Raw genomic sequence first — 56,332 nt, 5'->3', positions numbered from 1 at the left:
TGGTGAGCTCCTACGGCTCGGCCAGGATCCGGGTGGCGGGCGACGCGCTGCTGGCGGGCGAGGCGCGCGTGCCGGTGCGGGCGCTGGGCGAGTCGGAGGTGCTGGACCCGGCGGAGGCGCGCGCCTGGCGGTCGCACAAGGCCGACCCGCGCGCGTTCATGCTGCTGCGTGCCTACGCGCCGAGGGCGCTGCGGGTCGAGGTCGTCGACCCGCAGGACCCGACTCCCTACCTCTACCTGTCCACCCGCGAGCCGGAGCGGCTGGCGGCGGCGATCGAGGCGGCCCGCCCGGCGGCTCGATAGCCGCCCGGGTCAGTCCTTCCGCGGGCCGTCGGGTCCGGGCGTCCCCGGCCCGGAACTGTCGCGCCCGGGCTCCTCGGGAGCCTCGTGGTCCCCGTGGACGGTCTCGGGCAGTGCCAGCGGCTCGGAGTGTCTGTCCAGCGGGGGCAGCTCCGGGAGGTGCTCCCAGGGGACCCGCACCTTGCGCAGGTCGGTGCGGATGTGTTCGGCGAACCGCCTGGTGTCGCGCCGGTTGACGACGGCGCCCACGGTGGCGCCCACCATGAAGGGCAGCATGTTCGGCACGTTGCGGATCAGGCGTCGTTTGATCTGACGCCTCAGCTGCTGTTTGAGGCCGGTGTCGACCACCGCGCGGAAGGTGCTGGGCCGGGTGGGGTCCACCCCGTGCTCGGAGGACCAGACCCTCACGTAGGCGATGCTGCGGGCGCGCAGATCGCCCGGAGGGCGCCGTCCGTAGACCTCGTGGAGTTCCGCCACGAGCTTCAGCTCGACGGCGGCGACGGCGGTGATCTCGGTCGCCATTCCGGCGGCCCAGGCCGGCGGGGCCGGCAGCATGTTCGCGGCGCCGACGCCGGCGCCCACGGCCGCCGAGGCCTTGGCCGCTCCGGCGACGAGCCGGTCGGCGATCTCCTCGGGGCCGAGCCCCGGGAAGTGCCGCCGCAGGGTGTCCAGGTCGCGCACCGGGATCCGGGGCGCGACGGCGACGATCCTCTCGGCGACGACGCCCAGCGCGGCGTGCAGCCGGCCTTCGGCCCGCCGCCGGGCGAGAAGCCCGTCGGACGCGGCCGGCGCCGGTGCACCGCCGCCGGCCGTCTCGAGCGGGGCTCCTTCGCCGGTCACGGCATCAGGGCCCCGCTCTTCGGCGTCACGCGCGCCGTACGAGCCGTCGGACGGCTCGAGGTCCGCTCCCCGCTTGCGGGAGCGGCGCTTCCAGGGTGGGGTCGAGCCGGGCACGGCCGACCCCGCCTCAGTCGCAGTCGCGGCAGATCGGCTGGCCGTTCTTCTCGCGGGCCAGCTGGCTGCGGTGGTGCACCAGGAAGCAGCTCATGCAGGTGAACTCGTCCTGCTGCTTCGGCAGCACCCGGACGGCGAGTTCCTCGTTGGAGAGGTCCGCTCCGGGCAGTTCCAGGCCCTCGGCGGCCTCGAACTCGTCGACGTCCACCGCGGAGGTGGACTTGTCGTTCCGCCGTGCCTTCAGTTCTTCCAGGCTGTCCGAGTCGACGTCGTCGTCGGTCTTGCGTGGAGTGTCGTAGTCGGTTGCCATGTCGCTCTCCCCCTCTGGGTGGTCTTGGGTGTCTCCAGCGCCGTTAACGCGTGAGAGGCCGGACTTGTGCCCGACCTGAGGCGGAGATTTTGCCTCACATCAAGGTCTGTTACTCAATCGACACCCAACCGGACTCCCGAAGAGTGATCGGCTCGGATGGCGAACCGGACCGTACACCCTGCGAATGCTCTGGTCCAAAGGCGTCTGTCCGTGTACTGCCCGGCATCAGGACGCCCGAAAACCCGGTTTTCCCTCATTTTCGGAGCCCGTTGTCGTCACGGAGAGTAGACGCTCTCCGTGACGCTTCTGTGATCGATCCCACAGCCCCTTCCTGGACGCGACACGCCGGAATTCAGCGCAGAGCGAACAGGAGGTCACTCGTTCAGAGGGGCAGCGTGACGCGCATCACCAGTCCGCCACCCTCACGGGGGACGGCCGTGATGTGCCCGCCGTGCGCCCGGGCGACCGACCGGACGATCGAAAGCCCCAGGCCGACGCCCTTGTCGCTGCCGGTCCGCTCGGTCCTCAGCCGCCGGAACGGCTCGAACAGGTTGTCGATCTCGTAGGCCGGTACCACCGGTCCGGTGTTGGACACCACCAGGACCGCCTGGCCGTGCTCGGCGCCGGTGGAGACCTCCACCCAGCCGCCCTCGGGCACGTTGTAGCGCACCGCGTTCTGCACCAGGTTCAGCGCGATCCGCTCCAGCAGCACACCGTTGCCCTGGACGACCACGGAGGACGGCTCGCCACGGAACTCCACGCCCCGCTCGGCCGCCTCGCCGCGCACCTGGTCGAGGGCGCGGCCGGCCACCTCCGCCAGGTCGACCGGCTTGCGTTCGACGATCTGGTTGTCGCTGCGCGCCAGCAGGAGCAGGCCCTCCACCAGTTGCTCGCTGCGCTCGTTGGTGGCGAGCAGGGTCCGCCCCAGCTGCTGGAGCTCGGGCGGCGCCCCCGGGTCGGAGAGGTGCACCTCCAGCAGGGTGCGGTTGATCGCCAGCGGGGTGCGCAGCTCGTGCGAGGCGTTGCCGACGAACCGCTGCTGGGCCGTGAAGGCCCGCTGGAGCCGCTCCAGCATCTCGTCGAAGGTGTCCGCGAGCTCCTTGAGCTCGTCGTCCGGGCCGTCCAGCTCGATGCGGCGGGACAGGTCGGAGCCGGCCACCGCGCGCGCGGTGCGGATGATCTTCCCCAGCGGGGAGAGCACCCGGCCCGCCATCGCGTAGCCGAAGGCGAACGCGATCACCGCGAGGCCCAGCAGCGCCAGCAGGGAGCGGCTGAGCAGGTTGTCCAGGGCGGCCTGCCGCTGCAGGTTCACGCAGCGGGCGATCTCCGCGTTGAACTCGCCCAGCGAGAGCTGTCCCGCGTTGACGGCGGGGCACCGGTCGCTGCTCACCCGGACGTCGGTGAACTGGATGATCTTGAACGGCGGCTGGTTGCCCGTGGAGATGGCCTGGGCCGCCAGCAGGTAGATCATCGAGAGCAGCACGATGCCGGCGATCAGGAACATGCCGCCGTACAGCAGCGTGAGCCGTATCCGGATCGTCGGGCGCAGCCACGGGAAGGACGACTGCTGCTCCTTGGGGTCCCAGGTCGGTCGCGGCGGGACGCCCGGCGGCGGAGGGGCGGCGGCCGGGGTCGGGGAAGCGGCCACGGCGCTCAGACCCGGTATCCGGAGCCGGGCACGGTGATGATCACCGGCGGCTCGCCCAGCTTGCGGCGCAGCGTCATCACCGTCACCCGCACCACGTTGGTGAACGGGTCGGTGTTCTCGTCCCACGCCTTCTCCAGCAGCTGCTCCGCCGACACCACGGCACCCTCGCTGCGCATCAGCACCTCGAGCACCGCGAACTCCTTGGGGGCGAGGTGGATCTGCCGGCCGTCCCGGTACACCTCGCGCCGGTTCGGGTCGAGCCGGATGCCGGCCCGCTCCAGTACCGGCGGCAACGGCACGCTGGTGCGCCGCCCCAGGGCCCGCACGCGGGCGATCAGCTCACTGAACGCGAAGGGCTTGGGCAGGTAGTCGTCCGCGCCCAGCTCCAGGCCCTCCACGCGGTCGCTGACGTCGCCGGAGGCGGTGAGCATCAGCACCCGGGTGGGTTCGCCCAGCTCGACGATCCGGCGGCACACGTCGTCGCCGTGCACCATCGGCAGGTCCCGGTCGAGGACGACCACGTCGTAGTCGTTGACACCGATCCGCTCGAGGGCGGCGGCGCCGTCGTACACGACGTCGACGGCCATCGCCTCGCGGCGCAGACCGGTGGCCACCGCGTCCGCGAGCAGCTGCTCGTCCTCGACGACGAGTACGCGCACGTCGGCCTTCCTTCCTGACGTTCCACCGGCCTGACATACCGGTGGGAGAAGCCTCCATCCTGCCTCTTGTGCCGGTAAGTCGGCCGTAAGGCGACGAAGCGCCCGGACGGGCCGGACCCGCCGGTGGCCGCCCCCGGACGGCCCCCGGACACGTCGAACGGGCCCCGGCGGGTTGCCGGGGCCCGTTCGACGGTGCCGGACCTGTGGGGTCGGTGTCAGACGCTCGCGGCGCCGACCTCCACACCGTGCTCGGCGGCCAGACGGCGCAGGTCGTCCAGTTCTCCCTGCTCCACCTCGGCGGCGAACTCGTCGCCCTCGTCGCGCGCCTGCGTGAGGTGGGACTCGGCAGCCCTTATGCGCTGGAGAAGCCCTGCGGTGAATGCGTCCATGCGGCGCCCCCTCGTCCTGGGTCGTGGGTCGGGAAGGGACGATCACGCACGGCGGTGGTGTCCGGCTTGTGTCTCCGGGGAAAGGGGAAGCCGGACGCCCGTGCCGTGCCGCTTGGTGGTACGGCACGTGCGGAGCGTGATCGCGGGGTTGAAACCGTCCTCCCCACGCGTCACCTGACGGAAACCTTGGGCGGCAAGGAAATCTGGCATAGGCCAGACGTTCACCGTGCCGACATACCGTGCCGCGTCCGCAGGTCGTGGCCTCCGCCGCAGTCCGGGAGGGCGGTCCGCCGGGCCGCGGTGAAAAGCGTCACACGGTCAGTCGTGCCAGGCGCCGAGCCGCTCCAGCAGCCCCTGAAGGGGTCCGAAGACCCCTTGCGTCGCGGCGACGGTGAGGTCGTCGGAGGGACGGCCGCCGGCCCGTCCGCCGGTGAGGGCGCCCGCCTCGCGGGCGATCAGCTCCCCGGCCGCCCGGTCCCAGGGGTGCAGCCCGCGCTCGTAGTAGCCGTCGAGACGGCCGGCCGCCAGGTCGCACAGGTCGACCGCGGCCGAGCCGCCGCGGCGGATGTCGCGCACCAGCGGCAGCAGCTCCCGCGCCACCTCCGCCTGGTGGGAGCGCACGGTGGTGACGTAGTTGAAGCCGGTGGCGATCAGCGCCTGCTCCAGGGGAGGCGACGGCCGCACGGCCAGCCGCCGCTCCCCCTCCCAGGACGGCCCGGTCACCCAGGCGCCGCCGCCGGAGACGGCGTGGAAGGTCTCGCCCCGCATGGGGATCTCCACCACCCCGGCCACCGCCTCGCCGTCCACCTCGGCGGCGATCGAGACCGACCAGGACGGCAGGCCGTACAGGTAGTTCACGGTGCCGTCGAGCGGGTCGACCACCCAGCGCACCCCGCTGGTGCCGGCCGAGGAGGCGCCCTCCTCGCCGAGGAACCCGTCCCCGGGGCGGCGTGCCGCTATCAGGTCGACGATCAGCTTCTCGGCGGCGATGTCCATCTCGGTCACCACGTCGATGGGGCTCGACTTGGTGGCGGCCACCTCGAGGTCGTCGGGGCGGCCGTCCCGCAGCAGCTCGCCGGCCCGGCGGGCCGCCTCCCGGGCGATCTCCAGCAGCTCTCGGTGCAGCTCGGTCTGGTGCAGGTCCGTCACGGTGTCCTCGCGTCCTGTCGGTACGTCTGGGGCGGTCGTGGGGCGGGTCGGGCTCCGGGGGCGGCGCGCGGGTGCGCCGCCCCCGGGTCCGGTCAGGCGTACGGGCTGTCCGCGCCCGCCGCGGCGGGCTTCGGGTTGCGCGCCGCGGGGCAGCAGCCCACCGGGCACACGTCGTGGCTCGCGCCGAGGGCGCCCAGCGCGCACGGCTTCACGGACTGCCCGCGCTCGGTGGCCGCCCGCTCCACGACCAGGTCCCGGACCGCCGCGGCGAACCGCGGGTCGGCGCCGACGGTCGCCGAGCGCCGCACCGGCAGCCCCAGCTCCTCCGCCTTGGCCTTGGCCTCGGTGTCGAGGTCGTAGAGGACCTCCATGTGGTCGGAGACGAACCCGATCGGCACCATGACCACGGCCGGGACTCCCGCCGCGTGCCGCTCCTCGAGGTGGTCGCAGATGTCCGGCTCCAGCCACGGGATGTGCGGGGCGCCGGACCGCGACTGGTAGACCAGCTGCCAGGCCCGCTCCACGCCGGTGCGCCCGCGGACCGCCTCGGCGATCAGCTGGGCGACGTCCAGGTGCTGGCGCACGTACGCGCCGCCGTCGCCGTGCTCGTCGACCGGTCCGGAGGTGTCCGCCGAGGCGGTCGGGATGGAGTGCGTGGTGAACGCCAGCTGGGCGCCGTCACGCACCTCCGCGGGGAGGTCCGCCAGGGCCTCGACCACACCGTCGATCATCGGCTCCACGAAGCCCGGGTGGTTGAAGTAGTGCCGCAGCTTGTCCACCCGGGGCAGCTCCAGCCCCTCGGCCTCCAGCGTGGCCAGGGCGTCCGCCAGGTTCTCGCGGTACTGCCGGCAGCCCGAGTAGGAGGCGTAGGCGCTGGTGGCCAACACCAGGATCCGGCGGCGCCCGTCGCGGACCATCTCGCGCAGGGTGTCGGTGAGGTAGGGGGCCCAGTTGCGGTTGCCCCAGTAGACCGGCAGGTCCAGCCCGTGCTCGGCGAAGTCCGCGCGCAGGGCGTCCAGGAGTTCGCGGTTCTGGTCGTTGATCGGGCTGACGCCGCCGAACAGGAAGTAGTGCTGACCCACCTCCTTGAGGCGTTCCTTGGGGATGCCGCGCCCCCGGGTGACGTTCTCGAGGAACGGCACCACGTCCTCGGGGCCCTCCGGGCCGCCGAAGGAGAGCAGCAGCAACGCGTCGTAGGGGGACGATTCGAGCACATCTGGCATGACTGGATCCTCCCACTGGCGACCGGTGGCGGGGAAACCGGGCCGCCCGGCCGGGTCGCCCGCATCCCTGCGCCCCCCTTGCCCCCACGCTCCCCGTCCGGACGCCCGTACACCCGGGGCACACCTGGTCGAACCAGTCGTAAGCTGTATCGACCAACCACTTCATGACCTGGGCCGCGACGCCCCTTTTCCCCGGAGAGCCCGTGCCCTCGCCCTACCGCGCCCTCTTCGCGCCGCCCGGGACCCGCGGCTTCTCCGCCGCGGGACTGGTCGGCCGGATGCCGCTGTCCATGATGGGCATCGGCGTGGTCACCATGATCTCCCAGGTCACCGGTCGGTACGGCCTGGCCGGCGCCCTCTCCGCGACCATCGCGCTCTCCTCGGCGATGCTCGGCCCGCAGATATCCCGGCTGGTGGACCGTCACGGGCAGAGCCGGGTGCTGCGCCCGGCGGTGCTGGTGGCGCTCACCGGCGCCGCCGGCCTGCTGGCCGCGACGCGCCTGCGCTGGCCGGACGCCACCCTGTTCGCCTTCGCCGCCCTGGTCGGCTGCGTGCCGAGCCTGGGCTCGATGGTGCGGGCCCGCTGGGCGGCCCTCTACCGCGGCACTCCGATGCTGCACACCGCCTACTCCTTCGAGTCGGTGATCGACGAGGTCTGCTTCATCGTCGGCCCGATCGTCTCCATCGGCCTGTCCACCGCCTGGTTCCCGGAGGCGGGACCGCTGCTGGCGGCGGTGTGCATGGCGGCCGGAGTGTTCTGGCTGACCTCCCAGCGCGCCACCGAGCCGAAGCCCCACCCGCCCGAGGAGTACGTGCGGGGCAGCGCGCTGCGCTCCCCCGGTCTCCAGGTGCTGGTGGCGACCTTCGTGGCCACCGGGACGGTCTTCGGCGCGGTCGACGTGGTGACGGTGGCCTTCGCCGAGGAGCTGGGCCACAAGGCCGCGGCCAGCCTGGTCCTCGCGGTCTACGCGGCCGGCTCCTGCGTCGCCGGACTGGTCTTCGGCGTGCTGCGCGTCCACGGCCGCCCGGAACGTCGCTGGCTGGCGGGTGTGTGTGCGATGGCCGCGAGTATGATCCCCCTCCAACTGGTCGGGAACCTGCCGTTCTTGGCCGTGGCGCTGTTCGTCGCGGGCCTCTTCATCGCCCCCACGATGATCACCACGATGTCCCTGATCGAGCAGCACGTACCACGCGCGCAGTTGACCGAGGGCATGACCTGGATCAGCACCGGCCTCGCGGTCGGCGTCGCGCTGGGGTCCTCGGCGGCCGGTCTGGTGATCGACTCGGCCGGTGCGCGGACCGGGTACGTGGTGCCGGCCGTGGCCGGAGCCGCCGCGGTGGCGGTCGGTTTCCTCGGGTACCGCCGGCTCACCAGGCCGGCCACGTCGCGGGGAGGCACCGTTGAGCAGCACGGCGAACGCACGGACACGGCAGAGCGACACCTGGCGTAACTGGGCGGGCAACGTCACCGCCCGCCCGGCCCGGCAGGTCGCGCCCGGCAGCGCCGAGGAGGTCGCCGCCGCGGTGCGTGACGCGGCGGAACGCGGTCTGCGGGTCAAGCCCGCGGGCACCGGTCACTCCTTCACCGCGGCCGCCGCCACCGACGGCGTCCTGATCCGCCCCGAACGGCTGGCCGGGGTGCACCGCGTGGACCGGGCAGCGGGAACGGTCACGGTCGGCGCCGGGACGCCGCTGAAGCAGCTCAACGCGGCGCTGGCCGGCGAGGGTCTGTCGCTGACCAACATGGGCGACATCATGGAGCAGACGGTCTCCGGCGCGGTGAGCACCGGAACCCACGGCACCGGCCGGGAGTCCGGCTCGATCTCCGCGCAGATCGTCGCCCTCGAACTGGTCACCGCGGACGGCTCGGTGCTCACCTGCTCCCGCGAGGAGAACCCCGAGATCTTCGCCGCCGCGCGGATCGGCCTCGGTGCGCTGGGCGTCGTCACCGCCCTGACGTTCAAGGTCGAACCGGTCTTCCTGCTCACCGCGCGCGAGGAGCCGATGAGCTTCGACCAGGTGACCGGCGCCTTCGAGGAACTGTGGTCGTCCAACGAGCACTTCGAGTTCTACTGGTTCCCGCACACCGGCAACTGCAACACCAAGCGCAACAACCGCAGCGCGGGCCCGCCGCGTCCGCTGGGCCGGGCGGGCGCCTGGCTGGAGGACGAACTCCTCTCCAACGGCGTCTTCGGAGCGGTCAACCGGCTGGGACGCGCGGTGCCGGCGACCATACCGACGATCGCGCGGGTGTCCAGCCGGGCGCTGTCCGCCCGGACCTACACCGACATCCCCTACAAGGTGTTCACCTCCCCGCGCCGGGTGCGGTTCGTGGAGATGGAGTACGCCCTTCCGCGCGAGGCGGTGGTCGACGCGCTGCGCGAACTGCGGGCCGCGGTCGACCGGTCGGGGCTGCGGGTCAGCTTCCCCGTGGAGGTGCGCACCGCGCCCGCCGACGACATCACGATCTCCACCGCCTCCGGCCGGGACAGCGCCTACATCGCCGTCCACATGTTCCAGGGGACCCCCTACCAGGCGTACTTCACGTTGGCGGAGCGCATCTTCACGGCCTACGAGGGCAGACCTCACTGGGGCAAGGTGCACACCCGCGACGCCGAGCACCTGGCCGGCGTCTACCCCCGTTTCGGCGAATTCCTGGAACTGAGGAACCGGCTGGACCCCGAACGGCGTTTCCAGAACGACTACCTGAGGCGGGTGCTCGGGGAGTAGGCGGCGCGCGCCCGACGCGGGCGCCGCGACGGGAAGATCACGGCGCGGGCGATTGGAACGGTCGGGACGGGGCAGGGATCAGGGGCGTGGACCGGGGCGTGAAACACGCCACGTCGCAAGGGCCGTCCGGGCCTTGGGACGTCGTGCCGGGACGATCTTGGGGTGACCCGCCCCGATTTCGACCGGCGCGCCAATCCACGCACGTGGCCCAAATGGAGTAGTGTTCAGAGCCCTGGGTCCGGACTCCCGCCTGGGCGCCCGCGATCCGTCAGGAACGCCGGGGAGGGAGGCTGTTGCTCAGGGTGACCGATCTGGGTCACTTGACGTTGCAAACAGGTAACCGTGCCATGACGGTGAGCCTGGGTCCGGCGCCCGACACGCCGGGCAACTCGGCAAGGTTGTGGCAGGCTGCACCCGGGCAGGCCACACTCGACTAGCGGAAGCAGCGACGCACGTGACGTCGGCAGGCACCACCCGGGAGGTCCCCATGCCCGAACTGCGTGTCGTGGCCGTCTCCAATGACGGCACACGGCTGGTGCTCAAGGCTGCGGACAGCACGGAGTACACGCTTCCGATCGACGAACGGCTGCGCGCCGCCGTGCGCGGTGACCGTCCCCGTCTCGGACAGATCGAGATCGAGGTGGAGAGCCACCTCCGCCCCCGCGACATCCAGGCCCGTATAAGGGCGGGAGCCACCGCGGAGGAGGTCGCGCAGCTGGCCGGCATCCCGGTGGACCGGGTGCGGCGTTTCGAGGGCCCCGTGCTGGCCGAGCGCGCGTTCATGGCGGAGCGCGCGCGCAAGACCCCGGTGCGGCGCCCGGGCGAGAACACCGGTCCCCCGCTGGGCGAGGCGGTCCAGGAGCGGCTGCTGCTGCGCGGCGCCGACAAGGACTCCGTGCAGTGGGACTCCTGGCGCCGCGACGACGGCACCTGGGAGGTGTTGCTGGTCTACCGCGTGGCGGGCGAGCCGCACACGGCGAGCTGGACCTACGACCCGCCGCGCCGTCTGGTCGCCGCGGTCGACGACGAGGCGCGCTCGCTGATCGGCGAGTCCGACGACCTCGGGCCGGCCGAGCCGGCGCATCCGTTCGTGCCGCGGATCGCGCGGCTGCCGCGGGATCGTGACCGCGAGCGTGACCGGGACCGGGACCGGGAGCGGGGCGACCGGTCGGAGCGGGCCGCGATCGTGCCCGCGCAGGCGCAGCCGTCCGACCTGGAGGAGGAGAGCGTCGGCGACTCGCTCACCAGCCTCCTCGAGGCGGTGCCGAGCTTCCGTGGCGACCTGGTCGTGCCGGAGATCCCCGGCGAGGGGTCCGACGGCCCGGACACCGAGCCCGACGTCGAGGAGCCGCCCGCGCCGGCGGCCTCCGCGGGGGCGGGCTCCGCGTACGCGGACGTTCTGATGCCGCGGGCGGTCAGCAGCCACCGGGACCGCCTGATCGGTGCGACGGATCGTCAGGCCGAGGCGGACGGGGTGCGTCCCGGTCGCCGCGCGGCGGTTCCCAGCTGGGACGAGATCGTCTTCGGCACCCGCCGCAAGAAGAACTCCGACTGACCCCGACCTCCGCGACACGGGCGACCCGCCTTCTCGCCATGCCCGGGCAGTACCTCCTGCGGGCGGCGTGAGCCCCATGCCCCCGTCCGCCTGCGGGCAATCGTGCCGCTGGGGCGGCACGGGTGGGCGCAGGGCCTCATGTCCTGGCGAGACGGCTCGCTCCCCGGAACCTCAGTCCCTCCTGGGAAGGGGGCGGGTCGGGGGAACAAAACGGTGCTGCCCACCGGGGCTGGCCCTGCCGCCGCGCTGCGGCAAGGTCACGTGCGTACGGTGCCGTCGGCTTGCGCGGGGTGGAGCGAGCCGCTCGCCGCGGAGGCTGGGGCCTGCGCCCGCCCGTGCCGCCCCCTGGGCGGCCCAGCCGCCCGCAGGGGAGGCGGGCAGGCGCGGCCACTCGCACGTAGGGTGAAGCCGGCCCAGCCGCCCGCAGGGTGGGGGGCGTACAGGCGTGGCTGCCGCGGTGGGGGCGGCTGGGGCGCGTGGTCAGCCCTTGGCGACGGGGCGGGTGGGGTCGGTGACCCATTCGGACCAGGAGCCGGGGTAGAGGGCCGCCCGGACGCCCACCACCTCCAGCGCCAGCACGGCCTGCGCCGCGGACACCCCCGACCCGCAGTACACCCCCACCCGGACCCCCTCCCGCCCGGCGCCCAACGCCTCGTACCGCTCGGCCAGCTCCGCCGGGGAGCGGAACAGGCCGTCCGGCGCGACGTTCCGCGAGGTCGGCGCGGAGACCGCCCCGGGAATGTGCCCGCCCACCGGGTCCACCGGCTCGACCTCCCCCCGGTACCGCTCCCCCGCCCGCGCGTCCAGCAGCAACCCGTCCGCCGCGCCCGCCAGTTCCGCGGCCCCCTCCGCGTCGACCACCGGCATCGCCCCCGGCCGCGGGAGGAAGTCCCCCGCCACGTGCGGCACTTCCGGCCCTTCCTGCAGCGGCCCCCGCCAGGCCGGCAGCCCACCGTCCAGCACCCGCACGTCCTCGTGCCCGGCCCACCGCAGCAACCACCACGCCCGGGCCGCGCCCCAGCCGATGCCGCCGTCGTAGGCGACGACCGGCCGTCCCGCGGACACCCCGGCGCGCCGCATCGCCGCGCCGAACACGGCGAGGTCCGGCAGCGGATGGCGTCCCCGCTCCCCCGGCGGTGCGGCCAGCTCACCGTCCAGGTCCACGTAGACCGCGCCGGGAAGGTGGCCGCGCTCGTACTCCGCGCGCCCGTCGAACGGGGGTGCGCCGCCCGCCTTGGCGACGCTCAACTGCCACCGCACGTCGAGCAGTACAGGAGGAGTGGGACCGTCCAGCGCAGCGGCCAGCTCGGCGGCCGTCACCAGTGCAGAGTTCATGCCCCGCATCCTGCCCGACACCCCGCCGCCCGCACCAACACGCGCCTTTCGGCCATCGCGCCACGCCGGGCGCGGGCCCCGGATGGCCACACCGCGCCGCGTTGGCTACGCTGCTCCGCCACGGCGCTTCGGTCACGCACCGCACCGGAACGCGCACCCACCGTGCGGGTGACGTCCCCATGTGAACACCTCGCGCATCGGTGGCGCATGTTCCGGCCCGGGGCGGGGATCCGCCGAGAAGAAAGGACTTTCCTCTCCCCGCATCCGGGGAACGGAAACCTGTGAACCGACCGATGACGGACGAAACGGGGGCGGCCGACGTGAACGACTTCTCCACCACCGGACGCGCACCGGGCGCACCCGGTGCGCCCTGCTGGACGAGTCTGAGGACGCACGGCCTCGGTGTCGCGCACGACTTCTACGGCCCGCTGCTGGGCTGGGAGTTCACGCCGGGCAAGGGGGGCCCGCTGCGTGAGCTGATCGCCACCGCGCAGGGGCGTCCGGTGGCCGGCATCGGCCTGCTGCCCGACGACGCCCGGCTGACCGCCGAGTGGACGCCGTTCCTGACGGCCGAGGACATCGACAGGGCGGCGCTGGCGGTCCGGCAGTGCGGCGGCACCATGGGCGTCGGGCCGCTGGACGACGCCGAGGGCGGACGCGTGGCGTTCTGCTCGGACCCGGCGGGCGCGGTGTTCGGGATGCGCCGCCTGCCGCGCTCGTACCCGCCGCCGGCCCCCGGCCTTCCCGGCACGCCCGCCTGGCTCGAACTGGTGGTGGCGGAGACGAGATTCGCGGTCCGGTTCTACCAGAGCGTCTTCGGGCTCGGCCGGGAGACCGCCCCCTCACCCGCCGAGGAGCGGGTGGTGCTGCGTCACGCGGGCCGGCCGGTGCTCGGCATCCGCGGCGCCGGGCTGTCCGTGCACCGCGCGGGTGGCGCGCACTGGCTGACCTACTTCGCCACGCCCGACGTGGACCGCGCGACCGAGCACGCGGTGGCGCTGGGCGGACGGATCAGCCGCCCGCCGACCAACGGGCTCAACGGCCGCTCCGCGCAGCTGACCGACCCCGACGGCGCGCCCTTCGGGTTGCTCACCCCCGCCGCCACCCGGGCGGAACGCGACACCGCCGGCGCCCGCGGGACCCGCGTGAGCTCCGCCTGACCCGACCCCCACCGCTGCCGGACCCCCGGCGTGCCCCGCGCGGAGCCCGCACGACCCGCCCGGTGCCGCACGACCCGCGCGGCACCGGGTCCGGCAGCTCCCTATCGCGCGTCCTGCGCCGCGCCGACGCGGCCCACCCGCACCAGTCCCGCGGCCTCCGCGTCGGCGTCCACCCCGGGGAAGTGCCGCCCGTGGTCGTTGCCGACGTCCGGCACCTCGATCCGGACCCGCTCGCCGTCCACCAGGCAGGGGAAGCGCCGCAGCCTGCGCCAGTGGTCGGGGATCAGCGACTCGCACGCCCGGACGGCACCCCCAACTCCGCCAAGCAGTCGCGGAGTTCCCGGTACGTGATCACCCGCGTGCCATCGCCCCCCTTCGCCCGGCTCGCCGCCGGACACCTCAGGCAGGCGCCTCCTCCGCCGCCGGCGCGATGCTCGCCAGGGCCGTGAGGACGTGGGCGCGGGCCGCCGCGTCGAGCGACCGCAGGGAGTCGTCGATGAGGTGGCGGTAGAACTCCCGCTCCGCCGCGAACGCCCGTCGGCCGACGGCGGTCAGCGCGAGGACGACGGTCCGGCGGTCGGTGGGATGACGGCGGCGTTCGAGGTAGCCGTCGCGCTCGAGCCGGTCCGCGAGGCTGGTCAGCGTCGACGGGGAGAGGCGCAGGCTGCGGCGCACCGAGAGGATCGGCGACTCGCCGTTGAGGCCGAGTTCCTGGATGAGCATCCGGGCGCGCAGATCCAGCGAGGACGTCGGACGGGCGCGGTGCTCGGCCTCGATCACGTGGACGAGGCGCATCAGCGCCTCGATCTCGCGGTCGGTAGCACCGGAATCCTGCTGGGGCATGTCCACCATGTCCTGATCCTACTTATACGCCGCCGGGCACACGGTCGACGGCCGGACTCCCGAACAGGCCCGTCGGATCGAGCTCGCCGCGCAGCGCGGTGAAGTCGTCCCACCGCGGGTGGGGACCGCGCAGTTCGGCCGCCTCCAGGGTGTGCCACTTGCTCCGGTGCGGCCGTGGGCGGCTGCCGTGGCGGTGGGGGAAGTTGGTCCAGGCGCCGTCCGCGGGGACCTCCGCGCCGACGGCGTGGCGAGCCGGGACGCGCGCGGAAAACCGGAACGTACAACCATCAATATTCCCTGATTCGTAAGATCTCTTGATCGTAACTTCCGGGCTGCATACGATCCGCGTCACACCCTGCGGCTTCACGGGAGGGGACCCGGTGGGCGTCACGATCGTCAGTCCGACCAGCCACGAGGCGGCGCCGGAATCGGTCCCCCGCGCCACCGTGCACGCCCTCCACGGTCAGACCATGGGCTTCCTGAGCAACGGCAGGATGAACGCCGACAAGGTGCTCGAGGGCGTCGCCGCCGCACTGGTCCGGCTCCACGGCATCACGCCGCGCCTCTACGCCAAGAGGGCGTCCTCGGCCCCCGCGGCCGACGAGCTCCTCGACCGCGTCACGCAGGAGTGCGACGCCGCGGTGGTGGCGATGCTCGACTGCGGCTCCGGGGCCTCCTGGGCGGCGGCGGACATGGCCGCCCTGGCCGGCCGCGGCCTGCCGGTGTGCGGCATGACGTCCACCCTGTTCGAGGACCTGTCCCGGCAGGTGCCGGCCGTCCGGGGCGCCGGCGCGCTCGGGCTGGCCGTCGTCGCCCACCCGGTCGGCGGGATCCCGCAGCGGGAGGCCTTCGAGCGGGTCACCCCGCTCGCCGTCGACGACGTCGTCTTCGCCCTGACCACCGAGATCGAGCGGTACGCCCCGTGACCGCTGCCGAAGGGCCGGACCTCGTCACCCTGGCGGACGCGCACGACGAGGAGGCCGCCGCCGAGCAGTTGCACCGGTGGGGATGGACGGACGGCCTGCCCGTGGTCGTGCCGACCACCGAGCGGGTGGAGCGCTTCCTCGCCGCGGCGACCCGGGCTCCCAACGCCTCCCTGGGCCCCCTCGCCCCGCGCGGCGCGGAGCTGACCCTGCGCGGGCTCGCCGCGAACGCGGTGATGGCCGGCTGCCTGCCCGCGTACATGCCGGTGCTGGAGGCCGCGGTCGTCGCCCTGCAGCAGCCGGACTTCAACCTGTACGGCGCGCAGACGACCACCCATCCGTGCGCGCTGATGGTCGTCGTCCAGGGGCCGGTCGCGGGCGCGCTCGCCGTCGCGGGCGGGGCGGGCTGCATGGGCTCCGGGTTCCGCGCCAACGGCACGATCGGCCGGGCCGTTCGCCTGGTCGCGATGAACGTCGGCGGCGCCCGCCCCGGGGGCGACCAGGTGGCCGACGACATGGACCGGGCGACCCACGGCTCCCCGGCCAAGTGGTCGTTCTGCTTCGCCGAGAACCAGGCCGACAGCCCCTGGCCGGCCTTCGGCGCGCAGCTGGAGTGGCCCGACGGCTGGGACCCGGCGGACAGCCTGGTGACGGTGGCGGCCGTGGAAGGCCCGCACAACATCAACGACCACCGGTCGTCCACCGCCGAGAACCTGCTGCGCACGATCGCGGCGACCATGGCGACGCCCGGCGCCAACACCGTCTACCGCGGCGGCGACCAGTTCCTCGCGCTGGGCCCCGAGCACGCGCGGCTGCTCGCCGACGCGGGTCTGTCGCGTGCCGACGTCCAGCAGTACCTGTTCGAGCACGCCCGTGTCGACGCCACCCGGGTCGGCGCGGAGAAGCTCCAGGAGGCGAGCCTGTGGGGCGGCTACCGGTTGCTGCTCGAGGAGTGGGGACACCGGGTGGCGATCGCCCGTGCGCCGGAGGACATCCGCGTCCTCGTCGCCGGCGGCGCCGGCAAGCACTCCGTGTGGATGCCGACCTTCGGCGCGACCTGGAGCCAGACCGTCCGGCTGCCGCGCTCGGCGGGGGACGGCTTCACGGTCGCGCCGCTCAACGAGACGGCCCGCTGGGCGAACGACCTGGAGGCGAAGTGAGCGCCCGGTGAGCATGTGGGCCGGCATCACCGGCGGGACGGCCCTGCCCTCCGGCACCGTGGACGCGGTCGTCGTCGGGGCCGGGCCGGCCGGCTGGACGGCCGCCCTCTACCTGGCGCGGGCGGGCGCCGCACCGCTGGTGCTGGCCGGCACGACGCCCGGCGGCCGGCTCATGGACACGGGGCCGGTGGAGAACTTCCCCGGCTTCCCCGAGGGCATCGACGGCCCCGAGCTGATGGCCCGGATGCGCGAGCAGGCGGAGCGTGCCGGGGCCACCGTGGTCACCCTGGACGCGGACGAGATCCGGTACGCCACCGGCGACCCGTCCGCCCGGGACGCGGTCCACGAGATCGTCACCGACGAGGGGACCGTGCGCACCCGCGCCGTCGTGCTGGCCACCGGTTCCGCGCCGCGCCGCCTGGGCCTGCCCGGTGAGGCGGAGCTGGGCGGCGGGCGCGGCATCGCCTACTGCGCGGTCTGCGAGGCGCCGCTGTTCAAGGGCCGTGACGTGGCGGTGGTGGGCGGCGGTGACACCGCGATGGAGTGGGTGCTGGCCCTGGCCGGGCACGCGCGGCGGGTGCGGCTGCTCCACCGGGGCGAACGGTTCCGGGCGACCCCGGTCCTGCTGGAGCGGGTCCGGTCGCTGGACAACGTCGAGATCGGCGCCGGCCGCGTCGTGCGGCGACTGCTGCGCGGCCGTGACGGCAAGCTGGCCGGGCTGGGCGTGGAGGAGACCGCCACCGGCGATGCCACCGACCTCACGGTGCAGGGCCTGTTCGTGGCGATCGGGCACACCCCGCGCACCCGGCTGGCCGACGGGTTCCTGACGCTGACGCCGACCGGCCACCTGCACGCCACCGGCCCGGGCGGGGCCACCGAGTTGCCCGGGGTGTTCGTGGCGGGCGACGTCGCGGACGCCCGGTACCGGCAGGCCGTGACCGCGGCGGGCGCGGGCTGCGCCGCCGCCCTGGAGACCACCCGCTACCTGGAGGGCGTCCATGCCTGAGCAGCCGGCACCGGGGGCCCGCGAAGGAGCGCCGCCGGTATGAGCACCGCCGAGAAGGGCGGGGTGACCCTCACCCGGGACGGTCACGTCGCGGTCGTCGAGACGCACGCCCCGCCGACGGGCTTCTTCGACCGCCACCTGCTCGCCGCGATCGCCGACGCCGGCGAGCGCGCGGCCGCCGACGGCGCGAGAGCCCTCGTGCTGTGCGCGGAGGGACGCCACTTCTGTGCCGGCGTCCGGCTCACGGACGCCACCGGCGCCCTCGACCCATGCGCCTCGGCCACCGCCGTCCACGAGCAGGCGGCACGGATCCTCCGGCTCGACGTGCCGGTGATCGCCGCGGTCCAGGGCGCGGCCGTCGGCGGTGGCCTCGGCCTCGCCTGTGCCGCGGACTTCCGGGTCGCCGGGCCCTCGTCCCGCTTCGAGGCCGACTTCGCCCGCCGGGGCTTCCCCTGCGGCTTCGGGCTGAGCCTGACCCTGCCGAGGATCGTCGGCCGCACCCGCGCGGAACTGCTGCTCTACACCGGCCGCCCGTTGGTCGGCGCCGAGGCCCTGGACGCCGGCCTCGCCGACCACCTCGCGGAACCCGGCGACGAGCGCGCCGTCGCGCTCGACCTCGCCCACGAGATCGCGGCCACCGCCCCGTTGGCGGTCCGGTCCATGCGGTCCACGATGCGCGCCGACCTGCTCGACGGGCTCGAGGCGGCTCTCGCCCGCGAGGTGGACGAACAGCAGCGGCTCTGGCGCACCGAGGACGCGGTCGCAGGCGTCACCGGGTCCGTCGAACGCCGCGCCCCCGTCTTCCACGGCCGCTGACCGGCGGCGACCGCCGACGCCCCCTGCCACCCGCACCACCCGCACCACCCGCACCACCCGCACCAGGCAACACCCAGGAGGTACCGGATGACCCAGCACGTGGTGATCAGCGGACTCGCCGACGGCATGGGCCGCCGGACCGCGCTGCTGCTCGCCGACCGGGGCGCGTCGATCGCCGGATTCGGCGTCGACGAGACCGGTCTGCAGTCGCTGGCGGAGGAACTCGACGCGAAGGGCGTCCCCCACCACCTCGTCCCTCTCGACATCCGCGACCGACCGGCCGTCCGGACCTTCCGCAACGACACGCTGGCGCGATGGGGACATGTCGACACCGTCGTGTCCAACGTCGGCGTCCCGTTCATCGGGCCGTTCGAGGAGGCCGACCTCGACGCGGCCCTGCGCGCCTTCGAGATCAACGTGATCGGCGCCGCCGCCCTGTTCCAGGCTTTCCTCCCGGGCATGCGGGAGCGCCGCAGGGGCAGGCTGGTCGCCGTCTCCTCGCTGGTCGGGCGGATCTCCTTCCCCTTCGAATCGGTCCACTCCTCCACCAAGTTCGCCCTGGTGGGCATGGTCCAGTCGCTGAGGTTCGAGGTGGAGCCGTACGGTGTGCGGGTCGCCCTGATCGGGCCGGCCCAGGTCGCCACGGGCTTCGCGGCCAAGGCCCTCGTGCTGCCGGCGAAGGGCTCTCCCTACTTCGAGCGCGCCTCCCGCTTCGTGGCGCGTGACAAGGAGCTGGTCACCAGGGCGACCACGCCCGAGCAGGCCGCCGCCCGGATCGCCGCCGTCGTCCTGGCCGGGAAGCCCAAGCTCTTCCACCAGGTCGACCGGAAGAGTTCGCTGTTCCTCCGCCTCAACCAGTACCTGCCGACCAGGGTCCGCGACGCCGTCCTGCTCCACCACATGGGAATCAGGGACTGACCGGACCGCCGGCACCCTCCTGGTGGGCAGCTGTCCTTTGCTCGTGGCGCATTCCCGTCGAACGCACGTAGCATCCGCAGGTGACCACACATCCCACACACCCCGCCGGCTGGTACCCCGACCCGCAGGGAGCCCAGCAGCTCCTGCGTTACTGGGACGGCGCCCGCTGGACCGAGCAGACCGCGCCCGCGCAGGGCGCACCGCAGGCGGCCCCCCAGATGCCCGACCCCCGGGTGGCCCGGCAGGTCCAGCAGCAGGCCGGCGTCCAGGCCCCCGTGACCGGCACCGGCTCGATCTTCACCGAGCCGGTCCTGGTCGTGAACCAGAAGGCCAAGCTGGTCGAGCTGGTCAACGAGTACAAGGTGATGGACCAGCAGGGCGCCCACATCGGCTCGGTCGTCCAGGTCGGCCAGAGCACCCTGCGCAAGATCCTGCGCTTCGTCAGCAGCCTCGACCAGTACCTGACGCACCGGCTGGAGATCCGCGACGCCTACGGCCAGCCGCTGCTGCTGCTCACCCGCCCCGCGAAGTTCATCAAGTCCCGGGTCGTGGTGACCCGCCCGGACGGCACGCCGGTCGGCGAGATCGTCCAGCAGAACGCGATCGGCAAGATCAACTTCGCGATCACCGCGAACGGCGCCAAGCTCGGCGAGATCCGCGCGGAGAACTGGCGCGCCTGGAACTTCGCCGTCGTGGACCACACCGGCACCGAGGTCGCCCGCATCACCAAGACTTGGGAGGGCCTGGCCAAGACCCTCTTCACCACCGCCGACAACTACGTCCTGCAGATCCACCAGCAGCTGCCCGAGCCCCTGCGCAGCCTGGTCGTCGCCACCGCCCTCACGGTGGACACCGCCCTCAAGCAGGACGCCCGCGGCTTCGGGTGACCCGACCCGGCCACGGCTGCGGGCCGGGCACGCCTCACGGCGCCTGTCCCGCCCGCAGCGTGGCGCGCCCCGACACCCCGGCCCGGCGGCAGCCGCCGGCCGTCCGGAGGAGAGGTGGTCCCCGGTGGGTCTCCCCCGTACCGCTGTCGGCGAGGAGGCCGGTGAGGTGCGCCGGTTCTGGACCGGGCTCGGTCTGCCCGGACTGATCGACGTGCACACCCACTTCATGCCGGAGAGCGTCCTGCGCAAGGTGTGGGAGTACTTCGACGCCGCGGGCCCGCTGATCGGAGGGCTGGGATGGCCGATCACCTACCGCACGGAGGAGGCCGAACGTGCGGCGCTGCTGCGGGAGTTCGGTGTGCGGGCCTTCACCTCCATGATCTACCCGCACAAGCCGGGCATGGCCCGCTGGCTGAACGGCTGGGCGGCCGACTTCGCCCGCCGCACCCCGGACTGCCTGCACACCGCCACGCTCTATCCCGAGCCTGACGTCGAGGTGTACGTCCGCGAGGCGCTGGAGGCAGGCGCCCGGGTCTTCAAGGCCCACATCCAGGTGGGGGCGTACGACCCGGCCGACGAGTTGCTGAGCCCCGCGTGGGGTCTGCTGGCCGAGGCGGGCGTGCCGGTGGTGACGCATTGCGGCTCGGGCCCCGCTCCGGGCAAGCACACCGGCCCCGGGCCCGTCACCCGGGTGCTGGCGCGTCACCCGGGGCTGCGCCTGGTCGTCGCGCACATGGGCATGCCCGAGTACGAGGAGTTCCTCGACCTCGCCGAACGGTACGACCAGATGCGGTTGGACACCACGATGGCGTTCACCGACTTCACCGAGGGCTTCATGCCCTTTCCCCGGCGGGCCCTGCCGCGGCTGGCCGACCTCGGTGACCGCATCCTGCTGGGGAGCGACTTCCCCAACATCCCCTACCCGTACCTGCACCAACTCCAGGCCCTGGAACGGCTGGGCTGCGGCCCCGACTGGCTGCGCGCGGTGTGCCACGACAACGCGGCCGCCCTGTTCGGGCTCTGACGGGCGCGGCCCTAGTGACCCGAGTCGGAGATTTGTCGTTGGTTGGGCATGAGTCGTCCGGGTCCGAAGATTCCGCCGTTGTCGGTGACTGATGCCCAACGAGCCGCGCTGGAGGGATGGGTCCGTCGTCGCACGACGGCCCAGGCCCTGGCCCTGCGGTCGCGGATCGTGCTTGAGTGCGCCGAGGGACACTCGATCATGGAAGTGTCCCGCCGGTTGCGGATCACCCCGGACACCGTCCGCACCTGGCGACGCCGTTTCCTCGAACGGGGCCTGGACGGCCTGTGCGACGACCCGCGTCCGGGCGTCCCGCGCAAGATCACCGACGCGGACGTCGAGCGGGTCATCGTCAAGACGCTCGAGGAGACACCGAAGAACGCCGCCCACTGGTCGACCAGGTCGATGGCAGCCGCCACAGGGATGTCGCAGTCGACGGTCTCGCGGATCTGGCGGGCGTTCGCCCTGGCCCCGCACCGGTCGCAGACGTTCAAGTTGTCCACGGATCCGCTGTTCATCGACAAGGTCCGTGACGTCGTCGGCCTCTACCTCGACCCGCCGGAGAAGGCGCTGGTGCTCTGCGTGGACGAGAAATCGCAGATCCAGGCACTGGACCGGTCCCAGCCCGTCCTGCCGATGATGCCCGGCGTCCCCGAACGCCGCAGCCACGACTACGTCCGCGCCGGCACCACCACCTTGTTCGCCGCCCTGGAAGTGGCGACCGGCAAGGTCATCGGCTCGCTCCACCGCCGCCACCGGGCCGCCGAGTTCAAGAAGTTCCTCGCCAAACTCGACAAGGAAGTACCGGCCGACCTCCAGGTCCACCTGATCCTCGACAACTACGCGACCCACAAGACACCCGACATCAAGAAGTGGCTCCTGGCCCATCCCCGCTTTCAGATGCACTTCACGCCCACCAGCGCGTCCTGGCTCAACCTGGTCGAGCGGTGGTTCGCCGAGCTGACCCAGAAGAAGCTCAAGCGTGGCGTCCACCGCTCCGTCCAGGCCCTCGAGCGTGACATCCGGGCCTGGCTCGCCGACTGGAACGAGCACCCCAGACCCTTCGTCTGGACGAAGACCGCAGACGAGATCCTCGACAAAGTCGCCGCATACTGCCGACGAATCTCTGACTCAGATCACTAGGTCCTGCCTGACAAATGATCACCGAGCGTGTGCGTGCTGGGTCCAATTGCCTTGCCGTCCTGACGTCGGCCAGTGATTCTGGGCAGGTGCCAGGACAGGGGAAAAGAAGGCGGCGGCAAGAGGACGCGCGGCAGCGGCTTGCTGCTCGCACCGGGCCGGACGCGGGACAGTGGGAAGTGATCGTTGTGACTGCGGACCAGGCGGAGATGCGTACGAGGTTGCGCCGTCTTCGGGAAGCAGGAGTCGACGGGTCGATGATCCGGATCGACACGCTGTGCGGACGCCTGGCGGTGCCGACCACCTACCGACTGAGCCGTTTCATGACGGACCCCGCGCGAGAGTCCGAGGACGAGCACTCTGATCATTGATCGTGTGGCTGGTCGAGGCGAGTTGACGGAAGCGGCGTGGAAGCGAATAGAACCCCTGTTGCCGCGGGTGGATGGACGTGGCCGTCCGTGGCGTGATCACCGGCAGGTGGTCAACGGGGTGCTGTGGCGGTTGCGGACCGGGGCTCCGTGGCGCGATCTGCCCGAGCGGTACGGACCCTGGCAGACCGTCTACGAGCGGTTCGCCCGCTGGGAAGCGGATGGGGCCTGGGCGAAGCTGCTGGAACATGTCCAGGTCCGCGATGACGCGGTGGGCCGGGTGGAGTGGACCGTCGCCGTCGACTCCACGGTCAACCGTGCCCATCAGCATGCCGCTGGCGCCCGCAAAAAGGGGCTGCAGACGGGGACGAACTGGAAGATTCGGGCCGCTCGCAGACGCGCCAGGCCCTCGGTCGGTCCCGAGGTGGGTTGACCACCAAGGTCCACCTCGCCGTTGATGGCCGGGGCCTGCCCCTGTCCATCGTGCCCACGCCCGGCAACGTCAACGACGCCACCGCCTTCGGCCAGGTCCTCGACGGGATCCGCGTTCCGAGAGTCGGCACTGGCCGCCCGCGCAGGAGGCCGACCCGAGTCCTGGGCGACAAGGCCTACTCCAGCCGGGCGATCCGGCACCTGCTGCGGCGCCGTGGCATCGCCGTCACGATCCCCGAGCGCCGCGACCAAGCGGCCAACCGCCGGCGCCGAGGGCGCCTCGGCGGTCGGCCGCCCGCCTTCGACGAGGAGGTCTACCGCGAGCGCAACGTGGTCGAACGATGCTTCGCACGTCTCAAGCAATTCCGCGCGATCGCGACCAGATTCGACAAACTTGCCGACCGCTACCGTGCCGGAGTCGTTCTGGCCCCGCTGATCCTCTGGCTCCGCGAGACCAACTCATGATCATTTGTCAGACACTGCCCAGGCGGCGTCACCCGGCGGCAGGGCCCGGAGCAGGGCGTCGAGGGCCGCCCGGTAGGCGTGTTCGGCCGGGGCGGCGTAGCCGACGACCAGTCCGTCCCCGGCCGGTGTGCCGGCCCCGGGGTGCCGGAAGGCGGCGAGGCCGTCCAGCGCGATCCCCTGCCAGGCGGCGGCCTTGACCACGGACGCCTCCGTCCCGGGCGGCAGCCGCAGGACCGCGTGCAGCCCCGCCGCGATGCCGGTGGCCGTGACGTGCGGGGCCCGCTCGGCGAGGGCGGTGACGAGCTGGTCGCGCCGGTCCCGGTAGCGCCGGCGCATCCGGCGGATGTGCCGGTCGTACCGGCCGGAGGCGATGAGGTCCGCGAGGGTCAGCTGGTCGACGACGCCCGCCCACGCCTCCCGCTCGCCCTTGGCGGCGAGCACGCCGTCGACGAGGTGCCCGGGCAGCACCATCCAGCCGATCCTCACGGCCGGGGACAGGCTCTTGCTGACCGAGCCGAGGTGGACGACCCGTTCGGGATCCAGGCCCTGCAGGGCGCCGACGGGCTCCCGGTCGTAGCGGAACTCCCCGTCGTAGTCGTCCTCGAGGACCAGCCGGTCACCGGCGCGGGCCCAGTCGACGACCGCGGCGCGCCGGGCCGGGTGCAGCGGTCCGCCGGTGGGGAACTGGTGCGCGGGCGTGAGCAGGACGCCCCGCAGCCGCGGCTTCGCATCGGCCAACTCCTCGACTCTGGCTCCTTGTTCGTCGAGCCCCAGCGGCACGGTCCGGGCGCCGGCGCTCTCCAGGATGTCGCGGTGGAACCCGAGCCCGTACGACTCCACCGCGAACGGACCGCGCAGTACCGCGCCGCCGGTCGCGCCACGCGAGCCGTCGAACAGCAGCCGCAGCGCGTGCGCCACGCCGGAGCACACCACGATCCGGTCGGGGTCGGCCCGCACCCCGCGGGCGCGGGCCAGGTAGTCGGCGAGCGCGCGGCGCAGCTCGACGCGGCCGCGCGGGTCGCCGGGGCCGAAGACCTCGTCGGGGGCGGAGCCCAGTGCCCGCCGGGCGGACGCCAGCCAGGCCGTGCGGGGGAAGGAGGCGGCCTCGGGCGCGCCCTGCCGGAGGTCGTGCGCCGGGCCGGCGGGCTGCCGGGCGACGGGGTGCTGCCTGCGGGGACGCGACGAGGGCGGGGCGGCGCGTTCCGCCACCCGGGTACCGGAGCCCTGCCGCGCGGTCAGCCAGCCCTCGGCGACGAGCTCGGCGTAGGCGTCGGCGACGGTGTTGCGGGCCAGACCGAGGTCGGCGGCCAGCGAGCGGTAGGGCGGCAGCCGGGTGCCGGGTGGGAGGCGTCCCTCGCGCACCGCCTCCCGCAGGGCGCGGATGAGCACGGCGCGGCGGCTGCCGGGACCGGACAGGTCCAGGTGCAGGTCACTGCCGACACGCGCCGCCGAATCGACCCATGATTCCGGCATGGCAGTGCACCCTAGCCGAGGTCGCCGGACGGGTCCTGGGCGCTCGCCGGACCGGACCTCAGACGGCCTTCTGCGAGGCCGCCGCGTCGGGCCGCAGGTCGTCGAGGGTGAGCAGGCGGGCCGGGGATCCGGACAGGGCCTCGTGGCGGGTGACGCCGAGGTCGGGGCCGACGTGGAGCAGTTCACCGGCGTCCAGCAGGCGCCAGTCGGGGTGGTCGTCCATGCGCTCGCTGGCGACGACGACGGCGGGGTGGTCGGCCAGGTTCGTGGAGTGGACGCGCATCCGGCCGTTGCTGCCGCTGTGGTCGAGGTGCCTGCCGCCGTGCAGGCCGCCGGCCCCGCGTCGCAGGACGTACAGGTCATGGGTGTCCGGGTAGCGCAGCGCCCACAGTTCCCGCGACGTGACGAGGATCAGGTTGAGGGCGTAGACCGGCAGGTTCGCGGCGATCCAGCGGGCGGCCTGCCGGATCCCCGCGGTGACGTCGCCGTCGTGCCGCCGGGTCTCCCGGGTGATCAGGGCGAAGAACCGCTCGGAGTCGGTGTCGCCCCGCACCAGGGAGCGGTCCTCACCCAGGTGGTCGTCGAGCGCGTCCAGGCCCTCGATGACCCCGTTGTGCGCGAAGAGCCGCCCCTCCTGTGCGAAGGGGTGCGTGTTGCGGGTGTCGAGGCCGCCGGTGGAAGCGAAGCGCAGGTGGGCGACGAAGGTCGCCGACTCCACCTGGCGGGCCTCCTGGGCGAAGGCGCGGTCCTGGTAGGCCGCGACCGGGGCCTTGTCGACGCGGGGGGCGCCGTCGGCGGTGAAGTGACCGAGACCGGTGCCGTCGGGGTCGCGGTGGCTCTGGTCGCTGAGGCTGTCGGGCGCATCGAGGAGCCAGAAGGTGGCGTGCGTGCGACGCGGGGCGCTGCTGAGACCGAAGAGACGGCACACGGCATACCTCCGTAGGTGGAGGGGTGGTCCGCCGTCACCGGCGGCGGGCAGGGCGGGGGTGCGGGCTCGGCACCGGCGGCGGGCAGGACGGGGGGTGCGGGCTCGGCACCGCCCGTCCTGCCCGCCGTCAACGGCGGCCGGGGCGGCGGGGGTTCCTGGTCTCGGCGCCGTGGGCGAAGCCGCCGGCCTCTTCGCCCCGCCGCGGCGCGTCCTGCGTCTCCAGCCGGCTCAGCGCGCGGCGCAGGTCCTCCAGGAGCAGATCGGCCAGGTCGTGGCTGAAGTCGACGCGGACCACGATGCGCAGGGCCGCCAGGTCGGAGCGGTTCTCGGGGAAGGTGTAGGCGGGCACCTGCCAGCCCCGTTCGCGCAGCGCCGCGGACACGTCGAAGACGCTGAAGCGTTCCTCCCCGTCGCGCACCCGGAAGGCGAAGACGGGGATGTCGCTGCCGTCGGTGATCAGCTCGAAGGGGCCCAGTCGTGCGATCTCCCCGGACAGCCGGGTGGCGACGTCGCGGCAGGTCTGCTGGACCCGCCGGTATCCGTCGAAGCCCAGCCGCAGGAAGTTGTAGTACTGGGCGACGACCTGGGCCCCGGGGCGGGAGAAGTTCAGCGCGAAGGTCGGCATGTCGCCGCCGAGGTAGTTGACGTGGAAGACCAGGTCGTCGGGCAGCGCGTCCCGGTCCCGCCACAGGACCCAGCCGACCCCGGGCATGACCAGGCCGTACTTGTGACCGGAGGTGTTGATCGAGGCGACCCGCGGCAGCCGGAAGTCCCACCGCAGGTCGGGGTCGAGGAAGGGGGCGATCATCGCGCCGGAGGCGCCGTCGACGTGGAGCGGGACGTCCAGTCCGGTGCGGGCCTGGAGGTCGTCCAGGGCCGCGGAGATGTCCGCGACGGGCTCGTAGCTGCCGTCGAAGGTCGAGCCGAGCACGGTGACGACGCCGATGGTGTTCTCGTCGCACAGCTCGACCGCCCGGTCGGGCGTGAGGTGGAAGGTCTCCCCCTCCATGGGCGCGTAGCGGGGCTCGACCTCGAAGTAGTCGGCGAACTTCTCCCAGCAGATCTGGACGTTGCTGCCCATGACCAGGTTGGGCCGGTCGGTGGGCCTGCCCTCGGCCCTGCGACGGTGCTGCCAGCGCCGTTTGAGGGCGAGTCCGCCCAGCATGGCGGCCTCGCTGGACCCCGTGGTCGAGCAGCCCATCGCGTGCCGGGTGTCCTCCGCGTGCCAGAGCCGGGCGAGCATGTGCACGCACCGGGTCTCGAGTTCCGCGGTCTGCGGGTACTCGTCCTTGTCGATCATGTTCTTCTCGGCGCACTCGTCCATCAGCCGCCGGGCCTCGGGCTCCGCCCAGGTGGAGACGAACGTCGCCAGGTTCTGCCGGGCGTTGCCGTCGAGCATCAGCTCGTCGTGCACCACCTGGTAGGCCGTCGCCGGCTCCATCTCGCCGGCCGGCAGCTCGTACCGGGGCACCCGCAGCGGCTCGCGGCTGAACACCGGGTTGACCTGGAGGTCACGGCTCCTGCCGTGACCGTCGTGCTTCACCGTCACGCGCGCTCGGCCTTTCCGCGAGGAGGGGGGGTACGCCACTGCCAGGACTCCCCCGCGCGGCCCGTGACGAATCAGGCCGGCCGGCACCGGCCGGATCCCGGCCGCCGGCGCCAGCCGCACGGCTCGCGGCCCGGGCCGGGTTCCGAGGTGTCTCCACAGGGGCCGTGGCACCTCACCGGAAGCCGGGACGGCGCGGACGTGCGCGCCAGAAGTTCCGCCGGACGGCGGACGGCGGACGGGGGTGAGCGGAGGGCCGGCGGGGGGTGGCGCGGCCCTCCGCCCGCCTGCCTCTCCCGGCGACCACGGACGCGTCCGCGAATTGACCCAGGAAACCGGCACGGAAATGCACCCCCACGGAGGTCTTTCCGCGCCCTAGTTTCGAAGCATGACGAACACCACGCACACCACGTCCGCCCCCGTCCCCGCCCTCTCCGCCGCCACCCCCGCCACCCCCGACGCCGCGGCCGATCACGACCACACCCCGCGCCTGCACTTCGCGAAGACCGCGCCGAAGGCCTTCCGGGCCCTCGTCGGCTTCGACGCCGCCGCCCGCGAGGGCATCGACCCGGCGCTGGTCGAGCTGATCCAGATCCGGGCCTCCCTCCTCAACGGCTGCGCCTACTGCCTCCACATGCACACCGCCGACGCCCGCAAGGCCGGCGAGGACGAGGCCCGCCTGCACATGATCGGCGTCTGGCGCGAGGCCCGGCACTTCTTCACCGCGAAGGAGCAGGCCGCTCTCGCCCTGACCGAGGCCGTCACCCTGGTCTCCCGGGCCGGCGTCCCCGACGACGTCTACGCCGAGGCGGCCCGCCACTTCGACGAGCCGGAGCTCGCCCGCGTCCTCGCCCTGATCCTCACCATCAACACCTGGAACCGCATCGCCGTCGCCACCGCCAAGGTCGCCGGCCAGGACGAGCGGGTCCGCTGATCCGGACCTGGCGGCCCGGGCGGGCCCGGCTCGAGGGCGGTGACGTGGGGCTACCCGGCCGCGGCCGCCGGGCCCTGCGAGAAGAAGGCGGCCATCCGCTCCAGCCCTCGCGCGCCGAACATGGTGTCCAGGCTTGCGGCGGACTCGACGGCGGACGCCTCGCTGCGCGGGAAGAGCGCGGCCTCGTACGCGGCGAGCGCGGCCTCGGTGTCGCCGGGGTGGGCGGCGACGGCGAGGGCGAGTTCGGCGCCGTCGAACATGGCCAGGTTGGCGCCCTCGCCGGCGAACGGCGACATCAGGTGCGCGGCGTCGCCGAGCAGGGTCACCCCCGGCACGCGGTCCCAGCGGTGCCCGACAGGCAGCGCGTGGATGCGCCGGGGCGTGATCGTCTCGGCGTCGGCGACCAGGCCGCGCAGGCCCTCGTCCCAGCCCTCGAAGTGGGCCAGGACGGCGGCCTTGGCGGCGGCGTGGTCGGTGAAGTCCACGGTGTCGGTCCAGCCCTCCTCGGTCCTGAGCGCGGCGTAGACGTGCAGGCTGCCGTCGGTCTCCCGGTGGGCGAGGAAGCCGCGCCCGTCGCCGAGGGCCAGGAAGAAGCCGCCGCCGACGACCTCGGCACTGCGGGGGTGGCGGGTGGCGGCCTCGTAGAGGTCGGTCTCCACGAAGGAGATCCCGGTGTAGGCGGGCCGCGCCTCCGAGACGAGCGAGCGGACCCGTGACCAGGCTCCGTCGGCGCCGACGAGAAGGCCGGTGGTGACCGTGGAGCCGTCGGCGAAGTCCACCTCGTGGCGGCCCTCGCCCACCGCGCGCACGCCGGTGACCTTCCGGCCCCACCGGACCGTGCCCTCGGGCAGGGAGTCGAGGAGGAGGTCGCGCAGGTCGCCGCGGTCGACCTCGGGGCGCCCGCCGGTGCCGTCGTCCTCGTGGGCGGCGTGGACGGTGCCGTCCGGGCCCAGCAGACGCATGGCCTGACCGCCCTCGTGCACGATCTCGCGGAACGCGTCGTGGAGACCACAGGCCAGCAGCGCCTTCTGGCCGTTCTCCTCGTGGATGTCGAGCATGCCGCCCTGGGTCCGGGCCTCGGGCGACTCCTCGAGGTCGAAGACGGTCGCGGCGATGCCGTGGAGGTGCAGGACACGGGCGGCGGTGAGGCCCCCGAGGCCCGCGCCGATGATCGCGATGGGGTGGTGGCTGCTCGCGTGGTGGTTCATGTGACGCCTCCGATGCGGAAGAGGTGCGGTACGCGCACGGAGAAAAGCCCCACAGGGTCGGCGCGGGGTCCGCGCGGCGCGCCGGACACGGCACGACTCCGCCGCCCGCTCCGACCCCTCCAAGGTATCGAACATGTTCGTTGCGAACAAGTTCGACGGACGGCATGCCGCAGGACGTCGAGGCCGAGTGCGGACGGGACGGGGTGAAACGGTCCCGGGCGTCAGCTCGCGGCGTCCGGCAGGGGTGTGCGGGTGATGCCGTTGATCAGGACGTCGAAACCCCAGGTCATGCGGGCGGAGCCCGACCCGCCGAGCAGGTCGGGCAGGAGGGCCTTGATCGTCGGACGGGTGGTCCCGTCCGCGTCGCGCAGGGCGCGGGTGAAGGCGTCCCACTCCTCTCCGCCCGCGGGGTCGGCCTCCTGGGTCGCGTGCTCGGCGGCGGTCGCGGTCGCGTACTGGAGGAGACTGTCGACGCCCCAGGCGACCTGCTCGCCGGGCGCGCCGCTGCGGGAGAGGAGCTCCAGGACGCGCTCGACCAGGTTCAGGTAGTTCTCGCCGCTGGGACGCGCCACCAGCGCGGACCGGGCCAGTTGCGGATGCCGGAACAGCGCCAGGGTGTAGGAGGTCAGCACGGCGACGAGCTGGTCGCGCCAGCCCGCGCCCGCGTCCTCGGCGTGGAGGTCGACCTCGCCCAGCAGCGCGTCGAGGACGGCCGCGTGCAGTTCGGCGGTGTTGGCCACATACACGTACAGCGAGGCCGGACCGGTGTCCAGCTCCTTGGCCAGACGGCGCATGGTGACCTTGTCGAGTCCCTCGTCCCGCATGATCCGCACGGCGGTGTCGACGATCCACTGCCTGGTCAGGGCGGGCTTGGCAGGCCGCTCACGACGGCTGACGGGCTCTTTTCCAGCTGGCATGCGGCGATCGTAGCGAACGCGTTCGCCCGCCTCCCCGCCGTCGGGTCGTCCCGCCGCCCGCGAGGCAGGGGGCGTCACGGCCGCCCGAGGGTGATGGTGCGTGCCCCCGGCTCGAAGCGGGCGAAGCTCTGCTCCCAGCTCTTCCCCGGCCAGTGGTAGGTCACGCGGCCCTCGGCGGGGCGGTAGTGGGCGGTGTACATCGTGCCCAACCCCTGGTCGTACGCGTACTGGTAGAGCGGCGGCCGCAGCATCGCCGCCACGTCGATGCCCGCCGCCCGCACGGCGGCGAGCCTTTCCTGGGTCCGCGAGAAACGTTCCTGCTCGTCCGGCACCGGCTGGTGCTGGTGATTGGCGGCGCACTGGCCGGACGCCTCGGTCAGGGGGATGTCGGGCCCCACGTGCACGGTGAGGGTCCGGTCCGGGTCGACGAGGGTCACGTTCTGCGGGATCGCGACGGGTGTCGAGCGCAGCCTGTCGACCGCCTGGTCGACGGTGTCGCAGGTCTCCAGGAGGCAACGCAGCACGAGGGGAAGGGCGAACCCCGGCCCGTGCACGAACCGTCCGCCGAAGGTGAGGGAGACGGCGAGACCGGCGTCGTTCATCCCGTCGAGCAGCCCCCACCCCGCGTCCTGCGTGCCGATCACCGGCCGCAGGAGGCGGGAGGAGACGATGGTGCCCTCGCAGTCCTCCGGTGCGAAGTCGTAGTTCCTGAGCAGCGCACCCGGTTCGCCGATCTGGGTGCAGCCGGAGAAGAACGGCCGCAGCGCCGCCAGGGTTAGGAGAGTTCCCGCCCAAGGGGCGTCCACCTGCGCGGCGAGCCGGTCGAGCACCGGGACCAGTTCGGGCATGTGGACCTCGAACAGTCCGCGCGCCCGGGCCGCGCCCTCGGGCGTCCGGCCTTCCTCGGTCAGCCAGTTCTCCGCCCGCGACTCCAGGTCCATGGTCCGCAGGTGCGCCGCCCATCGCCCGTCGCCGCCGTCGCCGATCTCGAGGGCGTGGAACGTCTTCACGTAGTGGGTCATGCCGCGGAACTCAACCCTGTCCGGAGCTTCACCGCAACGCCGCCCCAACAGGGCCTCGCGCAGCAGCAGTCACGGATCGGGAGAGGGCACCGAAGGAGGGGGGAGCCTGGCCGACTCCGGCATTCCCCCGATCGCGCCGAACGCGGTCAACAGCACCAGGACGTGTACGCGCCGACTGCATGCACTCGCGCCGCTGCGGGCCGGCCACCGACGGCCCGGTTCAGGCGTTCGCCCTGCGGACACCGTGAAGGCCCAGAGGTTCGGACTTCCCCGGTGAGCGGCCCCGACTCCGCCGCGGCGGGGACGCCTGGCGGTCGCCGTCCGGAACCGGCGTCAGCCGGAGCTGACCGGCAGCACGTCCGGGGACAGAGAGGCCGCCTTGGCCGTCGCGCTGGTCATCTGCCGGCGGTGATGGCGGCGGCACAGCACTTCGTAGCCGATCTCGTCCGGCTGGTTGGCGACGTCGCCGACCATGACCTGCTCGCCCTCGACGACCATCACGCCGCCCACCGTGCGCGCGTTGTGCGTGGCGCGGGCCCCACACCAGCACAGCGCCTCGACCTGCAACGTCTCGACGCGGTCGGCGAGTTCGATCAGCCGCTGGGAGCCGGGGAACAGGCGGGTGCGGAAGTCGGTGGTGATACCGAAGGCGTAGACGTCCATCTCCAGGTCGTCCACGATCCGCGCCAGCTGGTCGACCTGCTCCGGGGCGAAGAACTGCGCCTCGTCGGCGATGACGTAGTCGATGCGGCCGCCCCGCTGCAGCCGGTCCACCACGTACCCGTACAGGTCGACCCCGGTGCCGGCCTCCACCGCGTCCGTCACCAGACCCAGGCGCGACGACAGTTTGCCCTCACCGGCACGGTCGTCGCGGGTGAAGATCAGGCCTTCGAGGCCACGGGCAGACCGGTTGTGGGCGATCTGGAGGGCCAGGGTCGACTTGCCGCAGTCCATCGTCCCGGAGAAGAACACCAGTTCTGGCATGACAGGTCGAAGGCCTTTCGGTCAGGTCGGCGCGCCGGGCAGAGGGACGGACGGGGCGGCGAGGCAGGGCGGGGCGGCGGGCGAACGGGGGCGGCAGGCGCCGTCAGGTCGCCAGGTCGTCAGGTGCGGACTTCCAGGAGCGGGACGAGCTGCTCGGCCGGAGTCATCGAGCCGTGGTTCCCGGTCATCAGGGACTCCTTGGGCTCGCGCTCGGAGGCGATCAGCAGGACGTCGTCGCGGGCGGCGGCGATCACGTCGCCGAGTCGGGCGTACACCCGCTCGTCGATCCGCGGACCGAACCAGCCCGCCGCGATCGCCTCGTCCCGGGAGGCGATCCAGAACTGCTCGCCGAGGACCTCGCGCCACACGGTGAGCACGTCGTTCGCCGCACCTGGCACCGCGTAGACGTGACGGGCGCGGCCCTCGCCGCCCAGCAGGGCGACTCCGGCCTTGAGCTCCCAGTCCTCGTCGACGTCGATGCGGTGCTCCTCGTCGAAGGGCACGTCGATCATGCCGTGGTCGGCGGTGACGTAGAGGGCGCTGCGGGGCGGCAGCTGCTCGGCGAGGCGCTGTACCAGGCGGTCGACGTAGCCGAGCTGGCCGCGCCAGGTGTCGGAGTCGACGCCGAACCGGTGCCCGGCGCCGTCCACCTCGGAGTAGTACGTGTAGACCAGGGCGCGGTCGGCCGCGGCGAGCTGCTCGGCCGCGAGGTCCATCCGCTCCTCGCCGGCGAGGCGGCCGTGGAAGGTGCCGCCGCTGAGCGCGACCTTGGTGAGCGGGGTGGACTCGAAGGCGGGTGACGACACCTGCGCGGCGTGCACGCCGGCCGCCTCCGCCATCCGGAAGACGGTCGGGTGGGGCTGCCAGTCCGCGGGAGAGGTCCACGGGTGCCAGCGCAGCTGGTTCATCAGCGCGCCGGTCTCCGGGTTGCGGACCGTGTAGCCGGGCAGGCCGTGGGCGCCCGGCGGCAGGCCGGTGCCGACCGACGCGAGGGAGGTCGCGGTGGTGGCGGGGTAGCCGGCCGTCAGCGGGCGGCCGGTGCCGCCGCGCGAGGAGGCCAGCAGGGACGTCATGAAGGGCGCCTCGTCCGGGTGCGCCTTCAGCTGCTCCCAGCCGAGGCCGTCGATCAGGAAGACGCAGGCCCGGTCGGCCGGGGCCAGCTCCGGCATGGCGGCCGTGACACCCGGCACGCCCATCCCGGCGGCCAGGGTGGGCAGCAGGTCGGCCAGCGATCCACTGCCGTACTCGGGGACCGGGGCGGAGGACAACGGCAGCGGCTCCGGATAACCGGAGGCGGGCGCGGCGTTGGCCTGCTCCCAGTCGTCCCATGCGGCGTGGGACATCAGCGGGCGGTGTCCGCGATCGCCTCGGAGAGCGCCTGCGCGAAGGCGAGGGCCTGGGCGACCGTCTCCGGGCCGTCACCGGCCTCGCTGACGCGCAGGGTGAGGTCGTCGGCGGTGGAGCTGCCGGTGTAGCCGTGGTCGGCGTCGCAGTTGGGGTCGCCGCAGGCGGCGGGCTCCAGGTCGAGGCGGGCGACCGCGCCCCAGCCGATGGTCAGCACGACCTCGCGGGGCAGCCTGCCCGGCGTGTACGTCTCGGGGTCGGCGACGACGCGGCTGACCACCACGGAGGCGATCTTCTCCAGCTTGACCGACTCCGTGGACGTCGTCGCGTACGGGGAGGGCGAGGTGCTGTCGGCGTTCTGCTCGTCGGTGTGGCTGACGATGAAGCGGTTGCCGGTGAGCACCAGCACCGTCACGTGGCGACGCACCTCGTTGGCGTCGAACGTGGTCTCCTGATGGACCAGGAACGACCGGACGGGCTCGCCGCCCACGGCGGACTCCACCGCCTCGGCCACGAGGGCCGGGTAGTAGCCGCTGCGCTCGATCGCCGCGCGCAGCCCCTGGGTCGTCGTACTGGTCTTGGCCATGCCGTCCATCCTACGGCGGCGCACGGACTGTCCGGACCGCTCGGGAGCGCTCCGGTCCGACCTCGGGGGCCATGGGCCCGGCCGGTCAGTACTCCGGCAGCGTACGGGGTCCCTGGTCGTCGCGGGCGGGCGGGGGCGCCAGCCGTACCGAGGCGCCGAGCACGCTCACGCCGCGGGGGGCGACGACCACGGGTTCCAGTGTGACGGCCACCACCTCCGGGTGGTCGTCCACCAGCCGCGAGACCCGCAGGAGCAGCTGTTCGAGGGCGTCGGTGTCCACGGGGGCGGCGCCGCGCCAGCCGAACAGGAGCGGGGCGGTGCGCACCGAGCGGATCATCGAGGCGGCGTCGCGGTCGGCGACCGGGATCAGCCGGTGCGAGAGGTCTCCCAGGAGCTGGGAGGGGGCGCCGGCCAGGCCGAAGGAGAGCACCGGCCCGGCGGCCGGGTCGATCACCGCGCGCACCACGGTGTCCACGCCGCGCGGTGCCATCTGCTGGACCACCGGGCGGACCTCGTCGGCCCCGCCGAAGAGGTCGGCCAGCTCGGCGAAGGCGCGGCGGACCTGGTCCTCGTCGGCGAGGTCGAGGCGGACGCCGCCGAGGTCGGCGCGGTGCCGCAGGTGGGGGGCGGTGGTCTTGAGGGCCACCGGGAAGCCGAGCCGCCCGGCGGCGGCGACGGCATCGTCCGCGGTGGCCGCGGGGACGGCGCGGCGCACGGGGATGCCGTAGCGGCGCAGCAGGTCGCGGGTGTCCTCGGGACCTAGGTCGGGGCCCAGGGCGGCGGGGGCCGCGTCCGGGCCGCTCGTGGAGGCGGGGGCGGCGGCCATGGGTCCGTTCGCGTCCGCGGGGGCCGGGCCGCTCACCCCGGCCGGGGCTACGGGGCCGTTCACGCCGGCGGAAGCCGCGACGGCCGGGCCGCTCGGGTCCGCCGCGGTGCGGGCGAGGAGGGTGGTGACGAAGGCCGCGGTCTCCTTCTCGTCGATGTCCTCGAACTCCGGCACCCTCCCGGAGTCCGCCGCCGACCGCCGCCAGTCGGCGTACCGGACCGCCTCGGCGAGGGCGCGGACGGCGCGCTCGGCGGCGGGGTAGGCGGGGATCAAGCGCTGACGGCTCTCTTCGGCCTTCTCCTCGCTGCCCGCACCCGCCGGGGCCCGCGGCGGTTCGGTCCCGTCGGCGAGGTGGACGCCCTCGCCGGACCGGGACCGGGACCGGGGCGCGGTGACCGCGGCGGCGGAGAGCGCCTCGGCGAGGCCGCCGAGCTCGACGTGCACGACCAGGACGGGCTTGTCGGGCGCCAGCGCGCCCGCGGTGCGCAGCGCCTCGGCGAGTTCCGCGTCGGCGGCGGCGCCCCCGGCGCCGGTCGCCTCGTCGATGCGCGGGATGGCGGTGACCACCACGGCGTCGCAGCCCGGGTCGGCCAGCGCGCGGGAGAGCGCCCGGTGGAAGTCGTCCGGGGTCGCGTCCGTGGTGAGGTCCAGCGGGCGCTGCGGCTCGAGCCCCTCGGCGAGGCAGGCGTCGTAGGTGAGCAGGCCCAGCGACTCGGAGTTGCCGAGGATCGCCACCCGCGGCCCGCCCGGCAACGGCTGACGGGCCAGCAGCAGCCCGGCGTCGACCAACTCGGTGATGGTGTCCACGCGGATGACCCCGGCCTGTCGCAGCAGCGCGGAGACGGTGTCGTGCGGAAGGCGGGTCGCGCGCACGGCGTGCCCCTGCGGCACGCCGCTGTGCCGGGCCCCCTGCACCACGACCAGCGGCTTGGCGGCGGCGGTGCGCCGCGCGAGGCGGTTGAACTTCCGCGGGTTGCCGATGGATTCGAGGTACATCAGCGCGACGTCGGTCTCCGGGTCGTCGTACCAGTACTGCAGCACGTCGTTGCCGGAGACGTCGGCGCGGTTCCCGGCCGAGACGAAGGTGGAGACGCCGGTGACCCCGGTGACGCCGCCGTCGCGCCGGTGCAGGCGGGAGAGCAGGGCGACGCCGATCGCCCCGGACTGGGTGAACAGGCCGATCCGCCCGGCCCGCGGCATCTCGGGGGCGAGGGAGGCGTTGAGGCGGACCCCGTCGGCGGTGTTGACCACGCCGAACGCGTTGGGGCCGATCACGCGCATGCCGAACGCGCGGGCGCGGCGCACGAGTCGGCGCTGCCGCTCGAGCCCTTCGGGGCCGAGCTCGGCGTACCCGGCGGAGAGCACCACCATCCCCTGCACCCCGTGCGCCCCGCACTCGTCGACCACCTCGGGCACCCGGTCGGCCGGCACGGCCACCACGGCGAGGTCGACGGGTCCGTCGATCTCGGTCAGCGAGCGGCACGCGGGAACGCCGTCGACGTGGGCGAGGTCGGCGGGGAAGGCGGCGTTGACGGCGTGCAGCGCGCCGGTGAAGCCGCCGTCGCGCAGGTGCTCCAGCACGCCGCGGCCGACGCCGCCCGGGGCGCGGCTCACTCCGATCACGGCCACCGACCCGGGCGCGAGCAGCCGGCGCACGGAGCGCGCCTCGGCGCGCTGTTCACGGGCCTGCTGGACGGCGAGCGAACGGTCGGTGGGCTCGAGGTCGAGGTGGAGGCGGACCACGCCCTCCTCGAAACTGCGCTTCTGGGCGTACCCGGCGTCCGTGAACACCTTGATCATCTTGGTGTTGCCCGGCAGCACCTCGGCGGCGAAGCGGCGCACGCCTCGCTCCCGGGCCACCGCGGCGATGTGCTCGAGCATCGCGGAGGCGACCCCGCGCCCCTGGTGCGCGTCCTGGACCAGGAAGGCGACCTCGGCCTCGTCTGCGGGCGCGGAGGCGGGCATGCCGTCGGCGTCGACCCGGTCGTAGCGGACGGTGGCGATGAACTCGCCGCCCACGGTGGCGGCGAGGCCGACCCGGTCCACGTAGTCGTGATGGGTGAACCGGTGCACGTCCTTGGCGGACAGACGCGGGTACGGCGAGAAGAAGCGCAGGTACTTCGACTCGTCGGAGACCTGCTCGTAGAAGCTGACCAGGCGTTCCGCGTCGTCCTCGGTGATGGGCCGGACGTGGGTGATGCCGCCGTCGCGGAGCACCACGTCGGCTTCCCAGTGCGCGGGGTACTCGTGACGGTCCGACGGGCTCTGCATGCGGCAAGCCTACGGCTCGTGGCCCCGATCGGGGCCCGTGGTGATGCGCGCGAGGCGCGCGGACGGTGAGGACAGGAGGTACCGGAGATGCCCGAACGCCGGGTCAGGGTGGCCGCGCCGGACGGTCTGCACGCGCGGCCGGCCGCGCGTTTCGTGCGGGCCGTGCAGGACTCGGGGCTGCCGGTGCGGGTGGCCCGGGCGGACGGCGCGGGGGTGGGGCCGGTGAACGGCGGGTCGATCCTCGGAGTGCTGGGGCTGGGGGTGCGCCGCGGCGAGGAGGTGGTGCTCTCCTGCGACGGCGACGGCGACGGCACCGGGGCGGGTGCGGGTGCAGGTGCGGGTGCGGAGGCCGGGGGCGTGGAGAAGGTGCTCGACGAACTGGCGGAGCTGCTGTCCGTGGACCGTCCGGAGCGCCCGGGGGAGGCGGAGCTGTGAGCGGGGCGGGACCGGGGCCCGCCGAATTGCGCCGCGCGCGAATATCTCGCGCGAACAGGAACACGAATGCATCGCACCCCACGAATGACCGCACGGCGGGAATTGCAGAACCGGCCCTGGAAAGGCACACCGAACGACGGAGCGGGAATTGCACCCGCGCACCCGCCTCTTGTATACGGCCCTCTTGTTAATTACGGAGGCCATTCATGTTTACGGCATGTTGCGAGGTCCTCACGCCGTCCGCGCGCGCCGCGCCCCCGCGGTTCTGACCGGGAATGCGCAGCCGGTACAGCACGGTCGAGCGCTCGGTGTGCAGGGCGGTCACCTGCCGGGCCCGCTCCCCGTCTCCCCGGGCCACGGCGTCCACGATGGCGCCGTGCTCGGCCCAGGTCTCCACGGGCGCGGGCAGCGGATCCAGTGCGTACATCCAGGCGATCTTGTGCCGCAGCTGGGTGAGCGTGGTGGTCAGCGCGGCGCTCCCGCAGGCCTGGGCCAGCGTCTCGTGGAACCAGCCGCCCAGCGACCGCAGCTCCTCCCCGTATCCGCGCCGGGCCCGCTCCTGACCCAGCCTGACCAGGCCGCGGAGCACCTTGAGGTGGGCCTCGGTGCGCCGCTGGGCGGCCCGGGCGGCGCCCAGCGGCTCCAGCAGCAGCCGCATCTCCAGCAGGTCGGCGGCCTCCTGCTCGGTCGGCTCCGCCACGCAGGCGCCGGCGTGCCGCCGGGTGACCACGAAGCCCTCGGCCTCCAGGGTGCGCAGCGCCTCGCGGACCGGGACGCGGGAGACGCCGTAGCGGCGGGCGAGGAGTTCCTCGGTCAGCCGGGTCCCGCGCTCGTGGACCCCGGCGACGATGTCGTCCCGGATCGCCGTGCATACCGAATGCGCGGGAATACGCATGCCGACCTCCGCCTCGATGAATAAGGCGACTCTAAGGCAATGCGCGTGAATTTCCGACGGGAAGCCGCACGGGAGAGGGAATTTTCGGCCGCTCCCCCGCCCGGTGCGCCCGGATACCGTCCGGAACGACGAAAAAGCCCCCCGTCCCGGAAACCGGGACGGGGGGCTTTCGCGTGGGTGACGTCAGAGGTTCACGCCGTGGGAGCGGAGGTAGGCGACGGGGTCGATGTCGCTGCCGTACTCCGGGGAGGTGCGGGCCTCGAAGTGCAGGTGCGGGCCGGTGACGTTGCCGGTGGCGCCGGAGCGGCCGAGGTGGGCGCCCGGGGTGACCGCCTGGCCGACGGCCACGCTGACCGAGGACAGGTGGCCGTACTGGGTGTACGTGCCGTCGTGCATCTTGACGACGACCTGGTAGCCGTAGGCCCCGCCCCAGCCGGCCTCGACGACGGTGCCGCGGCCCACGGAGCGGACCGGGGTGCCGGAGGCGGCGTGGAAGTCGATGCCGGTGTGGCTGCCGGAGGACCAGATGCCGCCGCCCGCCTGGTAGGAGGTGGAGACGTAGGACCCGGCGATCGGGCTGACGAACATGTTGAGGCGGCGGAGGCGCTCACGCTCGGCCTCGCGGGCGGCGCGCTCCTCGGCGGCCTCACGCTCGGCACGGGCCTTCTCGGCGGCCGCGGCGCGGGCGGCGGCCTCGACGGCGGCCCGCTCCTGGGCCTCGGCCTGCTCGTCGATCTGCTCGGCGACGGTGTCGCCGATGGTGACGACGGGAAGCAGGCCACTGGTCTCGGCGGGGGCCTCCGCGGCGACGGCGGGGCTGGCGAGGGTGCCGACGACGCCGGTGGTGGTGAGAGCGGCGAGGCCCGCCAGGCCGGCGGTGGTGCGGCTGGTCCGGCCGGGACGACGGTGCCTGCCGGGGGCGCAGTTGAACGCCATGAAGTGGCTGAGTCCTTTCCTTCCCTCTCGCCTGCCGGGTTAGCTGTCGGGTTCGGAGCAGGAAGGTCTCCTACGGGTTCCTCCCGCGTGGCGGAAGGCGCCCGATTCACCCCAGGGGTACCGCTCGGTTGGGTCCCCGGCTCCCCTGGCTCGCGCCGTACGGGGATTAGGCGATGACTGCCCGGCGCCGCGGATGCGGAGCACAGGTGTGGCGGGCAGCCGGATCGAAGCTAGTTGGGTGATCAATCGGATAACAAACGGATCAAGACTTTTGTAGCGCACGCCACAGGGCAAACCGGACCCTTCTACGCGCATCGCACGGCTCCCGGACGAGCCGGTGCCGGACCGAACGAAGCGGGCCCCGGCGGCCGTAAGGCTCACCGGGGCCCGAAACCGCCCTGGACGGGCCGCTACTCGGCGCTCACCACGGTCACCTCGCCGATGCCCAGCTCACGCACCGGGCCGGCGATCTGCGCGGCGTCGCCGACCAGGACCGTCACCAGACGGTCCACCGGGAAGGCGCTCACCACGGCTGCGGTGGCCTCCACCGTGCCGGTGGCGACGAGCTGCTGATAGAGCGTCGCCTGGAAGTCGTCCGGCAGGTGCTGCTCCACCTGGTCGGCCAGCGTGCCGGCGACCGCGGCGGCCGTCTCGTACTTCAGCGGCGCCACGCCCACCAGGTTCTGCACGGCGGTGTCCCGCTCGGTGTCGGTCAGGCCGCCCTCGGCGAGGGTGCGCAGCACCTGCCACAGGTCCTGCAGCGCGGGGCCGGTGTTGGGGGTGTCCACCGAGCCGCTGATCGCCAGCATCGCGGCGCCCGAACCGTCGGGGGCGGAACGCAGGACCTGCCCGAAGGCGCGGACGCCGTACGTGTAGCCCTTCTCCTCGCGCAGCACCTTGTCCAGGCGGGAGGTGAGCGTGCCGCCCAGGCAGTAGGTGCCGAGCACCTGGGCCGGCCAGACCCGGTCGTGCCGGTCCGGGCCGGTGCGGCCGATCAGCAACTGGGTCTGGACGGAGCCGGGACGGTCCACGATCACCACGCGGCCGGTGTCGTCCGACGTCACCGCCGGCACCGCGCGCGGGGCGGCCTGGGAGCCCTTCCAGGCGCCCAGGGTCTCGGCCAGCAGGGCGTCCAGGTCGACGCCCGTGAGGTCACCGACCACCACGGCGGTCGAGGTGGCCGGACGGACGTGCCGCTCGTAGAAGGCGCGCACGGCGGCCGCGTCGATCTTCTCGACGGTGTCCTCGGTGCCCTGACGGGGGCGCGCCATCCGCGAGTTCGCCGGGAAGAGCTCCTTGTAGAGCTCCTTGGCGGCACGGCGGGCCGGGTTGGCCAGCTCGTGCGGGATCTCGTCGAGCCGGTTGCGCACCAGGCGGGAGACCTCGTCCTCGGCGAACGCCGGGGCGCGCAGCGCGTCGGCCAGCAGACCCAGCGCCTTGGGCAGCCGGGAGGCGGGGACCTCCAGGGAGACCCGCACGCCGGGGTGGTCGGCGTGCATGTCCAGGGTGGCGCCGCAGCGCTCGAGTTCGGCGGCGAAGTCCTCGGCGGAGTGCTTGTCGGTGCCCTCGGCGAAGGCGCGCGCCATGATGGTGGCGACACCGTCCAGGCCGAGCGGCTCGGCGTCCAGCGGGGCGTCCAGCAGCACCTCGACGGCCACGACCTGCTGGCCGGGGCGGTGGCAGCGCAGGACGGTCAGGCCGTTGTCGAGGGCACCGCGCTCGGGCGCGGGGAACGCCCACGGCTTGGGCTCGCCGGCCTGCGGCTGGGGGTGGAACTCCATGGTGGCCAGGTCGGTCACTTGGCCTCCTCCTCTTCGTCCTCGTCGCCGTCGGCGTCCGCGCCCTCGGGAGTGATCGGTTCGTACACCAGGACCGCCCGGTTGTCGGGGCGCAGACGGGCCTTGGCGACCTCCTGGACCTCCTCCGGCGTCACCTCCAGCACCCGCTCCACGGCGGTCAGCGCGAGCTGCGGGTCGCCGAACAGGACGGCGTACCGGCACAGTTCGTCGGCGCGCCCGGAGACCGTGCCGAGGCGGTCCAGCCACTCGCGCTCCAGCTGTGCCTGGGCGCGCTCCATCTCCTCGGCCGTCGGGCCCTCGGCGGCGAGCCGCGCGAGCTCCTCGTCGACGGCGGCCTCGATGACCGGCACCTCGACGTCGCCGGAGGTCTTGACGTCCAGCCAGCCCAGCGAGGGCGCTCCGGCCAGCCGCAGCAGGCCGAAACCGGCCGTCACCGCGGTGCGGTCGCGGCGCACCAGGCGGTTGTAGAGGCGGGAGGACTCGCCGTAGCCGAGGATGGTCAGCGCCACGTCGGCGGCGTCGCAGGCACGGGTGCCGTCCTCGGGCAGGCGGTAGCCGGCCATCAGGGCGCGGGCCGGGACCTCCTCGCGGACGACCTCGCGGATCTCCCCGCCGACGACCTCCGGCAGCGCTCCGTCCCGCGGGGCGGGCTTGCCGTCGTGGGAGGCGATGGAGCCGAAGTACTTCTCGACCCAGGCCAGGGTCTGCTCCGGGTCGATGTCGCCGACCACCGACAGCACCGCGTTGTTGGGCGCGTAGTAGGTGCGGAAGAACGCGCGGGCGTCCTCCAGGGTGGCGGCGTCCAGGTCGGCCATGGAGCCGATCGGGGTGTGGTGGTACGGGTGGCCCTCGGGGTAGGCCAGCGCGAAGATCTTCTCGAAGGCCGTGCCGTAGGGGACGTTGTCGTACCGCTGGCGGCGTTCGTTCTTGACGACGTCGCGCTGGTTCTCCATCGACTCGTCGTCGAGGGCGGTGAGCAGGGAGCCCATCCGGTCTGCCTCCAGCCAGAGCGCGAGCTCCAGCTGGTGGGCCGGCATGGTCTCGAAGTAGTTGGTGCGCTCGAAGCTGGTGGTGCCGTTGAGGGAACCTCCGGCTCCCTGCACCAGCTCGAAGTGACCGTTGCCCTTCACCTGGGCCGAGCCCTGGAACATCAGGTGCTCGAAGAGGTGGGCGAGGCCGGTGCGGCCCTGGACCTCGTGCCGGGAGCCGACGTCGTACCAGAGGCACACCGCGGCGACCGGGGTCAGGTGGTCCTCCGAGAGCACCACGCGGAGCCCGTTGGCAAGGCGGTGCTCGGTAGCTGTGAGGCCTCCTGAGCCTGCCTCGGCTGTGGCCGTGTGACCCATGGGCATGTACGTCCCTTCGCTCGCCTGAAACTTGTGTGTCCGGACTGCCTGTCACTCTATGCAACCGAGGGCGGTTGCCGTGAGGTTCCCGATACGTCACATTGCCGCCCGATCCGGGGACACTCCGGCCCGCCGGGAGCTTCACCGGCCGCGTGGACGGCCGCGAGGTGCTCCCGTCGGCCGGCCGCTCCGGCGGCCGCGACCCCGATCGCCCCGGGACGCGCGGGTGTGCTGGGATGGGCGCCGTCCACCGGCCGGCGTCGTCCGCCGTGAATGAAGTGAAAGGACGTTCCATGTGCAAGGCCTTGACCGCCGCCGCCCTTCTGGGGCTGGGCGCTCTGCTCCTCTCCGGCTGCTCCGGCTCCGACGGCGACGACGGGGCGAAGGGCCCGGCCGCCTCGAAGACCGCTCCGAAGGCCTCGCAGCCGGCCGAGCGGTCCTCGCAGGCCCCGGCCCCGGAGCAGGGGTTCGACGGCACCTGGCGCCCCATCAACGACAGCCCCGTCGAGACGTTGAAGATCACCGGGGGGAAGGTCGTCACCACCGGCGAGCTCGCCTGCCCGGGCTCCCTCGAGGGCGTCGGCACCGAGAAGCCGCGGATCACCCTGGACTGCGCGAAGCCGGACCCCGCGCGCACGAAGGGAACCCTGAAGATGAAGTCCGACGGCTCCGCCGTCGTCATCGAGTGGGACGGGCCGGAATGGGGAGGAATGATCGACAGCCTGCGCCGGGCCTGAGCTCCGGGCGCCCGTCCCGGGGCGTCACCGGCGGGGGCGCGGTCCGAGGTGTCGGCGGCGAGGGCCACAATGGTGCGCGACAGTCCCCGTTCATGCTCGCAAGACCGTGAAGGAGCCCGGCAGCGATGGCCCGCCGCAGCACGAAGACAGCGCGACCCGATGACGATGCTTTCGAGGAGCGGATCCTCGACATCGACGTCGTGGACGAAATGCAGGGCTCCTTCCTCGAGTACGCCTACTCGGTCATCTACTCCCGCGCGCTGCCCGACGCGCGTGACGGTCTCAAGCCGGTGCACCGGCGGATCGTCTACCAGATGAACGAGATGGGCCTGCGCCCCGACCGCGGGTACGTGAAGTGCGCCCGCGTCGTCGGCGAGGTCATGGGCAAGCTCCACCCGCACGGCGACACGTCGATCTACGACGCGCTGGTCCGGCTCGCCCAGCCGTTCTCCATGCGCGTCCCGCTGGTCGACGGCCACGGCAACTTCGGCTCCCTCGGCAACGACGACCCGCCGGCCGCCATGCGGTACACCGAGGCCCGGATGGCCGACGCGACGAGCCTGATGACGGAGTCGATCGACGAGAACACGGTCGACTTCCAGCCCAACTACGACGGCCAGGAGCGGGAGCCGGTGGCGCTGCCCGCCGCCTTCCCGAACCTGCTGGTCAACGGCGCCTCCGGCATCGCGGTGGGCATGGCCACCAACATGCCGCCGCACAACCTCGGCGAGGTCGTCGCCGCCGCCCGGCACCTGATCCGGTACCCCCACGCCGACCTCGACGCGCTGATGAAGCACGTTCCCGGCCCGGACCTGCCCACCGGCGGCCGCGTCGTCGGCCTGTCCGGCATCCGCGACGCCTACGAGAAGGGCCGCGGCACCTTCAAGATCCGCGCGACGGTCGCCGTCGAGCAGGTCACCGCCCGCCGCAAGGGCCTGGTCGTCACCGAACTGCCCTTCTCGGTGGGTCCCGAGAAGGTGATCGCCAAGATCAAGGACCTGGTGAGCTCCAAGAAGGTCCAGGGCATCGCCGACGTCAAGGACCTCACCGACCGCGAGCACGGGCTGCGCCTGGTCATCGAGATCAAGAACGGCTTCGTCCCCGAGGCCGTGCTGGAGCAGCTGTACAAGCTGACGCCGATGGAGGAGTCCTTCGGCATCAACAACGTCGCCCTGGTGGACGGCCAGCCGCTCACGCTCGGCCTCAAGGAGCTCCTCGAGGTCTACCTCGACCACCGCTTCACCGTGGTGCGCCGCCGCTCGGAGTTCCGCCGCGGCAAGAAGCGCGACCGGCTGCATCTGGTCGAGGGCCTGCTGACCGCGCTCATCGACATCGACGAGGTCATCCGGCTGATCCGCTCCAGCGACAACTCCGCCCAGGCCAAGCAGCGCCTGATGGAGTCCTTCGCGCTGTCGGAGATCCAGACCCAGTACATCCTCGACACGCCGCTGCGCCGCCTCACCAAGTTCGACCGCATCGAGCTGGAGGCGGAGAAGGAGCGGCTCACCGCGGAGATCGCGGAGCTGACCCGGATCCTGGACTCCGACGCCGAGCTGCGCAAGCTGGTCTCCGCCGAACTGGCCGCCGTCGCGAAGAAGTTCGGCACCCCGCGGCGCACCGTGCTGCTGGAGTCCGCGGACACCCCGGCCGCCCTGCCGCTCCAGGTGGCGGACGACCCGTGCCGGGTGCTGCTCTCCTCCACCGGCCTGCTGGCCCGCACGGCCGACGCCGATCCCTTCCCCGCCGTCAAGAACGCCAAGCGGGTCAAGCACGACGTGATCGTCTCCGCGGTGGACACCACCGCGCGCGGCGAGATCGGCGTGGTCACCTCCACCGGGCGGCTGCTGCGCGTCAACGTGGTGGACCTGCCGATGCTCCCCGAGATCGCGGCGGGCACCACGCCCAACCTCTCCGGAGGCGCGCCGCTCGCCGAGTTCGTCTCCTTCGAGGACGACGAGACGGTGATCTGCCTGACCTCGCTGAACGAGTCCTCCCCCGGCCTCGCGGTCGGCACGCTGCAGGGCATCGTCAAGCGCGTGGTGCCGGACTACCCGGCGGGCAAGGACGAACTCGAGGTCATCGGCCTCAAGGAAGGCGACCGGATCGTCGGCGCGGTGGAGCTGCGCACCGGCGACGAGGACCTGGTCTTCATCACCGACGACGCCCAACTGCTGCGCTTCCAGGCCTCCCTGGTCCGTCCGCAGGGCCGCCCGGCGGGCGGCGTGGCCGGCATCAAGCTGGCGGACGGCGCCAAGGTCATCTCGTTCACCGCGGTGGACCCGGGCCAGGAGGCGGTGGTCCTGACCGTCGCCGGCTCGCGCGGCACGCTCGACGACTCGGTGCAGACCACGGCCAAGCTGACGCCGTTCGACCAGTACCCACGCAAGGGCCGGGCCACCGGCGGCGTGCGCTGCCAGCGCTTCCTCAAGGGCGAGGACTGTCTCTCCCTCGCCTGGGCGGGCCCGGCACCGGTGCACGCCGCGCAGAAGAACGGCATGCCGGCCGAGGTTCCGGAGATGGATCCGCGACGCGACGGTTCGGGCGTGGGCCTGCCGAAGACGGTCGCGGTGGCCGCCGGTCCCGCGTGACCTGACCGCCTCCGCCAGGGCCCTCCGCGACCTCCGCGGGGGGCCCTGGCGTTCTCCGAGGGCCCTGGCGTTCTCCGCCGGGGCTACTCCTCGGGCGTGACCAGCTCCGCGTCGTCCTCGGGCGCCACCAGGTCCGCGTCGTCCTCCCCCTGCACGTACCGCAGCACCCCCCACATGCCGTGCTCGTCCGCCTCCCCGGGCGTCCCGCCCACACAGCCGGCGAGCTCCTTCTCCAGCCCCGCCGCGTCGATCCCGGACCCGATGAGCACCAGGGCGGTGCCCCGCTCCTCCCGCCGCTTCCACGGCTCGGGGTAGAAGCGCAGGAACCGCCCGACGGCGTGCACCAGGTACCGGTTCCCCGGGTCGTACGCGCCGAAGTCCACGTACCCCTTGATCCGGTACAGCCCGTGGGGCCGCTCGTCGAGGAACCGCATCAGCCGCCGCGGGTCCATCGCCCGCGCCGACGTGAAGGACACGCTCTCGTACCCGGCGTGCAGGTGCCCGCCGTGCCCGTTCCCCTCGGCGCGCTGCTCGTCCCCTTCGCCGTGCTCGCCGCCGCTGCCGTCGCCGTCGCCGTAGAGGTCCACGTCGTCGAAGGACAGCTGCCCGACCCGCTCCTGCGACGGCCGGCAGTCGAACAGGAAGTCCGGGTCGACGCGCCCGTGCGTCGCCCGCACCACGGCGGCCCCGTCGGCCGCCTCCCGCACCGCGCGCAGCACGGCCTCCACGTCCTCGGCCCGGTCGGTCTTGTTGACCACCACCAGGTCGGCGAGGGCCAGGTGCCGGTCGATCTCCGGGTGCCGCTCCCGGGTCTCCCCGAACTCGGCCGCGTCCACCACCTCCACCAGCCCGCCGTAGACGACCTCCGGCTGCTCGCTGGCCAGCACCATCCGCACCAGCTCCTGCGGCTCCGCCAGCCCGCTCGCCTCGATCACGATCACGTCGATCCCCGAGGGCGACCGGGCCAGCCTGCCCAGGTACTCGTCCAGTTCCCCGACGTCCACGGCGCAGCACAGGCAGCCGTTGCCCAGCGACACGGTGGAGTCGCCCAGCGCGCCGGCCACCGCCAGGGCGTCGATCTCGATGGCGCCGAAGTCGTTCACCACCACGCCGATGCGGCTGCCACCGCTGTTGTGCAGCAGGTGGTTCAGGAGGGTGGTCTTCCCCGCCCCCAGGAACCCCGCCAGCACGACGACCGGAATCTGCGGGGTGTGCGGGGTCCCACTGCTCATGACGCGCCCTCTCTCGTCGCACCGCGCGCCCCGGCGCACGCTGCTCACTTCCGATCGACTCCCAGTGCCGCCGCCAGGATATGAGGCCTGCGAAACGGCTTCCGGTGAACGATTGTTCGCTCCCACCGATGGGCAAACGTTTCAGCATGGCGCCGGTCCGGGTGACCCGCACGTCCCTCCGTGCGCCTCCCTCTCCGCCTCCCGCCGATCAGAGCCGCTCGGCATCCTGGGGAGCGGCAGCACGCAGCATCGCCCACCGCCCGCCGGTCCCCGCCCGTGTCGACCCGCACCGACCCGACGACCGGCGCGGGGTCGTCCGATACGGGGGATTGACATGGCCACACAGTTTTTACGCTCTCTGGCGGTGGCGTGCCTCGGCGCCGCCGCCGGCGCGATCACCGCGACCGCCGTCCAGCGCCGGGCGCTCGACGAACTCCGGGGAACCCTGGAGCAGCACCTCGCGCAGGGCCGCGCGATCCAGCGCGAGGCGAATCTCTCGACCCAGATGCGCCAGCACTGGGAACTCCTCAGCAAGGCCATCGACGACCCGGACCTCGCGGAGGTCCTCGACGTCTACGACGACCCGGACATCACCCCGCGCAAGCGCCGCCAGTACCTCTTCGCCAACGCGGCGTACACGAACCTGCTGAACTACCTTCGCCTCGGCAACGTGACCGAGGAGGAGTTCCTCGGGTACGCCCGGGGCCTCATGCAGAACGCCCGCATGAGGGAGTACTGGCACGCGACCCGGGGTCATCGGTTCACCGTCCTGTCCGACTCCGACGAGGCACGGCGCGGCCGTGTCATCGACGATCTACTGGAAGCTCTCGAAGCCACGGAGGACGACGACTGGTGGGTGGTCGGAGATCCGCCCGGGGAGTGACGTGCCGTGCCAGGGAGCGGCTTTTCGGGCGCGTGCCCATTACGGATCGATAACTCGGCCGTTGAAGCCATCGCAACGGGACTTGACTCGCATGCACCCATGCAGCAGCCCTTCATCTGCCGCCCCACCGCCGCCGGAGGAGCAACCCCACAGGGTTCATGCCCCGCTCGGGCGGTCGCGTAGTGCCGGGCCCTTCAACGCACGACAAGAGGAACTCAACAGTGACACGGATCGTCCGTCGGATCGGCGTGCCGCCGACCGCTCGTGGCAGCGTCAGCGGCGCCAATTGCCCGGATATTTTTGAATTGTCCGACGGGAACTTCGCGGTGATCGGCACCGAGGCGACTACCAGGCTCGACGGCGAACTCCCGCCCGACGCCTCTCGCGCAGACTACGAACGCATCGTGATCATCAGCAGGGACACGCTGGTACGCGCCAAGGCCGACATCCCGGACGCCTAGGGCCGGCCCAGGACCGACGAGGATGGCCCCGGCGCGAAGGCGGTGCCGGGGCCATCCACACATTCCCCTCCGTCCCCCGAACGCGCCCCGCCAGGCCGCACGCGTCCCACCAGCCAGGTTAGGCTCACCTGTGTGAGTAGGTGCGCAACCGTGTCACGGGTCCTGGACGAGCCGATCGCCGGAACCGCGGTGCACGCGCGGACGTGGCTGCTGATCGAGCAGCCCGGTCCCTGGGGGCCCAAGGCGCTCACGGAGAGCCGGCTGGACCCCGCGCTGGGGCGTGCCCTGGAGGACGCCGCGGAGGGCAGCGGGGTGCGGGTGGCTCTGATCCGGCGACCCGGACCGCACGCGGACCACGGGACTCCCCCGCTGCGGCGGGTGTACGCCGCACACACGGCCCCCCGCAACGACTGGGTGCTGGGCGCCCTCACCCGCGAGCCCGAGCGGCTGCTGGACATCGACTTCGCGGCACTCGGCCGCGGCGAGCCGGATGCCTTCGACGCCGCCCTGCCCGACGCCTCGCCGCACACCGGCTTCCCCTTGGCGTTCGTGTGCACCAACGGACGGCGGGACCGCTGCTGCGCCCTGCTGGGCCGGCCGCTCGCCGCCGAACTTGCCGCCTCCCATGTGACGGGCACCTGGGAGATCACCCACCTCGGCGGCCACCGCTTCTCGCCCACCCTGCTGGTCCTGCCGCACGGGTACGCGTACGGCCGGGTCGACGCGCCGGCCGTGAAGGAGATCCTGCACCGCGCCAGGGACGGTCAGGTGGTCACCGAGCACTGCCGGGGCCGCTCGGCCTGGGCGCGGCCGGGTCAGGCGGCGGAACTGGCCGTGCGGACACGGATCGGGGAGACCGTCGCGGACGCCCTGGACGTCACCGGCGTCCACCGGGTCCCGGCAGGCGCCGCCGAGCAGGACCCGCCGCTGTGGGAGGTCGTCGTGACGCACGCCGACGGCCGCCGGTGGCGCGTGGTCGTCGCCGAGGCGGCGGCCGCGCCGCCCCGCCCGCAGAGCTGTGGGGCACCGCTCGGGTCTCCCGCCCGTATGGACGTCGTCGAGGTGCGCGAGACGCCCTGACCGCCCTGAACGGGCCCGGACATCGCAGACATCGCGGACGGCCGGGAGCCCGGCGCACCCACCTGCGTGCGCCGGGCTCCCGGCAGGTCTCCGGCACCCGGCACCCGAAAGGCGGCCGGGGCGCCCCCGAGGGCGCGGGGCGGGGTCAGACCGCTCCCGCTCCGGTCAGCGACCGCACCTCGGTCTCGGCGTGCTTCGCCTCGTCCGGCTCCTCGGAGGAGGTCACCGTGCCGACCCATCCCGCCACGAAGCCCAACGGGATGGAGATCAGGCCCGGGTTCTCCAGGGGGAAGAGCGCGAAGTCCGCGCCGGGGAACATGGACGTCGGCCGGCCGGAGACGACCGGCGAGAAGACGACGAGCGCCACCGCCGGCACGAGACCCCCGTACACCGACCAGATGGCGCCCCGGGTGGTGAAGCGGCGCCAGAAGAGCGTGAACAGCAGCACCGGAAGGTTCGCCGAGGCCGCCACGGCGAAGGCGAGACCGACCAGGAAGGCGACGTTCAGCCCGCCGGACAGCAGGCTGAGGCCGATCGCGACGACGCCGATGCCCACCGCGGCGACCCGGGCCACGGCGACCTCGCTGCGCGGCTTGGCGCCCTTGCGGCGGAACGAGGCGTACAGGTCGTGCGCGACCGACGCGGACGAGGAGAGCGTCACGCCGGCGACCACCGCGAGGATGGTGGCGAAGGCGACCGCCGCCACCACCGCGAACAGCACCGGACCGCCCGTCGAGTCGGCTCCGCCGCCCAGGTTCAGGGCCAGCAGGGGCACCGCGGTGTTGCCGGCCTCGTTCGACCTGCGGACCTCGTCGCTGCCGACGATCGCCGCGGCGCCGAAGCCCAGCAGGATCGTCATCAGGTAGAAGCCGCCGATCAGGCCGATCGCCCACACCACGGAGCGGCGGGCGGCGCGGGCCGTGGGCACGGTGTAGAAGCGCGACAGGATGTGCGGGAGCCCGGCCGTGCCGAGGACCAGGGCGAGGCCCAGGCTGATGAAGTCCAGCCGGTCCGTCCAGCTCCCGCCGTACTCCAGGCCGGGAGCCAGGAAGGCCGCGCCGAAGCCGCTGTTGTCGGCGGCGGAGCTGAGCAGCGCGTTGAAGTCGCCGCCGAAGCGGACCATCACCAGGACGCCCAGCACCAGCGTGCCCACCAGCAGCAGGACGGCCTTCACGATCTGGATCCAAGTGGTGGCCCGCATACCGCCCAGGGACACGTAGACGACCATCAGGGCGCCGACGCCGATGACCGTCCAGGTCTGGGCCGCACTGCCCGAGCCGCCCAGGAGCAGGGCGACCAGGCTGCCGGCGCCGACCATCTGGGCGACCAGGTAGAGGACCGAGACGATCACCGAGGAGGTGCCGGCCGCGATCCGCACCGGACGCTCCCGCATCCGGGCCGCGAGCACGTCCGCCAGCGTGAACCGGCCGCAGTTGCGGACCAGCTCGGCCACCAGCAGCAGGACGACCAGCCAGGCGACCAGGAAGCCGACCGAGTAGAGCATGCCGTCGTAGCCGAAGAGGGCGATCAGCCCCGAGATGCCGAGGAACGACGCGGCCGACATGTAGTCGCCCGCGATGGCCAGGCCGTTCTCCACCGGGGAGAAGAGGCGGCTCCCCGTGTAGAACTCCTCGGTCGAACCGTGCCGGTTACGGCCGGCCCAGGTGGTGATGCCGAGGGTGACCGCCACGAAGACGCTGAAGAGGACCAGGACCAGGGACTGGTGGTTGCCCGTCATGCCGCACCGCCCCGCGCGCCGCGGGTGAGCTCCTGGGTGTCCCAGCGCAGCTGGAGGGCCGCGCGGTCCCGGCGGAGCCGGGCGTGGCGGGCGTACCCCCAGGTCAGGGCGAAGGTGGTGAGGAACTGGCCGAGGCCGGCCAGCATCGCGACGTTCACCGAGCCCGCCACCGGGGTGGCCATGAAGTCCACCGCCGTGGTGGCGGCGACCACGTAGGCGACGTACCAGAGGAAGAAGGAGACGAAGGCGGGAACCACGAACTTCCGGTAGCGGCTGCGCACCTCCTGGAAGGCTGCGCTGCGCTGCACCTCCAGGTAGACGTCGGCGGCCGCGCGGTCGCTGCTCTCCTCCCGCACCTGGCGCGCGGCCGGCACCGCGGGAGTCCGCTCCCCCGTGCCGTCCGTCTCACCCCAGCCAAAGGCGAGTGCGTCGTACCAGGGGTCGTCGAACCGCACCTCTCCGGTGTCGCGACCGTCGTGCTTGTTCACCGAAATCTCCTTGTCCCACGGCTCCATTCGGCCGTAGGAACAATGATGGACAGACCGTGAACTTCCCGGACTCTTTCGGCAGATCTCTCACCCCATCAGGTGACCGAAAGGTCAACCGTCACAGGCGTTGCTCCCGCACGGGTGACGCACGTGCCGACCAGGAGGTGACGCACGCGGCGGGAGACCGCCCGGGGACGGACACGCCTCCGCCCGGGCGTCCAGGGACGTCCGGGCGGAGGCGGGCGACGGTGCGGGCGGCGCCCGTCAGGCGTCGATCCGGGAACGGTCCAGGGTCGCGGCGGAGCTGGAGATGAACTCCTTGCGGGGGGCCACGTCGTTGCCCATCAGGAGGTCGAAGACCTGTTCGGCCGCCTCCAGGTCGGAGAGGTTGATCCGCCGCAGCGTGCGGTGCCGCGGGTCCATGGTGGTCTCCGCGAGCTGGTCGGCGTCCATCTCGCCCAGGCCCTTGTAGCGCTGGATGGAGTCCTTGACCCGGACACCCTTGCGCTCGAACTCGAGCAGCGTCTCGCGCAGCTCACGGTCCGAGTAGGTGTAGACGTACTTGTCCTGGCCGCGCTTGGGCTGGACCAGCTCGATCCGGTGCAGCGGCGGCACAGCGGCGAAGACCCGGCCGGCCTCGACCATGGGACGCATGTAACGCTGGAAGAGGGTCAGCAGCAGGCAGCGGATGTGCGAGCCGTCCACGTCGGCGTCGGTCATCATGATGATCTTGCCGTAACGCGCCGCGTCGATGTCGAAGGTGCGCCCCGACCCGGCCCCTATGACCTGGATGATCGCGCCGCACTCGGCGTTCTTCAGCATGTCGCTGACCGACGACTTCTGCACGTTGAGGATCTTGCCCCGGATCGGCAGGAGCGCCTGGAACTCGGAGTTGCGGGCCAGCTTCGCGGTGCCGAGGGCGGAGTCGCCCTCGACGATGAAGAGCTCGCTGCGGTCCACGTCGTCGCTGCGGCAGTCGGCCAGCTTCGCCGGGAGCGAGGAGGACTCCAGGGCCGTCTTGCGACGCTGGGCGTCCTTGTGCTGACGGGCCGCGATCCGGGTGCGGGCGGCCGCCACGGCCTTCTCCAGGACCGAGCGCGCCTGCTGGGCCGCGTCCCGCTTGGCCGAGGTCAGGAACGCCTTGAGCTCCTTGGAGACGACCTGGTTGACCACCCGGCGGGCCGCCGAGGTGCCCAGCACCTCCTTGGTCTGCCCCTCGAACTGCGGTTCGGCGAGCCGGACCGTGACCACCGCGGTCATGCCCTCCATGGCGTCGTCCTTGACGATGTCGTCCTCGGCGACGCGGAGCATCTTCTTGGAGCGCAGCACCTCGTTCATCGTGCGGGCCACGGCCTGCTCGAATCCGGCCACATGGGTGCCGCCCTTGGGCGTGGCGATGATGTTGACGAAGGACCGGAGCGTGGTGTCGTAGCCGGTGCCCCAGCGCATCGCGACGTCCACCCCGAGCTCCCGGGTGACCTCGGTCGGCGTCATCTGCCCGTGCTCGTCGAGGACCGGCACGGTCTCCTTGAAGGTGCCCTGGCCCGAGAAGCGCAGCACGTCGCAGATCGGGCGGTCGGAGGCGAGGTACTCGCAGAACTCGCTGATGCCGCCGTCGTAGCGGAACGACTCCTCGCCCTTGCTCCCGCCCTCGCCGAGGCCGAACTCGTCACGCACCACGATGGTGAGCCCGGGGACCAGGAAGGCGGTCTGCCGGGCGCGCTGGTGCAGGTTCTCCAGCGAGAGCTTGGCGTCCTTCAGGAAGATCTGGCGGTCCGCCCAGTAGCGGACGCGGGTACCGGTGCGGCTCTTGGGGATCTTGCGCGCCTTGCGCAGACCGCTGCCGGGCTGGAACTTCGCGCTCTCGCCCCGTCCGGAGAACTCCCCCGGGACGCCGCGGCGGAAACCGATCGCATGGGTGTGCCCGTCGCGGTCGACCTCCACGTCCAGCCGGGCCGAGAGGGCGTTCACCACGGAGGCGCCGACGCCGTGCAGGCCGCCGGAGGCCGCGTAGGAGCCGCCGCCGAACTTGCCGCCGGCGTGCAGCTTGGTCATCACGACCTCGACACCGGAGAGGCCGGTCTTGGGCTCGACGTCCACGGGGATGCCGCGGCCGTTGTCCCGGACCTCGACCGAGGCGTCGTCGTGGAGGATGACCTCGATGTGGTCGCAGTAGCCGCCCAGGGCCTCGTCGACGGAGTTGTCGATGATCTCCCACAGGCAGTGCATCAGGCCACGGCTGTCCGTGGAGCCGATGTACATGCCGGGGCGCTTGCGGACGGCCTCGAGTCCCTCCAGGACGAGAAGGTGCCGCGCGGTGTAGTTGGAACCGTCCCGATCTGCTCCGGTCAGCAACGCTGTGGACGGCACGGACGTGTCGGCGGTCACGCGGTTCGCTCCTCGCTGAATTTTTCTGGGCATGTCTTGGCGTCGCCAGGGGACGCCCCACGGCTCGGTCGCCGCTCCAGAGAGTACCGAGGCCTGATGAGGCCGGTGTAACGCCACCCTCGTCCCCGGTCAAACCCTAAGCCAGAATCGCATGCCCGTTCGATACCTCGGGGGAGTGAAGCACACATCACGTTCCGCGGCAGGCATGAACCCTTTAGGCTCCGGGCACGTCCTCCTCAACAAGCGGCGTTCGGTCGCCGGAGGACCGACACTGGAAGAAGCGCGAACCCGTACGGCAGCAAGACACGCACTACGGCACATTCGCCGCCAACCGGCAGCAGACAGCCGCCTCGCTGAGAAATCTTTCGAGGAAAAGCCGCGAGCGGGAACGTTTTCGGCCTGGTTGGATGTTGACCCTGGTACGACAGCTCGTCGAGCTAGAGAAGAGGCGACGTGACTACTGTTCTGACCCCCGCGAGCCCGCTGACGGCCGCCGATCGCTGCGACCGCTGCGGCGCCCAGGCATACCTGCGCGTCGTCCTGCTGAGCGGCGGAGAACTGCTCTTCTGCGCCCACCACGGCCGCAAGTTCGAGCCGGAACTCAAGAAGATCGCCGCCGAGATACAGGACGAGACGGAGCGACTGACGTCCTCCGGCCCGGCAGCCGACCCCGACGGAGAGCGCTGAGAGCGCCGACACTCCGTCCCACGACGAGCTAACCCGGCACAGGCAGGGTGACAAAGGCGGCCGCCTCCCCCACCAGGGAGGTCGGCCGCCTCTGCTCGTCCCGGGGCCCGTCGTCCCCCTTCCGGCCCTGTGCGGCCCGGCCGGTTCCGGCCCTGTCCGGCCCGGCCCGGTCCCCGCCCCGCCGTCCGGCAGGGCCTCAGGGCCGCCGCGCCAGCGTCCGCACGACCTCGGACACCCTCGTGTAGACCCCGGGCTTGCGGGACTGCCCGCACCCGCTGCCCCAGGAGACCAGCCCGATCAGCCGGCCCTTGGCCACCAGAGGGCCTCCGCTGTCCCCCTGGCAGGCGTCGGGGCCGCCGCCGGGCTCTCCGGCGCACAGCATCGCGCCGGGCGTGTAGGCGCCCTCAGCACCTCCCGGATAGGCCTCCTGGCAGTAGGCGTCCTCCAGCACGTGCACCCGCGCCGCTCTGAGCGACCGCGCGTAGGCGCCGGACCCGGTGACGTCGCCCCAGCCGTAGACCGTGGCGGCCGTCCCCGGCCGGTAGGCGCCGTCCCCGGCGGGCGCCGCCTTGACGACCGAGCTTCGCGGCAGCGGCTCCGCCAGCGTGAGCACCGCGAAGTCGCCGGCGTTCGTGACGTCGTCGTACTCCGGATTCACCCAGGTGTCCCGCACCCGGATCTCCTGGCCTCCTCGGCCGGTCAGCTCGGAGCGTCCCGCGATCACCGTGAGGTCGGGGACCTGCTGCGGCACTCTGCCGAGGACGCTCCCCCCGAGGCAGTGCGCGGCCGTCAGGACGGTCCTGGCGCCGATCACCGCGCCGCCGCAGAAGTGGCCCGCCCGCGTCGTGCCGAAGAGCGCCCGGCTGGAGATCGCCACGGTCCACGGGGCCTGCTCCACCTCCACCGGGAACCCGCCGACGACGACCCGCGACGCGGCCCCGCGGACGGACTCGGCGTCGGCCGCCGCCGGCGCGGCCGGCACCAGCGCCGCCAGCGACGAGGCCACCGCCGCGACCCCCACGGCTGGGAGAAAACGCATAACATCCCTCACTCCGGGTCGACCATGTGTCGACCCAAAGTAATCCAGGCGGGGCTTCCTCCACAGGTCGGACGACGCGGATGCCCCCGAGCCCCCCCCGGGGGGCGGGGCGAGGCCGGGGGTTTAAACCCCGCGCGCCCCCCCCCGGGGGCCGGGGCCCGGACGACCCGG

Annotated in this window: 51 protein-coding genes, 1 pseudogene and 1 riboswitch (1 of these 53 cut by a window edge); of the genes and pseudogenes, 22 read left to right on the top strand and 30 right to left on the bottom strand. The window is 72.9% G+C overall.

The annotated features are described in order from the left end of the window. On the top strand, positions 1 to 302 hold the 3' portion of the coding sequence (locus ACFRAV_RS20635) for a DUF3093 domain-containing protein (protein WP_382557642.1). 253 nt of this gene lie to the left of the window's left edge; 302 of the gene's 555 nt are visible here — the last part of the coding sequence; the start codon falls outside the window, past its left edge; its stop codon occupies positions 300 to 302. Between the two features lie 9 nt (positions 303 to 311). Here the strand turns inward: ACFRAV_RS20635 and ACFRAV_RS20630 are convergent, their stop codons facing one another. The 7 genes from ACFRAV_RS20630 to ACFRAV_RS20600 all read right to left on the bottom strand — a co-directional run bounded on the left by ACFRAV_RS20630 (position 312) and on the right by ACFRAV_RS20600 (position 6,631). Beyond that, on the bottom strand, positions 312 to 1,253 hold the full coding sequence (locus tag ACFRAV_RS20630; RefSeq protein ID WP_382557640.1) for a hypothetical protein: 942 nt from the start codon (positions 1,251 to 1,253) through the stop codon (positions 312 to 314). A 13-nt stretch (positions 1,254 to 1,266) separates the two neighbouring features. Next, positions 1,267 to 1,563 (bottom strand): DUF4193 domain-containing protein, encoded by a 297-nt coding sequence (locus ACFRAV_RS20625; protein WP_005481602.1) that lies wholly within the window; start codon positions 1,561 to 1,563, stop codon positions 1,267 to 1,269. A 382-nt stretch (positions 1,564 to 1,945) separates the two neighbouring features. After that, positions 1,946 to 3,211 carry a sensor histidine kinase gene (locus tag ACFRAV_RS20620; RefSeq protein ID WP_382557637.1) on the bottom strand — a complete coding sequence of 422 codons (1,266 nt, stop codon included), beginning with the start codon at positions 3,209 to 3,211 and terminating at the stop codon, positions 1,946 to 1,948. A 5-nt stretch (positions 3,212 to 3,216) separates the two neighbouring features. Further along, on the bottom strand, positions 3,217 to 3,870 hold the full coding sequence (locus tag ACFRAV_RS20615; RefSeq protein WP_351118346.1) for a response regulator transcription factor: 654 nt from the start codon (positions 3,868 to 3,870) through the stop codon (positions 3,217 to 3,219). A 215-nt stretch (positions 3,871 to 4,085) separates the two neighbouring features. Beyond that, entirely contained in the window at positions 4,086 to 4,259 is a 174-nt protein-coding gene (locus tag ACFRAV_RS20610; RefSeq protein ID WP_170145025.1) for a hypothetical protein, read from the bottom strand. Between the two features lie 318 nt (positions 4,260 to 4,577). Beyond that, on the bottom strand, positions 4,578 to 5,399 hold the full coding sequence (locus tag ACFRAV_RS20605) for an inositol monophosphatase family protein (protein WP_382557668.1): 822 nt from the start codon (positions 5,397 to 5,399) through the stop codon (positions 4,578 to 4,580). Between the two features lie 101 nt (positions 5,400 to 5,500). After that, on the bottom strand, positions 5,501 to 6,631 hold the full coding sequence (locus tag ACFRAV_RS20600) for a ferrochelatase (RefSeq protein ID WP_382557634.1): 1,131 nt from the start codon (positions 6,629 to 6,631) through the stop codon (positions 5,501 to 5,503). A gap of 203 nt (positions 6,632 to 6,834) precedes the next feature. On the opposite strand from ACFRAV_RS20600, the gene ACFRAV_RS20595 reads away from it, so the two are divergent. The 3 genes from ACFRAV_RS20595 (at position 6,835) to sepH (ending at position 10,916) form a co-directional block, all read left to right on the top strand. Beyond that, positions 6,835 to 8,082, top strand: coding sequence for an MFS transporter (locus ACFRAV_RS20595; protein WP_382557632.1), 1,248 nt, complete (start codon positions 6,835 to 6,837; stop codon positions 8,080 to 8,082). After that, positions 8,033 to 9,361, top strand: coding sequence for a D-arabinono-1,4-lactone oxidase (locus ACFRAV_RS20590; RefSeq protein ID WP_382557630.1), 1,329 nt, complete (start codon positions 8,033 to 8,035; stop codon positions 9,359 to 9,361). The genes ACFRAV_RS20595 and ACFRAV_RS20590 overlap by 50 nt, the downstream gene beginning before the upstream one ends. Positions 9,362 to 9,848: 487 nt before the next feature. After that, entirely contained in the window at positions 9,849 to 10,916 is a 1,068-nt protein-coding gene (gene sepH / locus ACFRAV_RS20585) for a septation protein SepH (protein ID WP_382557628.1), read from the top strand. Between the two features lie 480 nt (positions 10,917 to 11,396). Here the strand turns inward: sepH and ACFRAV_RS20580 are convergent, their stop codons facing one another. Beyond that, positions 11,397 to 12,260, bottom strand: coding sequence for a sulfurtransferase (locus ACFRAV_RS20580; protein ID WP_382557626.1), 864 nt, complete (start codon positions 12,258 to 12,260; stop codon positions 11,397 to 11,399). Between the two features lie 284 nt (positions 12,261 to 12,544). Here ACFRAV_RS20580 and ACFRAV_RS20575 point away from each other — a divergent pair, with 284 nt between their 5' ends. Next, positions 12,545 to 13,411 (top strand): VOC family protein, encoded by an 867-nt coding sequence (locus ACFRAV_RS20575; protein WP_382557624.1) that lies wholly within the window; start codon positions 12,545 to 12,547, stop codon positions 13,409 to 13,411. A gap of 101 nt (positions 13,412 to 13,512) precedes the next feature. Here ACFRAV_RS20575 and ACFRAV_RS20570 read toward each other — a convergent pair whose 3' ends face one another. The 3 genes from ACFRAV_RS20570 to ACFRAV_RS20560 form a co-directional block, all read right to left on the bottom strand. Continuing rightward, a complete protein-coding gene (locus ACFRAV_RS20570; protein WP_382557622.1) occupies positions 13,513 to 13,653 on the bottom strand; it encodes a hypothetical protein in 141 nt (46 codons plus the stop codon). Positions 13,654 to 13,810: 157 nt separating this feature from the next. Further along, entirely contained in the window at positions 13,811 to 14,263 is a 453-nt protein-coding gene (locus tag ACFRAV_RS20565; RefSeq protein WP_382557621.1) for a MarR family winged helix-turn-helix transcriptional regulator, read from the bottom strand. A gap of 13 nt (positions 14,264 to 14,276) precedes the next feature. Beyond that, complete coding sequence (locus ACFRAV_RS20560; protein ID WP_382557619.1) at positions 14,277 to 14,606, bottom strand: D-arabinono-1,4-lactone oxidase; 330 nt, start codon at positions 14,604 to 14,606, stop codon at positions 14,277 to 14,279. Between the two features lie 28 nt (positions 14,607 to 14,634). Between ACFRAV_RS20560 and ACFRAV_RS20555 the strand changes: the two genes are divergently transcribed. The 9 genes and pseudogenes from ACFRAV_RS20555 (at position 14,635) to ACFRAV_RS20515 (ending at position 23,466) form a co-directional block, all read left to right on the top strand. Next, positions 14,635 to 15,180 (top strand): hypothetical protein, encoded by a 546-nt coding sequence (locus tag ACFRAV_RS20555; RefSeq protein ID WP_382557617.1) that lies wholly within the window; start codon positions 14,635 to 14,637, stop codon positions 15,178 to 15,180. Next, on the top strand, positions 15,177 to 16,337 hold the full coding sequence (locus ACFRAV_RS20550; RefSeq protein ID WP_382557615.1) for a hypothetical protein: 1,161 nt from the start codon (positions 15,177 to 15,179) through the stop codon (positions 16,335 to 16,337). Before ACFRAV_RS20555 ends, ACFRAV_RS20550 begins: the two co-directional genes overlap by 4 nt. Before the next feature lie 13 nt (positions 16,338 to 16,350). Continuing rightward, a complete protein-coding gene (locus ACFRAV_RS20545; protein ID WP_382557666.1) occupies positions 16,351 to 17,343 on the top strand; it encodes an NAD(P)/FAD-dependent oxidoreductase in 993 nt (330 codons plus the stop codon). Between the two features lie 39 nt (positions 17,344 to 17,382). Continuing rightward, a complete protein-coding gene (locus ACFRAV_RS20540) occupies positions 17,383 to 18,159 on the top strand; it encodes an enoyl-CoA hydratase/isomerase family protein (protein WP_382557614.1) in 777 nt (258 codons plus the stop codon). 87 nt (positions 18,160 to 18,246) lie between these two features. After that, positions 18,247 to 19,077, top strand: coding sequence for an SDR family NAD(P)-dependent oxidoreductase (locus tag ACFRAV_RS20535; RefSeq protein WP_382557612.1), 831 nt, complete (start codon positions 18,247 to 18,249; stop codon positions 19,075 to 19,077). A gap of 80 nt (positions 19,078 to 19,157) precedes the next feature. Beyond that, a complete protein-coding gene (locus ACFRAV_RS20530) occupies positions 19,158 to 19,964 on the top strand; it encodes a phospholipid scramblase-related protein (protein WP_382557610.1) in 807 nt (268 codons plus the stop codon). 124 nt (positions 19,965 to 20,088) lie between these two features. Then, positions 20,089 to 20,988, top strand: coding sequence for an amidohydrolase family protein (locus ACFRAV_RS20525; RefSeq protein WP_382557608.1), 900 nt, complete (start codon positions 20,089 to 20,091; stop codon positions 20,986 to 20,988). Between the two features lie 48 nt (positions 20,989 to 21,036). After that, positions 21,037 to 22,128 (top strand): IS630 family transposase, encoded by a 1,092-nt coding sequence (locus tag ACFRAV_RS20520; protein WP_382557607.1) that lies wholly within the window; start codon positions 21,037 to 21,039, stop codon positions 22,126 to 22,128. Between the two features lie 372 nt (positions 22,129 to 22,500). Then, a pseudogene (locus ACFRAV_RS20515) lies at positions 22,501 to 23,466 on the top strand (IS5 family transposase). On the opposite strand, the gene ACFRAV_RS20510 reads toward ACFRAV_RS20515, so the two are convergent. The 3 genes from ACFRAV_RS20510 to ACFRAV_RS20500 form a co-directional block, all read right to left on the bottom strand. Then, the gene (locus ACFRAV_RS20510) at positions 23,391 to 24,863 is read right to left on the bottom strand and encodes a PLP-dependent aminotransferase family protein (RefSeq protein WP_382557605.1); all 1,473 of its coding nucleotides are present in this window, start codon (positions 24,861 to 24,863) and stop codon (positions 23,391 to 23,393) included. The pseudogene ACFRAV_RS20515 and the gene ACFRAV_RS20510 overlap by 76 nt on opposite strands. 58 nt (positions 24,864 to 24,921) lie before the next feature. Next, on the bottom strand, positions 24,922 to 25,791 hold the full coding sequence (locus ACFRAV_RS20505) for a class II glutamine amidotransferase (RefSeq protein ID WP_382557603.1): 870 nt from the start codon (positions 25,789 to 25,791) through the stop codon (positions 24,922 to 24,924). A gap of 127 nt (positions 25,792 to 25,918) precedes the next feature. After that, positions 25,919 to 27,340: a glutamate decarboxylase gene (locus tag ACFRAV_RS20500; RefSeq protein WP_382557601.1), complete on the bottom strand. Its 1,422-nt coding sequence runs from the start codon at positions 27,338 to 27,340 to the stop codon at positions 25,919 to 25,921. 385 nt (positions 27,341 to 27,725) lie between these two features. On the opposite strand from ACFRAV_RS20500, the gene ACFRAV_RS20495 reads away from it, so the two are divergent. Next, on the top strand, positions 27,726 to 28,271 hold the full coding sequence (locus ACFRAV_RS20495; protein WP_382557599.1) for a carboxymuconolactone decarboxylase family protein: 546 nt from the start codon (positions 27,726 to 27,728) through the stop codon (positions 28,269 to 28,271). 50 nt (positions 28,272 to 28,321) lie between these two features. Here the strand turns inward: ACFRAV_RS20495 and ACFRAV_RS20490 are convergent, their stop codons facing one another. The 7 genes from ACFRAV_RS20490 to ACFRAV_RS20460 all read right to left on the bottom strand — a co-directional run bounded on the left by ACFRAV_RS20490 (position 28,322) and on the right by ACFRAV_RS20460 (position 37,429). Continuing rightward, complete coding sequence (locus ACFRAV_RS20490) at positions 28,322 to 29,479, bottom strand: FAD-dependent oxidoreductase (protein WP_382557598.1); 1,158 nt, start codon at positions 29,477 to 29,479, stop codon at positions 28,322 to 28,324. A gap of 221 nt (positions 29,480 to 29,700) precedes the next feature. Further along, positions 29,701 to 30,396: a TetR/AcrR family transcriptional regulator gene (locus tag ACFRAV_RS20485; protein WP_382557597.1), complete on the bottom strand. Its 696-nt coding sequence runs from the start codon at positions 30,394 to 30,396 to the stop codon at positions 29,701 to 29,703. 74 nt (positions 30,397 to 30,470) lie between these two features. After that, positions 30,471 to 31,418, bottom strand: coding sequence for a C45 family autoproteolytic acyltransferase/hydolase (locus tag ACFRAV_RS20480; protein ID WP_382557595.1), 948 nt, complete (start codon positions 31,416 to 31,418; stop codon positions 30,471 to 30,473). A gap of 333 nt (positions 31,419 to 31,751) precedes the next feature. Beyond that, positions 31,752 to 32,402, bottom strand: coding sequence for a thymidine kinase (locus ACFRAV_RS20475; protein WP_382557594.1), 651 nt, complete (start codon positions 32,400 to 32,402; stop codon positions 31,752 to 31,754). A 119-nt stretch (positions 32,403 to 32,521) separates the two neighbouring features. Further along, complete coding sequence (locus ACFRAV_RS20470) at positions 32,522 to 33,745, bottom strand: nucleotide pyrophosphatase/phosphodiesterase family protein (protein WP_351117472.1); 1,224 nt, start codon at positions 33,743 to 33,745, stop codon at positions 32,522 to 32,524. Continuing rightward, positions 33,745 to 34,332 carry a DUF5998 family protein gene (locus ACFRAV_RS20465; RefSeq protein WP_351117473.1) on the bottom strand — a complete coding sequence of 196 codons (588 nt, stop codon included), beginning with the start codon at positions 34,330 to 34,332 and terminating at the stop codon, positions 33,745 to 33,747. Before ACFRAV_RS20465 ends, ACFRAV_RS20470 begins: the two co-directional genes overlap by 1 nt. A gap of 85 nt (positions 34,333 to 34,417) precedes the next feature. Further along, complete coding sequence (locus ACFRAV_RS20460; protein WP_382557592.1) at positions 34,418 to 37,429, bottom strand: GNAT family N-acetyltransferase; 3,012 nt, start codon at positions 37,427 to 37,429, stop codon at positions 34,418 to 34,420. An 87-nt stretch (positions 37,430 to 37,516) separates the two neighbouring features. Here ACFRAV_RS20460 and ACFRAV_RS20455 point away from each other — a divergent pair, with 87 nt between their 5' ends. Beyond that, a complete protein-coding gene (locus ACFRAV_RS20455) occupies positions 37,517 to 37,864 on the top strand; it encodes an HPr family phosphocarrier protein (RefSeq protein ID WP_382557590.1) in 348 nt (115 codons plus the stop codon). A 187-nt stretch (positions 37,865 to 38,051) separates the two neighbouring features. Here ACFRAV_RS20455 and ACFRAV_RS20450 read toward each other — a convergent pair whose 3' ends face one another. The 4 genes from ACFRAV_RS20450 to ACFRAV_RS20435 form a co-directional block, all read right to left on the bottom strand. Next, on the bottom strand, positions 38,052 to 38,759 hold the full coding sequence (locus ACFRAV_RS20450) for a GntR family transcriptional regulator (protein ID WP_382557588.1): 708 nt from the start codon (positions 38,757 to 38,759) through the stop codon (positions 38,052 to 38,054). Between the two features lie 183 nt (positions 38,760 to 38,942). Continuing rightward, entirely contained in the window at positions 38,943 to 39,695 is a 753-nt protein-coding gene (locus ACFRAV_RS20445) for a M23 family metallopeptidase (protein ID WP_382557586.1), read from the bottom strand. A gap of 13 nt (positions 39,696 to 39,708) precedes the next feature. After that, a riboswitch (cyclic di-AMP (ydaO/yuaA leader) is annotated at positions 39,709 to 39,878 on the bottom strand. Between the two features lie 227 nt (positions 39,879 to 40,105). Continuing rightward, a complete protein-coding gene (locus ACFRAV_RS20440) occupies positions 40,106 to 41,494 on the bottom strand; it encodes a M16 family metallopeptidase (protein WP_382557584.1) in 1,389 nt (462 codons plus the stop codon). Further along, positions 41,491 to 42,846: a M16 family metallopeptidase gene (locus ACFRAV_RS20435; protein WP_382557582.1), complete on the bottom strand. Its 1,356-nt coding sequence runs from the start codon at positions 42,844 to 42,846 to the stop codon at positions 41,491 to 41,493. The genes ACFRAV_RS20440 and ACFRAV_RS20435 overlap by 4 nt, the downstream gene beginning before the upstream one ends. 287 nt (positions 42,847 to 43,133) lie before the next feature. On the opposite strand from ACFRAV_RS20435, the gene ACFRAV_RS20430 reads away from it, so the two are divergent. Further along, positions 43,134 to 43,577 (top strand): hypothetical protein, encoded by a 444-nt coding sequence (locus ACFRAV_RS20430; protein WP_382557581.1) that lies wholly within the window; start codon positions 43,134 to 43,136, stop codon positions 43,575 to 43,577. A gap of 125 nt (positions 43,578 to 43,702) precedes the next feature. Next, positions 43,703 to 46,165, top strand: a complete 2,463-nt coding sequence (locus ACFRAV_RS20425; RefSeq protein ID WP_382557579.1) for a DNA topoisomerase (ATP-hydrolyzing) subunit A — start codon at positions 43,703 to 43,705, stop codon at positions 46,163 to 46,165. Between the two features lie 83 nt (positions 46,166 to 46,248). Here the strand turns inward: ACFRAV_RS20425 and ACFRAV_RS20420 are convergent, their stop codons facing one another. Beyond that, entirely contained in the window at positions 46,249 to 47,397 is a 1,149-nt protein-coding gene (locus tag ACFRAV_RS20420) for a CobW family GTP-binding protein (RefSeq protein WP_382557578.1), read from the bottom strand. A gap of 334 nt (positions 47,398 to 47,731) precedes the next feature. Here ACFRAV_RS20420 and ACFRAV_RS20415 point away from each other — a divergent pair, with 334 nt between their 5' ends. From ACFRAV_RS20415 to ACFRAV_RS20405, 3 genes are all read left to right on the top strand, one after another. Further along, the gene (locus tag ACFRAV_RS20415; protein ID WP_382557576.1) at positions 47,732 to 48,280 is read left to right on the top strand and encodes a DUF6082 family protein; all 549 of its coding nucleotides are present in this window, start codon (positions 47,732 to 47,734) and stop codon (positions 48,278 to 48,280) included. 221 nt (positions 48,281 to 48,501) lie between these two features. Continuing rightward, complete coding sequence (locus ACFRAV_RS20410) at positions 48,502 to 48,741, top strand: hypothetical protein (RefSeq protein ID WP_382557574.1); 240 nt, start codon at positions 48,502 to 48,504, stop codon at positions 48,739 to 48,741. A gap of 132 nt (positions 48,742 to 48,873) precedes the next feature. Next, complete coding sequence (locus ACFRAV_RS20405; RefSeq protein WP_382557572.1) at positions 48,874 to 49,821, top strand: sucrase ferredoxin; 948 nt, start codon at positions 48,874 to 48,876, stop codon at positions 49,819 to 49,821. A gap of 145 nt (positions 49,822 to 49,966) precedes the next feature. Here the strand turns inward: ACFRAV_RS20405 and ACFRAV_RS20400 are convergent, their stop codons facing one another. The 3 genes from ACFRAV_RS20400 to ACFRAV_RS20390 all read right to left on the bottom strand — a co-directional run bounded on the left by ACFRAV_RS20400 (position 49,967) and on the right by ACFRAV_RS20390 (position 54,435). Next, positions 49,967 to 51,559, bottom strand: a complete 1,593-nt coding sequence (locus tag ACFRAV_RS20400; RefSeq protein ID WP_382557570.1) for a cation acetate symporter — start codon at positions 51,557 to 51,559, stop codon at positions 49,967 to 49,969. Further along, positions 51,556 to 52,074, bottom strand: a complete 519-nt coding sequence (locus ACFRAV_RS20395; RefSeq protein WP_382557569.1) for a DUF485 domain-containing protein — start codon at positions 52,072 to 52,074, stop codon at positions 51,556 to 51,558. Before ACFRAV_RS20395 ends, ACFRAV_RS20400 begins: the two co-directional genes overlap by 4 nt. Before the next feature lie 237 nt (positions 52,075 to 52,311). Further along, positions 52,312 to 54,435: a type IIA DNA topoisomerase subunit B gene (locus ACFRAV_RS20390; RefSeq protein WP_382557568.1), complete on the bottom strand. Its 2,124-nt coding sequence runs from the start codon at positions 54,433 to 54,435 to the stop codon at positions 52,312 to 52,314. A gap of 453 nt (positions 54,436 to 54,888) precedes the next feature. Here ACFRAV_RS20390 and ACFRAV_RS20385 point away from each other — a divergent pair, with 453 nt between their 5' ends. Then, on the top strand, positions 54,889 to 55,122 hold the full coding sequence (locus ACFRAV_RS20385; RefSeq protein ID WP_108952024.1) for a hypothetical protein: 234 nt from the start codon (positions 54,889 to 54,891) through the stop codon (positions 55,120 to 55,122). Positions 55,123 to 55,318: 196 nt separating this feature from the next. Here the strand turns inward: ACFRAV_RS20385 and ACFRAV_RS20380 are convergent, their stop codons facing one another. Further along, on the bottom strand, positions 55,319 to 56,161 hold the full coding sequence (locus tag ACFRAV_RS20380; RefSeq protein ID WP_382557566.1) for a serine protease: 843 nt from the start codon (positions 56,159 to 56,161) through the stop codon (positions 55,319 to 55,321). Positions 56,162 to 56,332: the final 171 nt, after the last annotated feature.

The sequence above is a fragment of the Streptomyces sp. NPDC056600 genome (assembly GCF_042792855.1).
Classification (GTDB): Bacteria; Actinomycetota; Actinomycetes; order Streptomycetales; family Streptomycetaceae; genus Streptomyces.
Note: the sequence above shows the minus strand (reverse complement) of the source record. Positions and strands in the feature narration are given on the sequence as shown.

What these genes read in the sequence shown, in the direction of transcription:
- ACFRAV_RS20625 (WP_005481602.1), bottom strand. Translation starts at nt 1,563, where the DNA reads ATGGCAACCGACTACGACACTCCACGCAAGACCGACGACGACGTCGAC.
- ACFRAV_RS20610 (WP_170145025.1), bottom strand. Translation starts at nt 4,259, where the DNA reads ATGGACGCATTCACCGCAGGGCTTCTCCAGCGCATAAGGGCTGCCGAG.
- ACFRAV_RS20600 (WP_382557634.1), bottom strand. Translation starts at nt 6,631, where the DNA reads ATGCCAGATGTGCTCGAATCGTCCCCCTACGACGCGTTGCTGCTGCTC.
- sepH (WP_382557628.1), top strand. Translation starts at nt 9,849, where the DNA reads ATGCCCGAACTGCGTGTCGTGGCCGTCTCCAATGACGGCACACGGCTG.
- ACFRAV_RS20580 (WP_382557626.1), bottom strand. Translation starts at nt 12,260, where the DNA reads ATGCGGGGCATGAACTCTGCACTGGTGACGGCCGCCGAGCTGGCCGCT.
- ACFRAV_RS20575 (WP_382557624.1), top strand. Translation starts at nt 12,545, where the DNA reads ATGACGGACGAAACGGGGGCGGCCGACGTGAACGACTTCTCCACCACC.
- ACFRAV_RS20565 (WP_382557621.1), bottom strand. Translation starts at nt 14,263, where the DNA reads ATGGTGGACATGCCCCAGCAGGATTCCGGTGCTACCGACCGCGAGATC.
- ACFRAV_RS20545 (WP_382557666.1), top strand. Translation starts at nt 16,351, where the DNA reads ATGTGGGCCGGCATCACCGGCGGGACGGCCCTGCCCTCCGGCACCGTG.
- ACFRAV_RS20540 (WP_382557614.1), top strand. Translation starts at nt 17,383, where the DNA reads ATGAGCACCGCCGAGAAGGGCGGGGTGACCCTCACCCGGGACGGTCAC.
- ACFRAV_RS20535 (WP_382557612.1), top strand. Translation starts at nt 18,247, where the DNA reads ATGACCCAGCACGTGGTGATCAGCGGACTCGCCGACGGCATGGGCCGC.
- ACFRAV_RS20520 (WP_382557607.1), top strand. Translation starts at nt 21,037, where the DNA reads ATGAGTCGTCCGGGTCCGAAGATTCCGCCGTTGTCGGTGACTGATGCC.
- ACFRAV_RS20510 (WP_382557605.1), bottom strand. Translation starts at nt 24,863, where the DNA reads ATGCCGGAATCATGGGTCGATTCGGCGGCGCGTGTCGGCAGTGACCTG.
- ACFRAV_RS20495 (WP_382557599.1), top strand. Translation starts at nt 27,726, where the DNA reads ATGACGAACACCACGCACACCACGTCCGCCCCCGTCCCCGCCCTCTCC.
- ACFRAV_RS20490 (WP_382557598.1), bottom strand. Translation starts at nt 29,479, where the DNA reads ATGAACCACCACGCGAGCAGCCACCACCCCATCGCGATCATCGGCGCG.
- ACFRAV_RS20485 (WP_382557597.1), bottom strand. Translation starts at nt 30,396, where the DNA reads ATGCCAGCTGGAAAAGAGCCCGTCAGCCGTCGTGAGCGGCCTGCCAAG.
- ACFRAV_RS20480 (WP_382557595.1), bottom strand. Translation starts at nt 31,418, where the DNA reads ATGACCCACTACGTGAAGACGTTCCACGCCCTCGAGATCGGCGACGGC.
- ACFRAV_RS20475 (WP_382557594.1), bottom strand. Translation starts at nt 32,402, where the DNA reads ATGCCAGAACTGGTGTTCTTCTCCGGGACGATGGACTGCGGCAAGTCG.
- ACFRAV_RS20470 (WP_351117472.1), bottom strand. Translation starts at nt 33,745, where the DNA reads ATGTCCCACGCCGCATGGGACGACTGGGAGCAGGCCAACGCCGCGCCC.
- ACFRAV_RS20465 (WP_351117473.1), bottom strand. Translation starts at nt 34,332, where the DNA reads ATGGCCAAGACCAGTACGACGACCCAGGGGCTGCGCGCGGCGATCGAG.
- ACFRAV_RS20460 (WP_382557592.1), bottom strand. Translation starts at nt 37,429, where the DNA reads ATGCAGAGCCCGTCGGACCGTCACGAGTACCCCGCGCACTGGGAAGCC.
- ACFRAV_RS20455 (WP_382557590.1), top strand. Translation starts at nt 37,517, where the DNA reads ATGCCCGAACGCCGGGTCAGGGTGGCCGCGCCGGACGGTCTGCACGCG.
- ACFRAV_RS20450 (WP_382557588.1), bottom strand. Translation starts at nt 38,759, where the DNA reads ATGCGTATTCCCGCGCATTCGGTATGCACGGCGATCCGGGACGACATC.
- ACFRAV_RS20445 (WP_382557586.1), bottom strand. Translation starts at nt 39,695, where the DNA reads ATGGCGTTCAACTGCGCCCCCGGCAGGCACCGTCGTCCCGGCCGGACC.
- ACFRAV_RS20435 (WP_382557582.1), bottom strand. Translation starts at nt 42,846, where the DNA reads ATGCCCATGGGTCACACGGCCACAGCCGAGGCAGGCTCAGGAGGCCTC.
- ACFRAV_RS20430 (WP_382557581.1), top strand. Translation starts at nt 43,134, where the DNA reads ATGTGCAAGGCCTTGACCGCCGCCGCCCTTCTGGGGCTGGGCGCTCTG.
- ACFRAV_RS20425 (WP_382557579.1), top strand. Translation starts at nt 43,703, where the DNA reads ATGGCCCGCCGCAGCACGAAGACAGCGCGACCCGATGACGATGCTTTC.
- ACFRAV_RS20420 (WP_382557578.1), bottom strand. Translation starts at nt 47,397, where the DNA reads ATGAGCAGTGGGACCCCGCACACCCCGCAGATTCCGGTCGTCGTGCTG.
- ACFRAV_RS20415 (WP_382557576.1), top strand. Translation starts at nt 47,732, where the DNA reads ATGGCCACACAGTTTTTACGCTCTCTGGCGGTGGCGTGCCTCGGCGCC.
- ACFRAV_RS20400 (WP_382557570.1), bottom strand. Translation starts at nt 51,559, where the DNA reads ATGACGGGCAACCACCAGTCCCTGGTCCTGGTCCTCTTCAGCGTCTTC.
- ACFRAV_RS20395 (WP_382557569.1), bottom strand. Translation starts at nt 52,074, where the DNA reads ATGGAGCCGTGGGACAAGGAGATTTCGGTGAACAAGCACGACGGTCGC.
- ACFRAV_RS20380 (WP_382557566.1), bottom strand. Translation starts at nt 56,161, where the DNA reads ATGCGTTTTCTCCCAGCCGTGGGGGTCGCGGCGGTGGCCTCGTCGCTG.